This is a genomic window from Snodgrassella sp. M0110 (assembly GCF_016101465.1).
Lineage (GTDB): Bacteria > Pseudomonadota > Gammaproteobacteria > Burkholderiales > Neisseriaceae > Snodgrassella > Snodgrassella alvi.
Genome location: NZ_JACFQM010000011.1, coordinates 1 through 54162, shown reverse-complemented (window position 1 = coordinate 54162; position 54162 = coordinate 1). Strand labels below are relative to the sequence as shown.

The window sequence follows — 54162 nt, the reverse complement described above, 5'->3', positions numbered from 1 at the left end:
TATCATTTATGACATTAGAACCAGAGCAACAACTGCAATATTTTGAATATCCGCCTTTATATCTAAATGACAAAGATTATAATAGGCCTACGAAAAATGTCCTTAGAGCACTTTTTCTTACATTACAAGACCTAAATTTTATTTATGATTTTGATGATGAAAATATTTTAAAAAAAGACGAGAAGTTTCAGAAATTAATAAGTGATCGTGATAATGCTGCTTATTCTTATGAGAGTTTTATGGAGTCTGATTATTGGATAGAACTTCGCAAAGCAGCGAAAGAACTCTTAGATGCAACAGAGATAGGGTTTTATCCAGACATTCCTAAGCCTATAGAATTTGATTATTTAGTAGAGATATTTGATCCGCCTGAATTTTGTGATTAAAAACTATTTACTAACAGGGATTACAGTATGTAATCCCTGTTTTATATTTTCTGCACACAATGGTCAAACCATTAAGCAGTAACCTAATAGTACAAATCAAGTTAATGAAAAAGTACCTATTAAATTAGTTTTTGTTGCAGAAAAAGAGGTGAGTGGCCTAGTTATTTGGTTTGGGCATGGACATGAAAAAAACACGCCAATTAATTAGAATGGATCATCATACTCCCGCGCCAGATCATGGTAGACTAGATGGAAAGAAAAAAATTGAGATAAATTATTGGATAGATGGTAATTTCCATTATCATATTTTAAAATGGAATCAATAAAAGACAATTTTATTAAGGATAAATGATGAAACCTCCTATATGGGAAACAGTGTATTGTGATATTGCAGCATATTGGATGCTACTATCATTTATGACATTAGAACCAGAGCAACAACTGCAATATTTTGAATATCCACCTTTATATCTAAATGACAAAGACTATGAGAGGCCTACGAAAAATGTCCTTTTCGCACTTCTTATTACATTACAAGGGAGAAGTTTTATTGATGATTTTTGGGATGATGAAAATGTTTTAAAAAAAGACGAGCAGTTTCATAAATTATTAGATGGTGGTGACAATACTGTTTATTCTTATGAAAGTTTTATGGAGTCTGATTATTGGATAGAACTTCGCAAAGCAGCGAAAGAACTTTTAGATGCAACAGAGGTAGGGTTTTATCCAGACATTCCTAAGCCTATAGAATTTGATTATTTAGAAGAGTTAGTTGATCCGCCTGAATTTTGTGATTAAAAACTATTTACTAACAGGGATTACAGTATGTAATCCCTGTTTTATGTTTTCTGCACACAATGGGCAAACTATTAAGCAGTAACCTAATAGTACAAATCAAGTTAATGAAAAAGTACCTATTAAATTAGTTTTTGGTGCAAAAGGAAAAGCGAGTGGTCAGTTATTTGGTTTAGACATGGACATGAAAAAAAACATGCCAATTACATCATACTCCCGCACCAGATCATAGTGGATAAAAGGAAAAGAAACATTATGAGCCAGAATATTGGATAGATGGTAATTTCCATTATCATATTTTAAAATGGAATCAATAAAAGACAATTCTATTAAGGATAAAAGATGAAACCTCCTATATGGGAAACAGTGTATTATGATTCGGCAGATTATTGGATGCTAATATCATTTATGACATTAGAACCAGAGCAACAACTGCAATATTTTGAATATCCGCCTTTAAATCAAAATGACAAAGATTATGAGAGGCCTACGAAAAACGTCCTTTTAGCACTTATTATTTCATTAGAATTGCGAAGTTTTATTGATGATTTTTGGGATGATGAAAATGTTTTAAAAAAAGACGAGCGGTTTCATAAATTATTAGAAAATATGGATGATACTGTTTATTCTTATGAAAGTTTTATGGAGTCTGATTATTGGATAGAACTTCGCAAAGCAGCGAAAGAACTCTTAGATGCAACAGAGGTAGGGTTTTATCCAGACATTCCTAAGCCTATAGAATTTGATTATTTACAAGAGTTAGTTGATCCGCCTGAATTTTGGGATTAAAAGCTATTTGTTAACAGGGATTACAATATGTAATCCCTGTTTTATGTTTTCTGCATAGGCAAACCATACACATGAAACATAATACTTAGTAGATAGTGAGTGTCCTTACAGTGAAGTGGTGTTAGAGCCATCATACTCCCGCACCAGATCATAGTGGATAAAAGGAAAAGAAACATTATGAGCCAGAATATTGGATAGATGGCAATTTCCATTATCATATTTTAAAATGGAATCAATAAAAGACAATTCTATTAAGGATAAAAGATGAAACCTCCTATATGGGAAACAGTGTATTATGATTCGGCAGATTATTGGATGCTAATATCATTTATGACATTAGAACCAGAGCAACAACTGCAATATTTTGAATATCCACCTTTAAATCAAAATGACAAAGATTATGAGAGGCCTACGAAAAATGTCCTTATAGCACTTATTACTTCATTAGAATACCGAAGTTTTATTGATGATTTTGATGATGAAAATATTTTAAAAAAAGACGAGCAGTTTCATGAATTATTAGAAAATATGGATGATACTGTTTATTCTTATAAAAGTTTTATGGAGTCTGATTATTGGATAGAACTTCGCAAAGCCGCGAAAGAACTCTTAGATGCAACAGAGATAGGGTTTTATCCAGACATTCCTAAGCCTATAGAATTTGATTATTTAGAAGAGTTAGTTGATCCGCCTGAATTTTGTGATTAAAAACTATCTTTAACAAGATACATTAGTTCTGATATCAATCAATGTGTTAAAATACGTGATAACAATTGTCGCCTTGAAAAATTTCTTTTATTCCTATAAAAAATTTCAATCTTAACTATTGGAAGGTCCTATATGAAAGTTGAAACCGCTATTGAGATGCTTCAAGAAATTAAAAATACTATTTTCTCTCAAGATTATTCAATTAAAAATGACGATCTTGCTATTTTTACACAGATAGAAACAATTATTTGCAAAAAATCATCAACGTGTTCTCAAATACCAGTAGAAATAAAGAAACTACTTTCTTTATGTGAAGATGAGTCATTACATTTACTAATTAATACTGTATATACCCCATTAACACCAAAACTTTTAATAAAAGAATATACTACTGATGAAGAATATGCTTCATTCATAAGCTTACAAATGGATTATAATATTATTTCAGAAGATGCTGAAAAGAAAGATTTAGAAGGACTCAGTTATGACGATACACAGAAAGATTACATAGATACAACAATATCATATGAGTTAATGCCTTTATACGATAGTGGTTCATGTTGTTTTATTTTGATTGATTTGAGAGAACAATATTTTGGGCGCCTTATCAATTCTGTTTCTGGGTATTCTAATGTGTTAGCCCCAAATTTATATGCACATATTGACGACTTAATTGACGGTCTTAAAAATGAATACTACACCTATGATCCCGATTGGGGTGATATCGAATATCCTTTATCATGGTATCAAAGAAAGTTATTGAGGACAGGTGAGTATTACTATGACTCATCATTAGGCAAAGTCATGAAGCTCTAAAAAATCTATTTAGCATGTTTTAAAATATAATCGGTCACTATTTTTTCTGCTTCTAATGTCAGATGGTTCAATAGTTGTTTTACTGTTATATCTTTATAATATCCTATGTAATTTTTTGTTCACCAAAGGCTTTCCCTGCAATATCTACACCTGCAAAAGGATATATAAATTATGCTCAGCAAATTATGCATCTCTTCGTGAAACGGTCTATCATCTGTACAGCTTGGTTCGTATGCAGACCTGAAAAATGATGTAACAAATGTTGGACTGATTTCTTGGCAGGGAATTCGGACTAGAAAGCTAATTGAGGAGGATGAGAAAGATTTCCATAACCAAAATATTATTTCGCATAATAATTATTATGTTAAATTTTATTATACCGTTCTTAATATACTAAAATCAGTATTTTGACTTACTTTCTGGTAAAAAATCAGGATTTAATACCCGTGACTTGCTTTTCTCCAAGGTTCTGAAATAACATCTCTGCCAAGTCTGTCAAGCTCTTTACTATGGTAAAGATCCAGACATTTTAGGAAATCAAATTTAAGCCCTTTTACCTCTGTCTCAGCTAATGGATTGAAATAATCACGGGATAAATAAGAATTTACCAATACAATTTGTCTTTCTATGCTGTTGTCAATGCTATAAGCAATCCAATCCTGTAGCGCACTGGCGCTACTTCCGGCGTCTATGGCTGCATGTTTATCATCTTTATATGCATTAGCTATACAAGTGGCAAAAACCATATCTTTATAGTTCTTTAAAAAATTACGGTTTGGAGCCTCTGGTGACATGGCAATTCAGCATATGGATTAAAATAATCACGTGAGAGATACTTATCTATTAAATTGTGCACAGCCTCAGTTTCGTTTAAATCGAAGTACGTCCAATCAATTAATGCACTCGCACTACTTCCGGCATCTTTTGGCGCTGATTTGTCACCACGATATGCCTTAGCTATACAACGTCCTAAAACTATATCTTTAAAATTTTGTAAGTTTGTACGTTTATATGCTTCAGGTGACATGGCATTTAAATGAAGTTCTGATGCACCACATAATAAAGTTGAAAATAATAAACAACAGCTATACAAGATTTTTAATTTCGCCATTTTTATTTTAATCCCCTTATTTAAATCAGATATTTTTGTTTTTTATTCAAATTGTCTAATATATCAAATTTAATATCATATCCTTAACTTGCTTTTCTTTTTCACTGTGATCAGAAAATTAAATCTTAATTTTTTACTTTAGCTTAAGCCAATTATTTTTTACCTTGTCGTGTGGATGTGAAATCATTTTTCTTGCAAGAGTATCAAGCTCTTTACTGTGATAAAGGTCTAAACATTTTAAAAAATCAAATTTGATACCCTTTATCTCTGCCTCGGCAAGCGGGTTAAAATAATTACGTGAAAGATATGTATTAACTATATTGTGCCTCCACTATTGGATTAAAATAATTACGAGATAAATAAGAATTAATTATTTTAAACTCTTCATTTACGCTTTCATTTATATCGTAAGAAACCCATTGCTGTAATGCACCTTCACTACTACCAACATCTTTTACTATATCTTTATTATCTTTATATGCTTTAGTTAAACAAGATGCAAAGACCATATCCTTATAGTTTTGTATAAAAGTACGTTTTGGTGCATCTGGATAATCATGTTTAAATGTATGTTTTGGGATATCTGATGCGACACATATTAAAGGTAATAATAAAAAACAGCTATAAAAAATTTTTAATTTCGCCTTTTTCATTTTAATCCTCTTATTTAAATCAAATATTTTTGTTTTTTATTCAAATTGTCTAATATATCAAATTTAATATCCTTGACTTGTTTTTCTTTGGGGATATGGAACGACTTTTCTGGCAAGTTTATCAAGCTCTTTACTATGATAAAGGTCCAGACATTTTAAAAAGTCAAATTTAAGACCTTTAACTTCTGATTCAGCCAATGGATTAAAATAATCACGTGATAAATAAGAATTAATCAATCTCGTTTTTTCATCTATACTTTTACCAAGGTCGTAATCAATCCAGTCCTGTAGAGCAGTTACACTGCTTCCTGCATCTATCCCTGCATTTCCATCATCTTTATAAGCCTTTGCTACACAAGATGCAAAAACCATATCTTTAAAGTTTTGGATAAAAGTTCGATTTATTGCTTCAGGTGTCATGGCATTTAAATGAAGCTCTGATGCATTACATATTGATGACAATAATAAACAACTGCATAAAATTTGTAATTGAATTTTTTTCATTTTAACCCCCAAAAATAAGCGCGATCTGTTATATAATCTGCTTCTGGTTCATTTTCTCTAAAATAACAATGATCGTAATATGTGTTCCCGTTAAATAGCGTAGCATGGCCTATAGCGTCAGACCACCCTGAAATTTAGAATAAAATTATTCTTTTCTTCCAATCACAGTGGGATATTTTATAATTTTAGGTTCCCTCATTGTGTTTTCAAAAAATCAATTAAATAACTTGCTCGATAATCGTACCAATTTTTATCTTTTCTAGATACAGTTTTTCTACCTGCAGGTGTTATCTTTAATCCTGAAAAGTTCAAAATGTAACTCATGCGAACAGCACAAGTGTTATTCCATTTTTGTTTGGGATCTTCATTATAAATATTACGGGCAACTTGACCGCCAATGATTCCAGCAACTCGATCTCATCGTTCTTGTTTAGTATCATTTTTATTGTAGATTATCTGAGAATCAGCCCAGGCTTTACTAAAAAGTGGACGTATACCCTGCTGCGGTCTGTTTATATTTTGGTGTCTGTTAACTTGTTGCGGTTTACCCCCTTTTGTAATTCCCTTTAAAGAAATTAAGTTTTTGTATTTGAAAATTTGCTGCGATATCTGAACATACCAAACATCAAATTTCGCAGCAATCCCGAATATTATGTTTGCATAGATACTATGTTTAAATTATTTTTGTTTCCAGCGTTGCTGAGATTCACGAATAATACTTTTTGCCTCGCCTATATCGCCCCAATGTGTTACTTGAGTTGTACCGGCCTTTTTTAAATCTTTATAGTGGTTAAAATGAAATTCAATTTGTTTTATTAATTGTGCTGGTAAGTCGGCCAATGTTTGAATTGCATTTGCATTATTGCGATCGTCGGCTGGTACAACAACAATTTTGTCATCCACTTCGCCATCATCAACAAATTTCATTACGCCAATAATTCTGGCTTCCAGATAAATACCGGTAGTCAATGGCTGATCGGTAATGATTAATGCATCCAGTTCATCACCATCTTCATCCAGTGTTTGCGGTATGAACCCATAGTTGGTTGGTTTAGCAAAAATAACAGGTTCAACGCGATCCAGTTTCATGGTAGCCAGTTTTCTGTCCCATTCTATTTTATGGTTTGATCCGGCCGGAATTTCAACTACTACATTAATAATACCGCCGTCTACATTACCAGCATCTAGAATCTGATTAAAATCTGCCATAATTAAATGTCCTGCTTTAAAGTTTAAGTAGGCGTATTGTAAACAATGGTTTTTTGTTTGCCCATATTTTATTTAAATTTTACCGGGTAAAAAACAATTCATAGCTATTCGTATTCGAAAGTATTTACTAAAAGGCAAACTATGATTAAATTTGCCTTTTGGATTAAAACTAGATTTTATAGCCGTTCAGTTCTTTGATTTTGCTTTCAGATTTTTTTATGACACAATTATCATAATTTATTTGAGTTTCAGTAAGATTCTGGGCTGTTGGTCTGGAAAGGCAATATTGGTTTACCTCATCAGACCACTGTTCAAAAGTCTGATTCAGGTTCTGTTGTATATCTTCCGGAATTGTTGACCAAGTTAAGTTTACTCTTTTTAACGCATCAGCTGCCATTTTATCCATTTGAGCTGTTTTTTCCTGTTTTATATCAGCCAGAGAAGATGACTGTTCATCCAGTAAACTTTGGGCTCTGCTATTTAGCATCATGGTTTCGCAATACTGATTAGCTACCTGTTGTGCTAATGGTGTGCTGTAACCTGATAAAGAACAATTAGCTGCTAATGCGGTGCTATCCCAATCTTTCTGTTCTTGCTGCACTGTTGCTTTGAAATCAGGATCAAGACCAGCCCATACAGAGCGTAAATTAGCTACTGCATTAGCACGCTCTTGCTGAAATTTAATCAATAGTTTATTGAGTTCTTCAGGTGTTTTTTTATTAAGATTCAAACCTGTTTCATCTGTGTCTGCTTCCGAAGTTGTATCACTGGGTTGCTGGGCATTCACTGTGATAACACTACTGGCCATACTGGCTGAAAGAGTATTTTGGTCATTAACAGGGGAAGTATTTGCTCTATTGCTGAAAAAAATAAAAAACATCGCTACAAGTATGATTATTCCAATCATGATAATTAAAATAATCTTGACACTGTTACTGTGAGATTGCTGATTTTGAACCTGAGCAGGCTGTTCTATAAATACTGGGATTGATTCATCCTGAGATTCTACAGATTCTGGGAAGGATATATTTGTATTTATAGGCTGTTGCTTTTGATTTGATAAGAGTAAAGCTTTTTGAGCTTCATACTCTTCTTTAGTAATCGCCCCTTTTTCAAGCAAATCAAATAATGCTTCCAATTCTTCAGTTATAGAAGATTTATCCATACCCTAATCCTTTAATGCAGACTGTTCATATATAAAGGTTATAACATAAATTAAAGATTTATTTATAGCAAATTTTTATTTGTTTCTGGAATCCGGGCATTGAAATTATTTTTGATGTTACTTGAAATTTGATTCTTATAGTCTCAATAGATTTATAACTTAAAAATTATTTCATCGACAGTCATCAATGGTGAAAATAGTACCTTTTATTTTAAGGTAATAATATGAATGGTTTAAAAGAACACTTAAAAAAAGCGCGGTTTGAAAAAGGAATAAGTCAAAGGAAATTAGCAACCAGAATTGGCAGAGCCCAGTCGGCAATTGCTGCCCTTGAATCAGGACGCAATAAAGAAAGTACAAATATAGCAACAATTGCACAGGTACTTGGTGTCGACCCTGTATGGTTGGAAACTGGTAATGGACAAATGAAAAATGCTTATAAATTAGATGAAATAATTTATGAGAATCAAGCACGAAACGGATATATTCAATTCAAGCAAATTGACTTATTCGCAGACTCTGAAACTGATAAATTCAAAGATTCTAATATACATATCGTGGCGATGGTGTATATGTGATTGCTACCCCGAAGAATCTGCTTGTTAAGCGTATACAAGCTAAGTGATAATAAAAATTATGCCCAAGAAATCATTACACGTACAAAGCTGAAATCTTTCCATATTTATGGAAAGATTTCAGCTGCTTTTGCATTCAAAACTATGTAAAAACACAAAAGGCTTGATTTAAGGCAGCACAAATGGGAATTGTGGTGGGGGATCATCAGGGGATTGAACATCCCGACAAGAAACGTTGAGGGCATGATTCCAAACATCCAAGGCCTCAGGGTTTATTTCGCCAGTATTAACCCCCTCTTTAATTGCTGCTTGATAGTCTTCTTCTGACATCGATTTTTGTATCTCTTTAATAGCACATTCACAGCGAGCCTTACCAAAAAAATCGCCAAACGTACAATAGCTCATATAACTATCGATAGTTGGTTGGCTATACTCATAAGCAAACCCCATTGATGTCACTGAACAAGCCAATATAACAAAAGCAATACGAACTAAACAATGCATATCAACCAACCCCTTACTACATGTTAACCTAAATATATTGATCCATAAATGTTACGAAATAATAACTATAAAAGCTATTATAAAAAACTATACATTTTCTGACTAAAAAATTCATAATATTCCTCGATCCAGATTCTATAACCTAAATAAAAAATTTAGGGCATTTGTTTCGGGATTTTGTGGAGAAAAAACATGGGTCGACGAATCTGCAATACGCGCGCGTTTCTGGCAGTTTACTAAAGTTAATCAAGGTTATTTAGACACACAATGCAGCTAAGATTGACAGCAATTATGCAAATTGCATGAAAAAATAAAAACTCAATGGGCTATTCATTAAAACCCAAAAAAAAACATATAACCTATTGAATTTAAGAAATTAATTTGTGGTGGGTCGTCAGGGGATCGAACCCTGGACAAATGGATTAAGAGTCTGATAAATAATTATCTAAGTTATTGTTTTTTAATAAATGAACCGCCTGCGTATTTTAGTTCATTTACCTTAGTTTTAGTTTAGTTTGGCTTAAATAAGGCAAAAATTATTTGTCATTAAAATTCGATTTCTACAACTAAACCCGTAGTTTTGCTTCTATGTATAAGCATTAACTATTATTCAGTTGTCGTGATTATTTTTATATTAATTGCCCTACTCTCTTCTTAATATCAGTATAAAAATTACTTTAATAAAGCTAAATTAAATTTTGCCAATCTCGTTACAGAATCCAGTCGTTATGGAGATCATAACAACTGAATCAAATTATCAGAATTCAACCGTTATGGAGATCGAAACGGTTGGGTGAAATATCTAAAATTCAGTTGTTGTGGAGCTCACCACGACTGATTAACAATTGCCAGAATTCAACTGTGGTGTTCTCCACCACGGTTGATGATGTACGTAGTCTTAAAGCAGATAATGCCAATTTGATTAACTAACCCAAGCCAGCTAACCGCTGGCTTTTTTATTGGAGAATAAAAATGGAAGCTAAAGAAAAACAGTTCATAATTACTCAAGAATGGCTTGAAGAAATGAAAGCTTGTAAAGATGGGCTTCAAGCTTTTAAACAGCATTTCCCTAATGGCGGAGAAGCTTTAGAGGTATTGAAGCGATGCGGAGAGTTAGGTTATGAAGAGTTAGATTATAGAGATTTTGGAGAATGGTTAGTAGATTGCTTGCCTCCCACTTATCCACCTTTAGAACTTAATAATTTAATAGGTAATCTTTTTTACCCCGGTGATGTACATATTAAAGGCGATGTTTCTACTCAAGAGCTTATTTACATCAAAGGTAGTCTTAATGTAGATGGAAAATTAACAGCCAACAGAAAAGGAAGGGTCTTCGCTTACTTTGTAAATGCTGATAAGATTGATATTAGTGGAGGTACACGAATTTGCGCAGAAATTAAAGCTAATAGTATAAGCTTGCGTGATTATGCTAGGCTTAGCAGAGATGTTATAGCTAAGGTTATTAATTCTAAAAATAGTCGAATCCGTGGTAGTGTTGATGCAGATGAAATTATCAACGATGGTGGATTGATTGATGGAAGTGTTAACACTTTCACCATTGAAAATATTAATGGTGGTAGAGTTAAAGGAAAGATTACCTATAAGCGAGCGCATATCGACCAGGTAAAGGAGATGATTTAACTGCTTTACCAGACCATATGCTAGGCCAGTAATAACCGGTTACCCTACTGCGTGAAAAAGCAGCAATTTTGACCTCATCCCCTTGATTACCGCCTAGTACCATCAGATTATTTTTTGCGTCTACTCCCACAACAAAACCAACATGACCGCCACCCTGCCGGGTAAAGGTAACAATACAGCCATATGCGGGTTTATCTAGCTTGGTCATTAATTGAGCATTATCCCACTCTCTGGCTCTGAACCAGTTTTTGACCACATATCGCCCAGTTTCACCCAAACAGTGCCCGACAAATAAGCCACACCATGGCGTTTCATCATCACGCCACCATGCTTTGCTTTCCGTACTGTACTTACCCATATCATCAAGCCATTTTATGATTGTCGGGTTGTGTTTAGCGCCTTTAATCTCACGCAAACCGATGTGCCTGCGTGCCTCACTAATCCATGATAATTCATTCATTGCTAAACCTTTCATGCATAAAAAAAGCAGCCATAACGGCTGCTGTGTATAGATAATTTAAATTTATTCTTGTATTATTGAACTGCTTCAAAACTTCTTACCACGATTAACCCTCAGAGACTCCCCTCCGTCATGAGGGTATTTTTTTGACATGAAAAAAGCTGCCTACTGGCAGCTTATTCAATTCTTTAAAATTCACTTAGTCCATTTAATATCAAGCTTGCGCTTGTTTTCGGCACAATCCTTTAAATACATATTCATTAAAACCTGATACGGCAATCCGGTTTCATCAGCCATATCTTTGAAATAAGTAATACTATCTTCATCAATCCGAATAGTGATTGTTTTCTTTAGCTGTCCTGAATACGGATTACGTTTTGCCTGACTAAAATCGTACTCTTTTTTCATAAATGTGCCTCGTACTGTTTGCGTTCTTGCTTGGTGGCCGTCCTTGCTGAAATCAAACGGATTGTATTGCCTCTTTCGCAATGAATAACCACTAATACACGTAAATTTTCACTCATCCCTAGCAATATGAAACGGTCTTCATCTTCGGAATGATCTGGATCATTAATTATTAAAGCATTTTCGTCCCAAAATACCGTAACAGCTTCATCAAATGATACACCGTGCTTTTTGATATTGCTTGCTGCTTTTTCCTGACTCCATTCAAAGCCATTAATCATTCTATCCCCTTAGTTGTAAATATATTATATTTATATTTTAAAGATATAACAAGTAGTTAATTCTTATAAAGATGATTTTTTCATATCATCTATATTTATAACTGTATCAATGGCACCAGCACTCCAAGATGAATTTTTACGATGTGTTAAAGCAGATAATGAAATTACATCTAAATGGCCAAATTTATCAAAAACCTGATCAAGAAAATCCCAACTTGTCGAATCTTTTTTCGACATCATATATACAATCGCTTCATAGTCTGGAGATAATTGTCGAATATAATCATGAACGGGTTTAGAACCATAACTTCTCAATTGATAATAAAGTGAAGGAATAACAGGACCGAATCTCCAACGAACAAAGTTATCATCAATCAAAATACCATCTTCAAAGTTCTTTAAATAAAAGAACTGAGCAAAGTACATCAGTTTTTGGATCTTCATAGGAGTTAAATCATTAATTCCTTTTTCTTTTGCTAACTTAATAATAGAATTAGCCACTGAAACAGCAGAATAAGCCATAAACAAATGTCCTTTAAAAGCAGCTCAGAGGCTGCAATAAAAAGCCAGTGCATGGCTGGCTTGAATCTGTTACACAATCAAATCACTATAAACATTTGATACTGAAATGGGGTGGTACCCAAATCTCCCATATTCACCCCTAACTATTTGATAATTATAAATTTAGGGTGGTACCCAAACCTATGTATCATGCATCATAGCAGTTGATTGCGTAACAGAATCAAGTTAGCCATGCAGCCGGCACCCTATTTATGCTTATCATCTGTATCACCGATTATCTTTTCTGCTCTGTTACACACAGCATTAATCAGTTTTTTAGCCAGCTTCGGCGCAGTTGCTTTGAATGCGTCTAACAGAGATTTCGAAGCCATTCCGGCAAACACACCGGCACCGGCAAACAGCCACGGGTGATTCTGCGTGAAGAAATACTCTGTTATAGCGGCTGAAAAAACCATCCCTATAATGATGAATGTCACAGTAAGCATTACCCCGTAGCGTCGGTAATCAGACACTACCAGCGAGCCAAGAAAGCCACCGGCAAGGGCAAAACATGTTGCCAGTGTAAATGCTTCATTCATCATTCACCGCCTTTTTTATCTTCTGCCTGTTGTGTGTTTTTAATCAGATTTCTGCCGGCCAGTGCACAGATGATGGCAATCAGTGGATAGGTGGTCATGCCTGTGGACAGTGGCGGATAGGCGGCGATAAACGTTCCTGATATCACGAACCAGATCAGCGCCGACCACAACAGGCAACACCCGGATAAAATATTGCTGCGGCTGGAATGAAAAAAGGCAGCAAATAGCTGCCCGATTGCGACTACTATTAAAATCGTGACGAATACCTTAGGGTATAAATGCGGGAATTTACCGTATAGATCCTCCTTAATTATCTCGTCACCATGCAGGCCAAACACCAGCGCAAAACCCAGCATAGCGAATCCGTTCAGTACTTCGATTATTCGCGTGCCGGTACCGAATAGCCAGTTTTGCAGTTTGTCCGGTAGAAACCGCAAATCAAGCAGCCAGTACAGCCATTTAATTGCTTTTGTCATGATATATTTACTCCATAAAAAATGCCCTGTTACAGGCGTATTATTTAAGCTAAATTTTTGGCTAAATCAGCTATTAATCCCTCAAAGAATTGTATAAATTGTTTTTTAAAAATAGGATTGGTGAGTATCTCGCCTATAAGCTTAGTTCCGTTGTATGTAAAATCAATTTTTAGCGTTTCCGTGGCTCCGGCTGATGCCTTCGAATCTGCCGATTTCGGGCTGGCATCGTTGGCTAACTTATTACTAACTGATAAATTCTGCGTTTCAATTTTTGACACTTTTACCAGATCAGTTAAGCCGTCTTTCGTATTAGCCAAACCACCATTTTTTAGCTGTGGCGGCAGACTAATATTTGCCGGAAGAGTAGGAATATTCAATTTATCGACGGTTAAATCATCAATTTTTCCTTTCCCTGAAATAAAACCGATCACAGAATTTTCACTCTCTGCCTGTTCTTTTTTCTTCCTTTCTTCTTCCTTAGCCTGATTATCTCTTGCTGATGAGCCAAAACTACCGATTGCCTTAGCTGCATCAGTTAAAGATGTTCCTGCTGTATCCAGTTTTTCAGCGGCTTTTTTGGTTTTTTCCTGTAATTGCTTGTCCCGCTCAATTTGATCTAAGTAAGCTTTTGCCTGCTTTAGCTGTTCAGATGTTGCCCCCTGTTTTTTCAGATCGTAAAGCTGTTTCTGAGTATCATTCATTCTCAGTTTTGCTACCTGATCGCTTAAGCTGTTTAACGCCTGCGTTACTTGCATTTGCGCCTGTAGTTGCTCAACCACCTTATTAGTAGCCTGTGCCTGTCGGATTGTTTCGTCTGATGCGTTTTTCGCAGCAAGCTGAAAAGCTATTAAACCATCTTTACCGCCTGATAATTCTGCCGCAAGCTCTTGAGCCTTAGTTCTCATGTCTTGCAAATAATTATTGTTTTCTTCGCGGTATTTTTGCTCAGTCTCAAGAGCTTTCTGATGAGCATATAGTTTCTGCGTATCCTCAACTTTAGCCTTGGCTGCCGTAAGTTCTGCCTGTGTCGCTCCTTTCCGCGCCATGGTTTCTAACGCTATTTGCTGCTTGGATATTTCGATCTGTTCCGAAGTTTTGCCAAAGTTTTTAACCGTTTCGGCAATTTGATCATGAGCACTGTTAATTGCTTCTGACAGTTTACCGACTTCCAGCTTATTGGTTTCTGCATTAACTTTCTTAACAAGCTCTTCTACAGCTTTTATTTCTGCTTCATTTGTGGTTTTAGATTTAAACTAATTTAATAATTCCTGAGCATTTTGCCGGATTAGTTGCTCTTCTGATTTCCCTAACTCTTTTGCTGCTTTTTCTGTGTTGTCAGTAAGCTTTTGCATTTTATCTTTAAGTTCGATAGCTTCCTTGCCTAAAGGAGCAAGATTAGCAGCGGCTTGCTGATTTTCATTTTGCTTTTTCTGTGATTGCTTCCCTTCTTTTTCTTCCTGTTTTGTTTTAAGTGTTACTGTCCCTCCTAACTGAAAATTGCCATTAGAATCATGAGTAAGATCGTATAGAAGCCCGCCTAAAGTTTCTGTTTCATTTTTTAGAATACCAATTTTTCTTAAAATCTTATCAAAAAAGTCACTAATCGGATTAGATGCATCCTCACCCTTAAAAAAAGCAATTAACGATTTACCCGCTTCATAAACAGTGTATATGGCTGCGCCAACAGCCAGAATTGGAGCAGCAGCCGCAGCAAAAGCAATCGCCAGGGTACCCAGACGCGTCGCGGCTAATGCAGCCATACTTGCCCGTATGGTCGACAGACTTTTGATGATATTGCCAAACGTCCCAGCCATTGCCGTGCTTTTTATTAAGCCAAGCGAAGCTGCATATACACCATTAGCCTGCGCTGCCTTTGTTGCAACAGATGCCTGTAACACTAACGATGCGGTAAAGGCGGTTACTTCAGCAGTTGCGGCCAGCAAATAAGCTGTAAGCTTTAATCCTAAAAAGCCGACAACAGCCGTCGCAATCAGATCAATGTTATTGGCTACCAGCTGCAAGGCATCAGCAAGCAATTTCGCCACACCAGTCGCTTCGCCACTGCCGCCTATAAACATAGTAAGCTGAGTTTTGATGTTCTGTAATGATTGATCAATCGTGCGGCTGGTTTTAGAAAAATCTGACTGAATCTGCGTAGACTGATTCAAAATTGCTTCAGCAAGCTGCTGCGATGTGATTTTGCCTGTACTGCCTAATGTCTTTAACGCCCCAACTGATACACCCATACCTTTTGCAATTGCCATTGCCAAGCCGGGAGCCTGTTCCAATACTGAATTGAGTTCGTCACCGCTTAGCTTGCCGGAAGCCATAGCCTGACCTAATTGGATAAGCGCGTTTTCCTGAGCCTGCGCACTACCGCCGCCAATTACCATTGCTTTACTAATCAAATCAGTAACTGTTAACAGCTTTTGACCGGAAAGCCCTGATTGATCTGATGCCTGAGCCAGTCGCTGATAAATTGCCGCTGTTGCATCTAAGCTTTGTCCGGTACTACTTGAAACGCGTGCTATTTCGGCGCGTACTTCTTTTAACTGTTGCTCTGACTGAGTAACCAGCTTGATACGATTGGTTAGTGTCGTATAGGTGTCCAGCATTCCTTTAGCTTCACCAATACCAAAAGCCCCGATTGTGAATTTTGCGATAGTAGAAAATGCATTTTTTATTGCTGGCGCAGTGGCTTTCACCTTGTCTAATTCAGTTTTTAATTTTTCTACTTCGCCCTGAACCTGTTTAATTTCTTCTCTGCTTCCAGGAACAAGTCCTACTCCGGCAATCTCTTTTGCTGATGTTTTTAATTGGTTAATTTCGTTCTTTAAGGATTCAAGCTGTCTAGTCCATCGGGTAGAAACAGCAAGATTTTGCTGGGCTGCTGCGGTCATTTTTTCAATGCCGGCACTAGTCTGAGCCTGTGATTGCGTCCAGCTTTTGGTAATGGCAACTAATAATCTAAATTGCTTGTTGTATTCTGCTATTGCCCTGGTAACCTTATCAACTTTGCCGGCTGTCTGATTCAGTAATTCAACGACTTTTTTCTGTTCACCAATAAAGCCGGCAGAATCGCCGATTTTAATATTTACAGATAAATCGGTTTTGAATTTCAGATCATCTTTTAACTGGCTTATTTCGCTGCGAATCTGCCTAACACCTCCTAATGAAGCATCGCCAACATTAACACCATCGAAAGCTTGCAAAGCAGATTTAGCCAGTAAAACATTTTCCCTGAATCTCACATATTGTGCAGACGCTTTGCTTACACTATCAGCACCTTTAGACAGAGAAGCAGAGGCTTTATCGACATAAGACACAAAGCTGCTTTGAGTTTGCGATAATTTTTTTACCTCTACTGAGGTGCTATTAAGTTTTTTCGCATAGCCCGCCACAGCCTGTACAATCTTGTCAAATTTAATCGTCAGCTGTTCGGACAAATTTATGATACGCGGCTGTTCACTAATGAACTGCGCATCATCTAGACTGATTTTGGCGGTTAATTCAGCTATATCAGACATGGCAGACTCCAATAAAAAAGCAGCCCGAAGGCTGCAATAGAAAAGCCAGCGCATGGCTGGCTTGAATTTGTTACACAATCAAATAATAAGCAAATTTTATACTCAATTATCCATACTAAAAAACAACTTTTAAATATGCGCTAATATTCATTAGAGAATTAATTTATTCATTTCATCAAATAGATAAGGTGCTATTGATATAATTTTCTGATGTTTCTCAGCTTGTTTAAACTCCTCAATTGAATTAAACATTTCCGCTCTAGCTTCTACTTTACCAATTTGGCGTATTAAAACATCTCTACCATCAGTTGTAAGCCATTGATGAAATTTAGCTTTACGTGAACCATCATCACGTATATTTAGTTTATCTAGTTCTGCTTTGATATATCCATTTTCAATAGGAGCATAGATATAAGTATTAATGAACTTTCCATAATATTTGGGTCTATTCTTTGAAGTAGTCGTCTCATTACCATACAATCTATCAAGTTGATAAAAAAAAGAATCAGGGAATGTTTTTACCCACTTTCTTAAACTATCAGCAATATATCTTGATAATAGAACTCGTAAAGCATCATTGGATCTAACTTTTTGATACCCAGTAGCCTCATCAATAACACCCGCAATACCAACTCTAGCAAAAGCAGACTGAAGAATTTCAGCTTCTAAGGCTAATTTTTTCTGATTCTCGGTTAAAACTCCATCTCTTCTAGCTTGTAAATATATTTCGCACATATCAACAAGTAACTCTGAATTATAGCCACTTTTTATAGTGCTTCCATCTTTATATTTAATCAAAATGGTCCTACTAATAACATCTTGATTTATATATGGTTTTAAGTTCTTTGCAGCTAAAAAGGGGGGGATTGTGGTCCCATCTATTTCAAGCCGGGAATTTATGCCTTTTCTTGAACGCTTAAATGCTTTAAAAACAGACGTGGCTGTTAAAACTCTAGTTTCATCATTTAAAACTGCACACTGTAATTCCATTTCTCCTATAGGAAGAGCTCCAGACAATAAAGCATAGCGTAAATTATTTTTTGATTTATCATTTGCCCCATTATCAAAAGATGTATCTATAGCATCAATAATTTGCTTTTTTTTAGACATAAATTGTTCCTTTACAAATTAAACATTAAATTAGATATACATTTATTCTATTGTTCATCTAAACAAGCTAATAAATCACCGTCTGTAGTTTTATGACAAAAAGCAAAATGACTTATACCTTTCAAATAATAATCTTTATTGTTAATTTAATTTATACTATTGTATCAGCAAGTTAATTTTGGATAAATAAAAAGCCAGCTAGATGTTGGCTTGATTTTGTTAGATGGATAATGCTGTATTTAGTGGAACCACATCGGCATGTGATTTCTGACTAGCTTTCCATAAATCATAATTTACCTGCATATTGAGCCAGAATTGCGGGCTGGTATTCAATAAGATAGATAACCTTACTGCCATATCCGCACTGATTCCGGTTTTCCCGTTAATGATTCTAGACAGAGCTGCCCGCGTTACTCCTAAATGTTTAGCAGCTGTACTAATGCTGGTATCACCTAAATATTCTTTTAATACTTCACCTGCATGGCAAGGACTATGCATACTCATACGCTTAACCTCCTAAAACCCAGAAACCACTCCGTAGAGTGGTTTATTATGATTACAATTAAATAATAAACTTAGGATGCAGCTCTTCAATCGGGCGATCTAACCTTGAGCTGTCGCATTCTCCGTATATTACCCTCATGCGTTTTGCCAGCTCTATCAGATATTCTGCCTGCTGCTTTGTCTGTATCAACAGCTTTTTAAACACATCAGCCTTGATACAACTATAACCATTGATATTCTCTGCATATGTAACTCTGTTATTTTCAACAATAACCAGCCAGCGTCCGTCTGTATTGATAGTGCGCAAAACATTGTTTTCAACAACAGCAGATTTAAACATATCAGGCGCATTCGGTATGCTTTCCAAGTATTTCAGTGCAGCGGTGTAATGCTCAACCGGCATGGCTCTGTAACTGTCGATGTTCAGATAGGTATGCAATCCGGCATATATTTTCTGATACGGCTCGCCTGTTCGCTGACTGCGCTCTTCTACTGCGCGTTGTATTGTATCTGCCTGTTCTTTACTGATTAGGTGGCTGAGGGCTTTATGCTGTATTCCTATAAATCTTTCACGCTCACATTGAATAAAATATTTTCGTACCTGACGACCTACCTCAGTTTTTTCTACCATCGCCAGTTCTTTAGCCATGTCTAATGTGAGGTGATATTCTTTACTTCTTCTATCCCCACCTCGACCAGTTTTGATTCGCCCATCTTGGCGAATCAAAATATAATCTTGATTTTCAAAAAATTTATACTCTTCAATTCTTCCCTTAATCCAATTTGAGAAGTCTCGACCAACCTGCAAAGCTTTATGCAAATCACGTGCATTACAAAGAAGTTCAGTTTGGGTATTAAAACTGCCAGAAAAGACAGGGACTAAAAAAGAAGTGTTCATGATAGATTCCTTGTTAATATCTTGAAATTAACCCAAAAGGGTGGCCGAGAGGTTCAAAGACCTTAACAAGTAGGCTGGAATTATTCCCCTTGCGGGTATTGTATTCTTCACCCTCTCGGCCATAAAGGAATCATATGTCAATTGGATTAGTAGACATTGATAGAATCATGGACACAAAAAAATCACGCTGACGGGGTGATTACCGCTTGTTAAAGGCTTTGAAACCTCGGATTAAATAATGCCAAGCCTAAACGAATTTGTCAATCTGAACATTAAGATGGTTACTTATTCCTAGAAACGCAATTTTACGTTTCTAGAAATAATCAATAACTTATATTTATCTCCCTAGCGGCCGAAAATTCGGCTCCTAGGAAAAATCAATTACTTATAAACAATTAAAAATTCCACTCTAAAGTGGAATTAAACAAAAACGGTATTATTAATATAATTGCCTACTCACCCAAGACAAGAGTCTTGTAACTAACCTATGACTTTGAGTAAATCAAAACAGTAGCAGGGTGTAATATATTGTTTAACCAGGAAGTAATAATTTTTCATATTCCTCAAGTGCTTTATCTGCAAATTCAGAAGAAATGTTTAAATCTAAAACTTTCTTATTTATATAGTTTCTTAATTTACCCTCTCCAACATATACATTTCTATACCATCTTCGAAACTCACCAAGCGCATCCTCAGGATAGCATCTTACGCGTTGCGGGTTAGACCTAGCTTGAGGAAAATATGATGGGTAATTGTGTTCATAATCCGAGCATTGGCTATATTTATCAGATAAATTATTGTCTTTCCAGTATTTCGCCCACTCTCTTCCTACGCTAATATCAGGCACAAATGAATCGTTAATATATATTCCATGCTGACCAATAGCGACAATCATATCAGCAATTTCTTTGAATATACTAAAATAGCCTACAGGAACTGAAGCATACGTCAAAGAGACTCGGTCGTGGAACTGCTTCCATTTATCTGCACTTGATGGAATATAGCCGACTGCTTGATAGACAAAATCTCTAAATTTACTTCTTGCCAATATTCTAATTGCGTTTTGAGCTTTTTCTTTTTTATCAGAAGCATGAAAAGCATAGTATTCTAATACGGCAATACATACAGGTTCGGTAAATGCAAGCACCTCTGTACCGTTATAATGTGCACGCAGGAATAAGCTATTACCTTGATACTTTTGGGTATCAAGCAATTGTTGAATTATCTTGCCTCTAGGTTTAAATCTTTCATTATCCCAATCGGTAACAAATCTATGGAGTTGCCCATGACTAACTCCACAGATTTTTTCCAAGCCACGCCCAGTTAGATATGGAGTCCCATCATTAAGGACGCCCATTTCAACATCCTCAAATTCTACTTGTTTCTCAACCTTAAACATTTGATACTGAAATGGGGTGGTGCCCAAATCACTCATATTTACCCCTAACTATTTGATAATTATAAATTTATGGTGGTGCCCAAACCTATGCATTATGCATGACACCACGCCTAGTCCTTAGCGTAGCTGATTGCGTAATTAGAATCAAATTCTAAAACAAGGTATCAAGCAATTTTGCTTCGCTCTTGTCTTTATCCTCATCTAAATTCTTCAAGTCGCTACCTTTTTAGGGTGCCTTTCAATTACTTCTTCTTAAATGGCACCTCAGCTGGTTAAACGTATAGTTTTGTAGTTCTTTCATCGCTGCTACAGTATTCCCACTAACTGTATTTGATGAAGTTTTAACACTCATGTTTTGTATATTAACATTAACATTAACATTAACATGTTTTCTATTTTAGCCAAAACATTTGCACTCCTTGAATTAAAAAACCACTCCGAAGAGTGGTATATATTTTAAAACTAAAGAATTAATAATTTAGTTATAAATCGATACTCTTTTTTTAGCATCTTGTGTTTTATCTACTATTTGTTGATACATATTTTCTGCCTCCTTATAGCTGGACGACCCAGAATATTTGTACTCAATAAGACTATCTAGACTTTCTTTAGCCTCTTTTCTAAGTGAGTCTAATTTTTCCCAATGTTTAACTCCATCCATTACCTCATCATAATTAAGTTTTTCACAACGTACTTTCCATAAAGCACTTATGTATACTTCTACATTTTCATCTAGCGGCTTAGACGATGGTACCATAGTAGCTTTTTTATCTTCCTCTTCATAAATAAAACGCTGCTTGCCTCCATAACCGCCCAACATTGCTCTTGCATTTACTTCGCCGCAGTAACTTATAGTCTTGCCGTTAACAACTTTTCTAATATCATAAAATTTTGCTGATTCCGGATCTTTTAATAGATCTTTTACTGCATTTTTAACTTCAAATATTGGCTTGTAATATTTATAAGCTATACCTGATGCTACAGCCAAAACAATTAATATGAAAATGGCAGAATATACCCATAATTTACGGTTATTTTTTTGTTTGCCCCGAGTTTTTAAATTCCTTTTTTCAGGTTCAGGCTTAGCCTCAGGCTCTTTTGGTTTAGTTAACTCTTCTAACACCTCCGGATATTCAGCAAATAACTGCGCATTGTATTTTTTGCGCGCCTCAGGATTTAACAGAGTTTCTTTACAAAGCTTCAGATCTTCTAAAGATACTAATTGAAGCTGCGCCAACTGCCGCATCGCCTTTACTATCTCTGTCTCTGTTGCAGTTGGCGCAACTCCTAAAAGCGCATATAGATTCTTAAACCCCATTTACTTACCCTTTTGCTTTACCGACAAAAGGTTACACTTTAATACAGTATTAGTAATCGGTGGTGTCCGTTGTGGTAATTGTTTTATTCAATTCCAGCCCGCGGCAGGCATCTAATGTATCGTTGCGTGGCTCATATGAGTTATTGGTATCACGGATATAAACCGGTATGGCAACACCGCCCTGTAACTGTTTTCCCAGATCAATGCCTTCACCGCCTTTTGCGGTGTCTAAATCACTTTTGTTTAAAGCAAGCTTAATATCTGTATGCCGGAACATAGGACCCAGACATATGAATGTCGCTCTACCGATAGTGCCGCCTCCAACTTGCCACCATTCAGGCTCGGCTGCGCTGCCTTTTCCTCCGGTAACACAGCGAAACATGATACCAGCGGGATTTACAATAATCTGATTAATAGAATAAACCTGATTAGGCTCCCATGGCGTAGCTGTATTAACCGGTGTAAGGGTTATCTGTTCATCTTCTGCCGGTGTCAGTGTTTCTTTAGGATTCGGGCTGCCAAAATACAGCAGCGTATCAATGCTGCCAGTACTGTTATAGTTATATGAAAGCGTCCAGGCGTCGTTTTCCATCTTTTTATCAGTGTATAACTTAAAAGCCATGATTCATTTACTCCGTTTTTAACCTATCGGGTTTTGCGTACCTGAGCCGCCGATATCCACGCCGTTGCCATTACCGGTACCGCCGCCTCCTGTACTGCCGCCGCCATTGTCATTGCCGCCGCCGGGGATACTGCCGCCAGTACTCGTAACAGAGGTATAGATTTTTGCGATTAGTCCGCCGCTGGGGACATCTATTAAAATTTCGCCCTGATCCTTGCTGTCGTCGTATTCGTCCTCGTCAAAAATGGCAGCGAATCCATCATAATCGAAACATGCGCTGTAAACGGTGGCTTTAGCAATCCCGCCCTGAAAAACCAACAATTCATATTCATCCTCATTACAATAAACATCTGATTCGGTCATCATTCCGAACAGCCATAAATGACTGAATTCCTGTAAGGGAGTGATATTAAGATTTGCTTTGCTTGTACGCATAGAATACGCACCGGCTAAGCCGTAGCCGGTTTCACTGCGGAAATTCAGCCCGATACTTGTCCATTTATCGTCTTTATTAATATAAAAACCGGTTTCGGTTTTTTTTAAGGAATCGTAATCGCCATTTTCTTTATAGTAATAAGTGACAAGCTGGTAATTTTGAACAGCAATAATCAGCATTTCATCCTTGCCGTGAGAATCGCCTTTTTTGCCATACAGCACAGCCAGGATCATCGGGTATTCTTCAAAGTGGCCCGGCTTAATGCGAATGGTCAGCGCATTACCAAACAATAGCGAATCTGAACCGCCGAGCATCTTGTCGTGATACGTCTCACCTGTATATTTATTGATCAGCAAGGCATTATCGTTGCCGTGAATCCGGTGACATAAATTTTCTAATGTAATTGCCCTTAGCGGATATTTGTTTTGTCCGGTGATTTCATCCAGGAAAACAGTTTTATCTTTGTATTGCTTGGCAGTGAATGGAAAATAGGCGGTTATCCGGACACCGGGCTTACCCAGCGGCTGCACATAATACCAGCCGTTATGTCTGAACACCTGAACTAATGTACTCATGATTGCACCCCTAATACGTCAGCATTTAAAAATACCGGCAGTTCATCGGTCGGCAGTTCCAGCAGCATATTTTCCCCGTCCTGCATATTGCTGAAATAAACAGAATAATTCTTCGGCTTGTTAGAAAAATGCATTAAATTAATCTGCTGCGATTTACCCTCGCGGTAATCAATTTCAATGATGATTGCGGAATTTTCCGGATAGCGTTCGATTGTGCGGGTTGGTGCCGTATCACGGAAACTGCCGGCAGTAGCCGCACACAAAACCCGCGTACCGGCTGCCCAAGCTGCCGGCTGCGTACCCTCTCTGCCGCCGCCAAGAATAAACAGGTCGCCGCGATAGCCTTTGTAAACGTCGATAAGCTCAAATACTGTTGCGTCTTCGTTTTGCAGGGTCAGACGAATAAAAAAACCGCCGTCGCTTATGGTCAGAGTATCAGTTAACAGTTGCATCGCCTGGTCCTCTAAAATTAAATAGGCTTTGTTTTTGTTTTCGTCCAGTCCTTCAACCAGCGTGGCGCTAAAATTGTTTATATAGCATCGCATGTTACACTTTCTTATTTTTCGATAAGTATGTAGTCATCGTAACCAATCAGCCATGATTTACCCGCCGTTGCACTGGTTAATAAAAAACCGGCATTGCTTAAAGTCAGGCTGTACTGATTATCTTTGTTGTCCTGTAAATTCAGTCCGCTTAAATTATTAAGGTTATTCGGAAGTAATTCAGGATTAAGCGGGTGCAGAGGCATAAATTTGCCTGTTATCGGACTGAAGCGCATTTCAATGATCGCATCATCCGGCCAGATATCGACACTCCACAGATATTTATTGCCCTTAGGCTCAATCGTTCCCTGTAAGACGTAATCCGCCTCGGTAGTTGGAGTTTTGCCATCCTCTTTATAGCGCGGGCGGTAATACAGGGATACCGCCATATCCGCAAACTGTGTGCCTTTTTTCGCATCGTCATAACTGTTGATATACCATTCATTTAATGGCTGTAGTGTGCCGGTTTCCTGTAATTTCAGATTGCGTCTGGCAAGCAAATAAACTGCGCCATAGGTTAAATCATCGGCAAACCGCCAGCGGCTGTCGTAATCTTTGCTGTCCGGCGGATTTATACCCCAGTACCAGCTGCCGCCTGAATAATCAAATTTATCTCCAGTGGTATAAAACAGATTATCAGCATTGCTGACCCATTTACAAAATCCGTCCTGTTTCTTGGATAAATCGAGATTCAGATAACTGTTAAAATCATTAAACATGTCAACTATTTGCGGCGGCCATACATAGGCTGTTTCCATAATGCAGGTATTGGTTTTGTGTTTGGACAGTCTCTGGGTAACATATTTACCGGTATACCCGTCGATGTTGTTGTTGAAATAACTGGCGATTTCGGTAACTGCCTTTTTATATTTATCCTTATTCTCCTCAATAAGCTGCTGATTAAGTGGTACGGTTGAGAAAAAAACCGGCGCATTTGCTGCTGTCCGGTTTAAGATCTTAAGCTGTTTAATATTGCTGTCTAAAAAGCTCATAGTCGAATTGTCCGGCATGGTAAAAATGCCGTATACATCCAGATAGGTACTCCATTTATTCCCCTGCAATACCGGACTGTCTAAATCGCCTATCATGGTTTGCTGTCTGGCCGTTAACTTCTCTTTGATCTGCAATTTGTACCAGATATATTCTGAGGACGTAGTTACGTTCTCACAGATAAAAGCAGACGGATCAAGAAATATCCGCACCTGACGACCCGTGTTGACATCAAAAAGCCCGTCAATAATACGGGCTGATTTAGCAGTAGGGGTGCCTTGATTATCAAACCGGAGCATGGCTGACGGCGGCGCGCAGATATCCGGTGCTTTTTCTGATGCCGGCATTTTTGCGACGCTTGAGCCACCAAGAACGCGCGGGCGGTTTGCCGGCTTTTCATTGCGGTTGTTTAATCCTAAAAGCTTTTTTAAATTCTCCTGCAATTGCCTGTTACTCATATCAATAACACCTCATAAACACGTCAATATTACCGTCCGGTACATCGACTTCAATACTTGTCTCCCCGGCGTCGACTTCCGCTGTATCAGTACTTGCCTCTTCTATATCCGGCGTTTGAATACGAAAAGCATAACCGCGCTTGACCTTTTTATCGTGGTAGTAATAGCCCGTTTCTATACGTACATATCCCTGACATTCATACAGCCTGAACGGTGTTGAGCCGATAATTATTTCGCTGTGATTCGGGTCTTGCGGCTTTTCTTCTTCTCTATCTTCTGGGTTTATGTCCTCGTCCGGATCATTTTCGATAATTTGCTGGCCATAGGGCACTACATAATCGTTTAATTTGATATAGGGCTTATAACTGGCTAAAGGCAGCTCAGGGCGTGATGGCGGATTAGGAAATGCGGTTAGTTTCGAAGAGTTACTAAGCGGATTAACATAACAGGCTCCGGTTAACTCGGTTTCCCCCAGCAAAGAAAGGAAATTAAATTTATGCGTATAGCTTTTAACCTTTACATTGCCGGTAAATTTATCCGTATCGACAAAAATTGTATTATCTAAAGTAATCGCGGGCGCAAATTTGGCAATTAAACTCAGCTCATTATGCCGGTGTGATTCGAGAATTTTTGTATATGCTGCCTGGTAAATAACCTGCATAGCACGGGCGAATTCATTCGGGATAACCTCATCGACATTAATGGTGTAATCGCCATTGGGTTGCCTTTCGCCTTTTGGCAGGAAATATTTTTTTTCATTTCCCCAGTTTCTGGCGAGTTTGCTTTTATCCGCATCATGCTTGATGGTATAGCTTAATTTTTCGCTTTTAACCCCATGCAAACGGATTGATGCAGTATTTTTGATTACAATCGGGTACTTTTCATCTACTGCCTGTTTCCAGCGCCGCATGGCTCTCCAGTTTGCCCACATTGCATATAAATCACCTTTTGCTTTAGTTTTCGCGACCTGCACCACATTGACAATCGGGTTGCCGTTCGCATCTTTGCTGCCTGTGGGCTGATAATCATATTCATAATCTGCGGCACTAAAATAAATCGTGCCATACCAGCCGCTGGGCGGTGTTCCTTTTGTCTGGAAATTACCGACCAGCCACCCGCCACTGCTGGCTGCGCTGTAAATATCATCAAATTTAGGCGGCGGTCCTTCATGGCGAACGTTAACAACGTAATCTATGTCAGACTGAAAGCCACAATAATTGTAGCTATAATAATTTTCCCGGTGAAACAACCGGTCAAACTGGTGATGTACTTCAATTTCAACCTGATTTATTAACGATGTGGCTCCGCCAAGCCTGAAGTTAAACTGCCGGTAATAACAGTCGCAGTTTGATAACACCCAGTCCGGCTTGGTTTTTGGCTTCCACGGTGTTAATACAGCCTGCCCTCGCGGATCAAAATCAAAAGAAGCAGGAATGGTGCTTAATCTGTCCGTAAGTTCGGCATTCAATGAATCGTACTGATCTAACTCCCCAAAAACGCTTTCACACCAGTACCCTATTTTGCGTACAGTATCCGCCCCGAGTTTTTCGACTGCATTACTCCGGTCATTGCTGGCGGTTATTGTCCGCGTCCGTTTCATAAAATCGATATCCGGAATATCAACAATGCCCGTAAATAACGGGTAAGTGTATTTTTCGTTCTGGGCGTAAATGGTAATCAGCTGATTGTAGTAGAGATACATATCGACCTGACCGCAATCTTCCTTCAGGTACAGCGTCGCTTTTGCGGATTCGCCCTCTGAATAACTGATCTCACAACTGCGCAGCATTCTGCACGGGTCAAGCTCATCACCGTTAATATATACTTTAACCGCGTAATTTAAGCCTTCCATCCCTATAGACTGGGAGCCGTGCATCGGTGCAAAATCAGCATTTCCGATTACCGTCTGCGCTAAATCCAGCAGAATAGAATCAACCACGCTGTTGACTGTCTGCGCCAGATCAAGCCTTGTTTCCAATTCCTGAACACTGATAACAGTCTGAGCCAAATCCAGCAACATGCCTGATTCTTGCCGTGATTCTACTGTCTGCGCTAAAGCAAGCAATTCTACAGGCTCGTTTTTGCTCATGTGCTCAGTAGCCAGCACTGTACTGTTTAGTCCGGAATTATTTAACATGGCTATATGGGTCTTTTAGTCAGAATAACTTTATTAGTACCTATACTGATGCAAGGATCAGTAGTATCACTGCGTAAATCATTAAATCTGTTTGTAACGCGTATATATATGGCTATAGGTGCGCCGCCACGCATGCTTTGCCCCAGACTAATGCTGCCGCCAGCATCCGCAGTATCAAGCCCTGATCTGCTTAAGGCCATTTTTACATCGCTACAGACAAATTTAGCCCCGTAACTGATAAACTGAGCAGTCCCGGAACTGATAACCGCTGCCGGCTTAGTTTGCCATTCAGGCTCAGTATCCCCGCTGGTACCCGGAATGGTGCATTTATACATCTGCCCATTGGCAATAACAGGCTCGATAATATCGCCCACTTTGTAATACCTGGCTGATTCCCATTTTTCCAGCTTATTGATCGGCATTAGGGTAATCGGCTCGCTGGTGGCTGATGTCAGTATTTCATCAGCATCATTGCTGCCGTAATACATAACAATATCAACTGAGCCAGTACCGTTATAAACAATAGGATAAGGACTGGTCACCTCGGTTGTCATTTCCGGATTTGCCCAAAATGTAAACATATTCACCATTTCCCGACTGGACAGTGTTGTGAAGAAAAACCGGCTTTTAACAGAATCACACAGCCGCATATACGGCAATTGTCTAATTTTGTAGCCGGTGTCCCAAGCGGAACGACTGAATGGAAGCGTCTTAACTCAATGCAGTTACCGCAAATTTCTAAACGCTGCCGATAATTTTCGGCATATTCATTCCATTTATCTTTAGCCCTGACAAAGGCACTTGCTGCCGGCTTTTTACCGCAACAACTCATATCATTTACCTTATAAATTAATTCATTATTGCTTTAGCTAAGGCAGCGCGTTCTTTTGCCGGCAGATTTAAAATCTGTTCCCGCTCATATTCTCTGCACCACTCTTCGTTTTGCGTTAGGTTGAAAGCAATCTGGTCTAAGATTTCACTTTCCGGCCAGCTCATTATTTCAAATAATGGTGTATGCAGCTCGCGCGACAATACTAATAGCATTCGGCGCACGGGCTGCTTCATTATTTTTTTGCCTGTTCTTCGACTTGTCCGTCGGATAGCATCGGAATATTGTTAATCGCACCGGCTATCGATAAAATCGTATTGGACGGCAGTTTCAGAACATCATCAACGCTGTTGAAAACCGGATTGTTATCATCATCCACAACTAAAGCATGGATAGCAAAAGCAGCCGCAAACATGTTGGTAGCGGTGCCATTTTGCCCTGAGGCAGCTTGCTCAAAATAATTAATCAAGTCTTTACCGTTCATTTCCTTTTTTACTTTGATGGTGCCTAGTCCATCAATTTCCACTTCTTTATATTCAGTGTTGTAAAGTTTAGTCCAATCAATTTTCTTTACTGGTTTCATTTATTTAGCTCCGGAAAAAAAGCCGCTTTTAAGCGGCTTGGGATTATTTGGATTTTGAGGATTTACTAAGATTTTCTGGTGTTTCAGGGGTTTCCGGCGTTTCCGGCGTATAGGTTTCTGTTGTCCATACAGCATCGGCAATTGTTGCTACATCAATTGAACCCTCAAGAATCTGGCCTAGTTTACTTGCCCAGTTTGGATTTACTTTCTTCTGACAAAAACCAGTACTGTCACTATACGTAACTGAGATATCAGCCACTGTTACTGCCCGCCGTTTTTGTTCACCGTTATCAAACAGCCCGTTTTTTAACGCCAGCTCACAAACGGCTTTATATACCGGCTCTATAACAGCCTCGTCTCCTGCCCGCATCTTCCGATTCAGGTCATTACGCAACTGATAACAGGCATCTACGTAATCCGAAGCAGCAACAAGCCGCAATTCCTTTTGGCTTGTCTCCAGTACCGCCCATTCCGCCTGCGACGGGCGAATAGAATGATAAGCGTCCGCCCGCTCTATGCTGACATAGCTATCACTCGGTACCCTGATCATTCTGCTCACCATCGCCCGCATTTTGCGATTGCGTATGCTGCTGATACAAAGCTAACAGTTCGGCTTTCTTGGCTGCCGGCGGTATTTCTACACCCATTTTCAGTAAGGCTTCGTTCAGCTCTTTAACCGTATTGGGCGTACTGTTTCCCTCTGCATCCCTGCCGGTATCACTTACAGCTTCGTCCTGCCTTACAAATTGTTTGTATGGCTCCGGCACTTCTCCGGCTGCTTCGTCGCATAGCTCAATTGCATCAGAAGAATGGTACGCTTTGGGATCACGGATTAAATAACCCTGCTGCTTTAGTCTTGTTACATTTTCCGCTGATAAATCTGTAGTGAAATATAATTTTATAGACACGTTCAATGCTCCTCTATCAATATTCAGGCTCTGCTTGAAGAATAACGCCGGCAGTATCTTTAATACTCTGCTGGCTGTTTTCAACCAGTTAATTCCAGTACCTATTGCTGTATCGGTAGGTGAGGCACCGCCATTTTTTATATCCCATGCATAACCTTTTAGAGTTAAGTTATATGACCATTCAGCCTGATAGTTATATCCAATATTTTCTTTACCTAACTCAGGGATAATTTCAGAATTAAAATCAGCATTCTGGCTAATCTTGATGGCATTTTCCACTAACCCTACTGCAAAATATTTTTGTGCAGTTTTACCCTGCATTTCGATTAAGCTAGGGCAATCAGTAATAATAAATGTACGACCATACGGGTCTTTTAGAATATTAACTGTTTCATAAGAAAATAAATGATAGTTATTTTGCAAGGCATAATTGATTAACTGATTAGAAAAACCAGAATGCACTACCCATGCCTTAATGGCAGAGGCACGGTCACCAAAAGCTGCTGCCGCATTTACTAATCCCTGTATATCTGGCGAACTCTCGCAAAAAACATCCTCCTGCACTTTAAGCGCAGCTGAAAGCCCAAGCAGACCGGTATTAAGCATATCTCCGAGTACACCTTTACTGAGCTGTTCTGCGATTATGGTTGATGCCAGCTCCGGGCTTTGCTGCGTCCACAGATATTCTTGTTTTGTCCATTCCAGAGTTGGTGTGCCTACACCCACTTTAACGCCAACATTTTGAATCTGTGATAGTCTTTTTCGTTCGATGTTGTCGCTGCTATAGGCGTTACGCCGGCGGATAATTCCATTAATTGAGGCAAAACTGGCTTTAATATCAAAATTACCCTTAGTTGGCTGTACTTCTATTTTAATTGTTCCTTTTGATGCTTCATTAAATTTATCTACGTCCTGCGCCAGATATTCTGTTAAAGCTAAAGACGTATACGTATCAAAAACTTTTACATCCATAATAAAATCCTTTATCAATTAAGTTTAGACTGCATGTAGGCAATTTTTTGCTCGTCTGTCTTACAATCTGCCAGTGAGGCAGGTAGCCCGCTTATGTTTGTCTGTGCAGAAGAAGTACCTGCACCGGTCGCCTGATTGCTGCGCAAAATACTGTCTTTGTTTTTGTAATTACCTACCAGAATTTCCAGAGCCTCATCAAAAGCGGCAGGCTCGCCCGGATTGATCTGGCTGTAAATCTCATTGCCGCTGTTATCTTTAGCAACAATCCTGCCGTCAGCTGCCATGGTAAAATTTCTGCCGAAAGCTGCCTGAGCAATATCCGCAGGGATGGCGAGACTGTTTTTAATGAATTCTGAACGGGCAAAGCTGCCGCCTATCTTTTCATCGTAAAGTTTCTGCGTTACTATTTCCGTTTTCTTATTTGCTTCTTCAATCTTGGCATTAGCGACCTTATTGATTTCTGCCCTAACCCGCTCTACCTCCCCAGCATCAATCAGTTTCTTGCTATCAAGGTTATTGCACGTCTCGATAGCTTTCCGCGCCGCTTCCGGATCTTCAATACCATCAAATTGCCTGAGCTTTTGTTCGGCTGCTTCTTTGGCTTCTCTGTGGGTTTTGGCTTCGTTGCAAAGCTCTTTGATTTTGTTGTTAGCCTGATTTACATCATATGGAATTTCCTTTCCGTCTTCGTTCACATAAACCGGTTTCCCGTTTTGAACAACGACATGACCGGCGTCATCAAGTTTTAACTGCAAGGACATTTTTTCTCCTGTTCACATAAAAAAAAGACCGCCGAAGCGGTCGTTAAATAAAAAAATGATTAGTGATACTTTTCTTTTAATTCTGTAAGGGTCATCGGTTGCAAACCACCATTTTTAACAATGTCTGCGATGGTTACCTCGCCGGATTTCAGCATTTTGCCGATTCCCTTGCCGAATTGTTCCTGCAACTGAGCCAGAGAGCGGGAATTAATCCATTTTTCGTTTGTCATTCCGTCGGATTCTGCCTGTAAATCGGTTAACGGCAGCACAATGCTGCGACACTGGCAATGCAAAGGCGGAAGCTGAAAAATCTGATCATGCCCGATAGGCTGTTTATCTTTGTCCCATATTAAATGGTTACGACTAAAACAAATTGCTGATGTCCTTTCGTCAATTATTGAATAATGCTGCCATCCTTTCACCTTGCTATTAATACGACCAAAGGCATAAATAATCTGATTTCTGATTGCTCCGGTCGCTGTAGGTACGGTCGCCTTAATCCAGTTATTGGTCTTTTTGAAAATACCAGCCAGATCAGGTATCACCCCATCAACTGCACCTGTTCTGATTTGGCGTTTAACTGCATTGAATAATTGCGCTTCCTGTACGGCAAATGTTTCTTTTAAGGTTAGCCCGCCTAATAAAATACCAGCCGTTAAGCTGGTTATCTGCGCATCTGAGAGATGTTTAATTCCGCTGTTGCCATCCGTAGCCGATATAAACAAACGTGACAGATAGCGTGCTTCATTGTCGCCTATGTCGTTTATCGTCTGCTGTATTTGTTCTTCACAACTGCTGTAAAAATCATCAATAGCCAGTTCGATTTGTTTCAGCAACTGCTTTAACTGCGTTTTATTCAGTGCAGTTAAATCAACACCAGCAATCAGGGCTTCAATATTTTTCTCTAACTGCCCAATCTGCCTCTGTAAATCATTTTCTAACCCTATTTCCACGCGGATAGTATCAAGCTGGCGTTTTATCAGATCATTTGCTATCTGTTGGTCGGTTGTCATCGCTAAAATCCATTAGAGGCACGTTTATGGCGTCCTGTTCAGCTTCTAGACGCTTCTTTTCTTCTTCCCATTCCGCCTGATTGGAAATAACCCCGCGCCGCTTAGCCTCTTCAAAAACGGTCTGCTTGCTCACGATATCATTGGTGTTTAATGTGATAACCACATTCATGCCCTCAACGGTATCATCTGCTTCTAAATTGCCGCTAATTTCAACGTGGCTCTGCTCATTACTGCTTAGCCACTTAGACATCATATCCAACGCACTGTCTATCGCGCTTTCAAATAAATTCGCGTAATGTCGCAGCAGGCTGATTTCTTTGCTTTGTTCCTCTTTTGCCTGCGAATCAGTCATAGCTAGTTTGGTACGGGTCAGCAGTTTAGCACCAGCAACTCTCATATCAGATTCAATCCGGTCTAACCCTGTCCAGCCTGCTTCAGCAGCGCGCCCGCTATGCTCAATATAGCCTATCTGTTCATCTGTGCCTAATTGCAGCATGGTACCAACGCCTGAGGTGAGTTCGGATACTTCGCGGTCGCCTGAATAATACATGAGCGGTACGCTGATAAAATGCAGTAAATAATCCTGATCACTGCGCGCCTGCCAATGGCGTATATTTAACTCTGCCAGGTTTTCTAAAACCGGTTTTCCGGCAAAAAAATCTATACGCTCTGGTGTGAAAGCAACAACCGGTACATAATCCAGCGACTTGCCGCCGATTTTCTGCTCTTTTTCAGAATGCAGTGTCCAGCCGTTTTCCCCGTTCCGGTACACGGTAACTTTGCCCGGTGTCATAACGGTAATTTGCTCAGTTATTTTCTCGCCGAAAGCACCATCAGGCTCTAATACAGCCGACCGGTAACGGAACTGTGTACATACCTCTATGTTCTGTATGGTCTCACTACGCCAGCCTAATACGCTATTAAAGGGTACATGCGTGACATATGGACGCAATCCTAGCCGCTTAATGTCTGCAATGGTGTTATTGCCATCTGCGGGGGGATAGTCGATAACTACATAGCTGGCACCATGTGCCATTGCGTCATAAAACCATTTAGAGCAAAACACATCAATATTGTTATTTTTTAAATCAAAGTTTACTAAATACTCTTTCAGACTATCGGCGACCTTTTCAACAATCAGCGGCTTGGCAAATGTTCTGCCTACCATCTGCGCCACTGTTTGCTCGTAAGCCGGATATAACACAGACATTTTTAAACGCCGCTTATATTTTTCGTCACTTTCGGCTTCTTCTTTTGGTAAAAACCTTGCACCGGCATGACGCATCGCCTGGGTGCCGCCTAATAAAGCGTTAATCTTTTCATTAATTCCGTGCATATGCCGGACTATTCCGGACTTAAAATCTGGGCTATTACTCATATAACTATATCCTGAGATCATGCCGGCCATGTGCCGGTTTCTGTATTGGGTATAAACGCGCAATCGGGTATGTGCCGGCATCGATTACATGATCTATACCGCTTGATTTATCCGGTGCACCGTTTTTATCGTATACCTGCTGCTCTAATGCTTCTGTAAAACGCGGGCATTTTTGCGGATTAACAAACATGCGCCTTTCTTTGTTTGCATTCAGCAGCATGGCATTAGTCGCATTAATCCGGTCTTTAACGGCTGGGTTAGATTTCCCGACCTTGACAGAGAACCCGGCTTTTTTAATTATCGACAAATCAGATTTTGAATAATCTTTGCTGCTGGTGTTCTGCCCGCTGGCGTCCGGGTAAATATCAACCTGATGGTCGGGATACTTCGCTTTAATCAGATTGCACATTTCCGGCGTATCACGCACATTAACCAGTTCATCAACCGCATACGGAATCCCGTTGCGCAAAACGTAAACAACCGCGGCCATTTTCAGTACGTTAAAGTCCATGCCTATATGCAGCCGTTCACCCTCTTTTATCGTCGCAGTGGTGCTGTTTGCCTCTCTGTCAAAGCAGTTATAAACCGCACCGGATGTTAAATTGACGAATTGCCCGTTTAAATACGCTTTGATTAGTTCAGGCGGATAGCTGGCATATAGCGAGGAAATATAATCATCAGGCAGATTGGCAGCGTTATCAAAAGTGCTTGCCTGTATTAATCCGTAGAACTGAGCCAGCTCAGGCTTTTCTCTAATATCTTTAACAAACCGCTCATAAACAAAGCGGAAACCCTCTGGCGTTGTGGTTACATCTATGCCGTTTGTTAAGCCGGGGATCTTATAACGCAGACGGGCAATTGTTTTATTCCAGATCTGGAGGGCTTTTTCTTTTTTAAGCGTATCCAGCTCATCAACTAAAGCATGGCCAATTTTAAAGCCGACAATGGTATCGGGCTTATCCATTGATCGGCATATTGTTGTGCCACGATAGATGTTTGTCCCCGCTTCATAAAAATCGACCTCTTTATTAGCGTACTTAATATCAGCCCTGAGCCCCCATTGAAACGCCACCTCTTCTATAGTAGGAAAAAAAATATCTCTTATCTGCGGGTAGGTCGGAGCAAAATAACCTTGGTTTACTTTAGGGAACTGCCGGAAACGCGCGCACATTGCAGATCCGCCAACCCATGTTTTTCCTCCGCCAAAACCTGAAACAAACGCTCTGAATTTTTTATTTAGGTTATAGAATCTGGATTGAGGAATATTAAGTGTCGGTGTGATCGTTGTCATTATTTGCTCTTGCGTCCACGGTCTGCACGATAATTTGCACCGGTACCGCCTCCTGTGCTGTATTTTCGACCGTAGGCTTATCTCGCCATAGTTCGGGCTGTCTGTTCTTTAACCAGAATATCTGGGCGGTAGTATCCGGCGGGATGTGTTTTTTAGTTACGCGCTTAACCTTTTTCTTGCCATCATCGCGCACCTCTACTTCCGTTACTTCGATGCCCGTAGCTCTTTTAAACAGTGATTCTGCCACCTGAGCATCTGCGACTACCTTGCCGCTTTTTATGGACTTGCAAAATTCAGGATATTTCTGCTTCCATCTATTAATCGTGCTTTCGTTTACACCAAAAAAAACGGCTAGCTGCTTATCAGTAAAACCCAACAGACACAGTTTGCGTGCCTGTTCGGCATACTCTTGCCTGTAGTCTGTTGGTCTTGCCATGTTATGCCTTCTCTATTTACTCATACGCGTTAATTTGTTTTACATCCTGATACACTACAACTAAATTCTCACTACCCGTCATAAACTACTACTTAACCCAACAAAAAAGCCCAGTATCTCTGGGCTTTATTATGCGTGGACGGGAACGGGTATTTTTATGCGTTCCCTTATTTACATGTTTAATGATTAAGAATATCCATCAGTTCATAATTGCGGTACACAACACCTCTTTTTTTATCGTTCGGATAAATTATTCCCTTTTCAACAAAATATTTCAGCCATTTATTAACTGTTCCATTGGAAATATTGAGTGCCTGCTGAATATTTTTAGCCGTAAAAACGGGATTTGAAAACACCTGAAGTAGAATTGTATAGCCATTCATGCTTTCACCAATTGTTTTATCCATAAGATGAAATTTTAATAGATCAAAAATCTTATTGGCCTTAAGTATTTCATTTTGTGCCTGACGTGTAATGCTTTTCAGAAAAAACGCCAGCCAGTCAAACCATTTTGGCTGTTCAGTTCTTAGATTATTCAGTAGTGAATAATATTTAAATTTATTGCGTTCCAGTTCTTCACTGACAAATACAATATGATCACCGCATACTTTCTCTTTAAGTAAAAACAGAGAAATTAACAAGCGTCCCACCCTGCCGTTACCATCCAGAAACGGGTGGATACTTTCAAACTGAGCATGAATAATACCGGCCATGATAAGCGGGTGGAACTTGTCATTAGGCTCATTAATAAACTTATCCAGATTCCCCATGAGTTCGGGGACACGCGCAGCAATCGGCGGTACATACTGAGCTTTTTCTATTCCACCTGTTTCTGAACCAATCCAGTTTTGATTTGTTCGGAATTCTCCAGGATTTCTTGATGCCCCGCGTGAACGGTATAAAATCTCCTTATGAATCTCTTTTAACAAAGACGTACTCAACGGATAATCATTTCTAATGGCTTTATTGATGCCTAAATCAAGAGCATTCTGATAATTCAACACCTCCTGAACATCAACACTGCCTTCTTTCTGTATGGCTTCTGCTTCCATCACCTCATCTAAAGTTGCCTGTGTACCTTCTATTTTGGTTGATTGTACAGATTCAGTCAGTTTAAATACTGATGTCAGATCTGTCGGAATAACTTTGCGCAGCATATTTAGTTCATTCAGACTTTCTATTGCCTGTACAACATAACGCATTAGTTCCAAATGTTCATTGGCACTAAATAATTGTGGCTCTTCGTGATATGGAGGCAATGGTAGCGGCTGAAGGTTGAAAGCAAGCATGATAAAATATTCAAAGATTAGAGATATAAAATTAAAAAAAAAGAAATAATAAATTTATTTTTTTATTATACCTGTTTAAGATTAATTTTTAATTATTTTTAATCTTATTTAGTAATAAGATATAAAAAAAGGTGTATATGTTTCTCTACATTGCTATTCACAAAAATGAAAATACCGGCAAAGCTAAATGATATCCGGCATAAATCTTCAAAATACTATTCCCAGTGAGGTAGTAAGCCTTATTTTTGATAATGGCTTTACACCAGCCCGTGCATGGCGTGAATACTTACAGCTTACTCAGGAAGAATGCGCCAGAAAGTTAGGAATATCTCAGGCTGCCTATTCCCAGCTAGAAACATTAAACACCCCACGCAAAACCACAAGAAATAAGCTGGCTACTGCACTAGGGATTAATCCTGAACAACTGGACTGCTGAACATAGCAAAAAACCAGCTTTTTGGCTGGTTTATTGGTTTATAGTAATCTGTTTCATATTTTACCGGCGCGACGATGCATACCGGCGTGGTAAATTTTAAACACTCAACATTATGGTAATGTCGATAATTAGAAGCACTACTTTAAACTGATGAATCTAAATATACAGTCAAATTTAACTATATACAATAACTATTTATTAAAATTTTTTCGGCCGCGCATTAGGAACCAGAAATCATTTAATACCTTAACAGCCCAGACTTCACTGTTAGTTTTATAGTCATATCTATCTCCCATGAAAAAACCGCCGTAATCAAATTATTATTTAGAATTTAGAAACCTATATGAATGCTATCATAGTTTTTAATTGATCTTGATTATCAACGGTCATAGAAATAATATTTTCAGTCTTTAAATTAACCGGATAAGTGCCATACTGAGTTTTTAGTTCGATTAGTGTCTCTTTCTTTGGTTTTTCATTTGGTTCTTCATTTGGTTCTTCACGTATTATTGAAAGCTCAAATGGCGCATCATCGCTAAACTCAATTTTATGCTTATAAAATGAGTGTTCATTGTTCAAATCTTCACAAAATTGATTTAATGTTTCTATTATCTCAGAATCAGTTTTTATATTTGATTGCGCAGCCTTGATAGCTTTAGATCCTCTAGTGATCATAGCTTCGTATTTATCATCTTCAAGATCATTAAATGTCGGCCAGCTTGATTGACAAATAAGCCTATATAAAGCTGATGTCAGTGCTGGTGTTTCTAGCATTCTGAGTAATGCTCTTTCAATATCTTCCAAGCTGAGTGGTGGTTCTTCAAGAACATCCACGTTGTTTTCAGTGACTGTGATACCATCATCGCTGCCAATATGCCTAAACTCTTTAAAAGCGCCAGTATTATCACGTTTGATTGTTGCTAGTGTGACAGATTCGCTACCATTATGCGCTAGAATAATAATATCGTCATTATTTTCAGAACATGTGTATTTGACCGAAACTGCGCTATACTCGTCATTCGTAGGACTATAAAGTTTATCTTTGATATAATAATTTAATGTGTCTACGTACTCTTTCAATACTTCAATTAGGGCTTTGGTCTCATTATGATTAAACAAAAACTCTTCCAGCCCAGTATAAAATGCAGCTATCATTTCATGTTTTTTTATCATATTTTTCTCCGATAACAAATCCCACGCACGCGTATGCTTGACTATTTTTGGCTGGTTAATATGGTATTAAATCTCGCGAATAAAATTTATATTTCTTTATCTTATGTCTTATCCGAAACATAGCATAATTGTAAATTTTCACCCTACGCTTTTCTACCCCTAAATTGAATTTTTACAAAACATTTACAATTATATCCTGCATGCTAACTTCTAATTTAGCAATGCAGTCATAATGCAACTTGTTAATTATTCTCTTCACATGTTTTATTTTTCGTCTAACAGTGCATTTGTGCCAGTCGAATTTATCCTGAAGCTGTATATAGGTTTTATTCCTAGTAAAAAGGTATTCCAGCAAGGCATCGCACTCTAACGGCTGGATATATGAATCTCTGGCTAATACGTAGTTTGTTAAATCAATAATGCCAGACAGGTTATAGCCGTATTCTGCATTAATCAGCGTCCATTCAATATCATTTAAAATACGTTCTACACGGGTTAATAGCATAGAGCTGTTTGCATGCATATCATGCTGGCTTAGCCCTGATTTACTTCTGTCGACTACGCCTCTGGATTTAATCCATTCCTCAATGCGCGCTGAATTACTTTTACCCATGATTAGCGTATTTTTTATGAAAAACACTTCACACAGCATGTGATCTATTGATGTATACATGTTTTCTCCATGGCCGGCTTAACTTGCATCCGTATCTATCTCTACGAAAAACGTTACTGGCTTTTTTAATTCTTTTATTCCGCATATAGGATTAACCCATACAGGCTGCTTTGAATGCTGAGCCTTTAGTGCATACAGAGGTACGATCAGGTTATTTAATATTACGATAGCAATATCCAGCAGCCATGAAAGGTGATATCTATGGTGTATTTCCGGATTTTCAAAATTTGGATTGATGTATATAGGGCAAAACAAAAACCAGCCAGTGTGTGTAAAGTCAACTCTTTCAAATTCCATTTTTCTACCTCAGTTTATTTGTATCAGATTATTTGCATTCAATAGCAGTTGCGTCCTCAGTACGCCCTCTGCGTGGTACAGGTTCGCGGTTTCTTTATCCAGTATCGTTGTTCTTCTGTCCGCCTCATTATGGCAGGCACTGCATGCGTATGCGCCTAATAGATCACTGGGTTTAATTCCGGTACCGCAACTACCTGCAAGCCTGTAATGAGCGAAAACCACTGTTTCAGGATTGCCGTTACAAATACCGGGCATGCGTACCTGACATTGCTGCCCTCGTGCTGATCGGGTGATTTTGCTCATGATTAATTCCCTAAAGATAAAAGCTGATCAATAGCCTGCTGCGCCTCATCTTCACTGGCGAAGCGGTTGCATAAAATCATGTTCCAGCAAACAGTGAAGCAGGCTTGATAGAAGGCGTTAAACTCGTCCTGGTCCATACTGGCAAAACTGATTGATTTAGGTTCTCTCACTACGCCAGCCGGTGTTACGCGATAATTAAAATATCCGGCTTCGATAGTTAGCCAGCGACGAAATGAATCAATATCTTTGTCTATAACGGGTAGTTTTTCGGCGCGCTTTTTAGCCAGTAAGTTAAGTGCTTCCTCTGCGGCTTTAACAATAATGCCTTTATTACCGGCGAACTTATCCAGCCTCTTAGCTACCCACAGCACCACATCCCGTTCTTTAGGGCTGATAACTCCGCCTGCCGGTTGCCAGTAATCAAAAGCCAAAGGCAGTAAGCCGCCAAAGAATAAACGGTGATGAGGCAGGCTCCGGTCTTTTTGTCTTGTTACTTGTATCTTTACCGGTTGGCCAACCTTAACTTTTTTGAGACTATCGGCATCAATTGCTGTAACTGGTCGCAAGCTGTTATCAACTGCCTTAACTGCCACTATTTCCATGATTAAAATTCCTCAATGCTCCAGCCTCCGCCGTTCTTCTTGGCTTGGCGTTTTACCGCAATAAATTTAAGCGGGTACATATCAGCGGCCACTTTGATTTTTACCCTTGCATCATCCTGCCAGAAGCCTTTTACTTCGTGCATTTCCATAGTGCCGTCACTGCGCATAACGCAATAATCCGGTGTGTAAAAGGTGTTATCTGCCAGCCTGAGTTTTACGCCTTCAAACCGGTACCAGATTATTAATCCGTCCTGCATGGCCGGTTTTAATACTTCCAGCTCATATGCCTGCTCTGTTTTGTTTTTTTGTCCGGTTTTTAATCTTCCCAGTGCGTAAAAATTTTTTGACATCTTTTCTCCAGTATTTGTTTTTCCAGTTTCTTAAACCACGCAGCTTTGCTTCAATGTCATCCGGGCTTATATCGATTTCTGCGAGGTCGCAGACTTTTTGAAATCCTCTACTCCTGAAATAACCCATTTCCTGCTCAACCGCCCTATCCAGATCTCTGGAATCGCCTATAGCTTCAGTAGCGTCCTGCAATGCCTGAATAATGACCATTCCCCATAAGGCTCTGCATGCGTGATATTGTTCATAAGGGGATTCAACATAATCATCCGGCTGCTTATCCATGCTGCCTCCTGACATACTTACTCCGCTTATTATTTCGGGCTTCCCACTCTTCGCGCTTTATTCTCAGATCTTCGGCTATAGGCTCAAATTTGTTGTTTGCACATTCTCTGCGACCGGGGAAATAGTGCCATTTTTCATCATGAGCACAAATGCCAAATCCGAGTGCTGCCATTTCGTGGGGGACATATTCGCCTTTATTATTTTTTTCTCTCAGTATCCAGTGACGGCATGCAATACAGGTATTTTCAGACACGATGCGATCCCCAGTTAACTCAGCGCGCATTTTTGCGTTATCAAATTAAGCAGATTTTTTAACTGAGCTTTGCCCTCTTCTTTTTGTTTATCGGTTAGAAGATTTCCGGCTTCAATTTTTTGCTCATTGGTTAGAAGCTTTATGGCTTCATTTTTTTGATCACTAGTTAGAAGGTTTATGGCTTCAATTTTCGTGCGATTTTCGCCAGCTGGTAATAAAGCTAAGGCGTAATCGCTTGCAATTTTCCCGGTTGCCACTGCTTCTGTGACTAGTTGCGCTAACTGTTCTTTATCAAGCCCTGCGCTAACGTACCAGTCTGGCTGTATACCTTTTGCCTTTTTCTCGCTGACTATGCGCTCATATGCGGTTTTAAACGCAAGCCCTGCACGGTATTTGTCTCCTGCGTTGAATAGTGCTGATGCGCTTTCTGCTGCATGCATAGCTGTGTGAGTTGTTAGGATAGACAGGTGTTCGTTCTCCCAGCCTGCAACCAAGGTGTTAAATGCTTCTTCTGCGGATTGCCAGCCATCATCTACGCGTTCCAGTATTGCTGCCAGTGTTAATCTGCCTTTTAGCTCTCGTCGACAGCGTTCTAGTGCGATTAAAACTTTATCCAGCGGATAAGCTAGCAGGTCTTCACCCATCACATACATAGCGTCACCAGATAATTGCGTGCCAGTTAGTTCGGCGGTCACGGCAATTGCCTGCATGATTTTTTCATCATTCATTTCGCCACCCCTTTTGCTCGCAGTTTGGCTAGCGCGCTCTTGGCAGCCTCATAATTGCTTTGCGTGCTCTCAGTTTGCCTAGCCTTGATTTGCGTCATCTGCTCACCCCTCTGCATGTCCGTCAACACCTGCTGATAGGATTTGAGTAAACATCCAAATTCATGCCGGCATTGCACAAACCAGCTCCCGTTGTGCGATAGAAAATATTCAGCCAGAGATGGCGCAACTTCCTTGCCAACATACCTAACCAGCATTGCAACCTGCCCCCGGGTTTTTTGATTAGCGGCTGGTAGCACCCCGTACCGATTGCGATAGGCTCTTGCGTATGATTCCCAACAAACAACATTGTCAGGGTTAGCCTGTGATTTTTTCTGCGCTGTTTTCTTTTGCGGCAACCCTGCCTGTGACGCGGGTGTAACCCCGTCACCAATATCTGATGGTTCTAATTGATGGTTAATTGATGGTTCTTCTTTAAAGGAATGTGCAGAATTTGCACATAACTCTGTCGTATTTTGCACATTGGTAGGTGCAGAATTTGCAGGTGCAAAATTTGCATGTGCAGATTCTGCATGTGCAGAATTTTCACATTGGCTTTTATAATTATTCAAATTGATTGTGTATGAGTTACTCTGTCTGCTACCAGCTTTTTGCCTGCGTTCCGACATTAAAATACCGCAGCTTTCAAGCCGCTTAATTTGATTAATTACAGAGCGGTAACTCATGCTGCATTTGCTTGCCAGAAATGCCTGGCTTGGATAGCAAACGCCATCATCATTCGCATGGTCGCATAAGGCTAATAAAACCAGCTTTTCACCTTGCGATAAATCCAGTTCCCATGCCTTGGACATTAATTTAATACTCATATTTCACCTTAATTTAAGCTAACCAGTGAGTAACGCGCGTATCGTTTCCCTGATATGTCATCTTTAATCATTAATGAATTAATGACGTATCCTTTTTCACGCAAATCACGTATACGTTCAGCCAGACATGTAATTTGAAATAAATTCGTAGCCTCAAAAGTTGTAATTGAATTTCCCTTTTTTAGATAATTCAGGATCTGATTTGTTTGGGAATTACAAATTTTTATCATCATTAAACTCATCATTTATTTGGCGATTAGGGAAAACTAACAAAACAGCAGAAATGCCTGTTATTTTTTCTATTGCTTCTGCTTTTTTGGGCGGTACATTATTTAACCCTTTAACCCAGCTATTCACTGTACCTTTGGAAACATTCAATCTTCGAGCAAGTTCAGCTTGACTTCCGAGTTTCTTAACAGCCATTTGTATATGTTTATTCATAGAACGCATCCTGTTACAAATACAATAAGTCTATTTTAAATTCACATTTAAGTCAATCTTGAATGTACGACAAAAATCTATTTTAGATATACTCTTTTACAAAATTTTGGGATGGTTTTTTTATGCGATATAACATTGGTAGTTGGGTTAAAGAAGCGCGACTAAAAGCGAACTTGAGTCAAGAAAAATTAGCATTTGCCTTGGATGTTGGCGGTAAAGGAACTGTTTCAGCATGGGAAAAAAACAAGAATGCACCTTCGTTTGAGATAATGATTAAGATTTCAGAATTATGTACCTATCCATTACCGTATATTGAACCTAAACAATTATCTTATGAAGAAACAAAACTTAAAGAAGGGTTTATTCAGCTGAAACTTCTAGATGTGAAAGCAGCTGCTGGTACAGGTGTAATCAATAATGAATATCCTGAATCAATTAATTTGATATCAGTATCTGAAAGTTGGGCAAGAAAAAATATTGGCAATAACTTAAATTCTATTTCCATAATTACAGTAATTGGTGATTCAATGTCACCAACATTCGAAGATGGAGATTTGTTATTTGTTGATGAAAAAGTGAATTACTATACTTCTGAAGGAATTTATGTTGTATCTTCGTTTTCGGGATTAAAAGTAAAACGACTAGAATTATCAATGAATGGGGAGCTAAGAGTTATAAGCGACAACAAAAATTATCCTATAGATATTTTCAAAGATGAAGAAATAAATTCGCTTAAAATCTGTGGGAAAGTTGTTGCTACATTAAGAATTAAAAACATCTAGAAATTAAAAATGGTGTATTTGCCCTTGTTATCCCAGAATACGGGATAACAAGTAAATCCACTTAATTAATAAAGTTAAGAGAAAATAAAATGGATCCAATTTAGATTACTTAAATGATTATATACCCAATTGCTTTTTCCTTTTTTGTTCATGAATTAGCAGAATATTGCCATTCAATATGCGTGAACTTTGACATCCTCTTTACCCTACAGGACGAAATTTTACAGCGATTACTAATAATTAAACCGCTATGAAAGCGGTTTTTGTATTTTTTAATATATAGATAAAATTTTAATAAAATCCATTAGCAATAAATAGTCACAAATTTAATTGTAACTTAGGCTCAGAAATTTTTGGATTAAAAAATGGTATATATATTAAATATTAATTTAATTAAAGATTTTATCAAAAATTAATCTACATTTTTTTCCATTTTTAAATAAAGTAGCTAAAATAACAGTGTCTGGAAATTCTTGCTGAATAATATCATTAATATTTTTAAGAATTTCAATTGCACCTGCTTTGAAATCGAAAGAGGATACATCAAAATTTTCTTTAATAATGCTATCTTGATTTATAGAAAATTTATAGAATAAAGCATGTGTAATAAATCTGTTGCCATGTATTAACAAACCATTTTTAAAGGATCCATCTGTTTTTAATACATTAATCACTTCATTAATGTTTCTGAAACAAAATACTGCATTTTTAACTAAAATTCCGTGAGTATCTTTATTGAAAATTAATTGATATTCTTTACTATAAATATCTTCTAAAACTCCGATTTCACGTTTTGCCTGAACTGCTAATTCTAAAGATTTTAAGCAGGCTAATGCTGTTATAGCTTCATTAATAGTAATAACATTTGAGTTATATTCAGTTTGATATATTCCTCTAGAAATTCTATATTCTATTGATTCTAGCTGTAATTCTTTTTGAATTCTAATTTGCTCAGAATCTAATGACATAAAATCAATATTTTCAATTTTATTTTGTCTATTGGTATTTCTAGTTACTAATTTTCCAAAATCTTCAGGTGCATTTTGTAACGATATTACTTTAATGGGGATTAGTGCTTTTTCAAGATTGCCTTTTTCTATATCTTTAATTGTTCCAATTGAACTTACTGTTTGAGCCCCGTTAACTATATTGGCATTTTTCAATGTAAATACCCCAGCATCACTGTTATTTCCATGTATTGGAGATTTAATTATTGAGTCAGCTATAATAGTTATCCCATTATTAAAATACCAGAATAATTCAGGATGATGTATTAGCGTTTTTTTTATTTCATCGTTAACTGTAGTATCACCTAACATACTTCTAATATTTTTTGAAAATAAATCTTGCTTGTTATCATTCCACCAATTAGAAATTTGCTCACCTGTAATGTATCCATTGATAGCATAATAAGGTTCACTAATCTTACCCCATTGATGAATAATCCCTCTTAGCTCAATAGGACTTTTCTTATTTTGTGTTTGAATGATGTTTGTATAAACTGAAGATTGATTAAAATGTATTAACTTAACTTTCTCATCTTCTTTAGTATCGCCACCATTATCATTGATTTCAGTTATATAACTTTCTAATGCTTCATTAGCTTCAAAAGGTATTGCTTTTTCTTTACCAGTGTGTATCAAAACTAAATTAATTTTTATTTCAAAATCACATAATGCATTTTGAATACTATCTATAATTGGATTAATTTTTTTATTAAAGTTATCAAAATTACAATCAATTATTTCTCTTGCCCCTTTTAGAAACTTTAAGGTTGATGCAAGTTTAATTGATCCCTCTCCACTAGCATTCCATTTTGCTTGAACGATTGTTAATTGTTTTAAAGTTGGAGAAAAATGAATAGCATCAATGCCATTATCTTTATATCCATCTATAGTTGAATTGGCTGCTTCAATTGGTGTTGTACTATTAAGATAGAATACAGCAAATGCTGCTAAACATCTGCTTAAATAAGCTTTTTCTTTATCACTCTCTTGTTTATTTTCTAAATCAGTTTTATCAATTAATCCATTAAAGATTTTTTCTAATCCATTCTTGATTTGCCGAATATGTAGACTACTCATTTATTGTTACCTTTATTAAAATTAACATTTTAACTTTCCTTAAAAAAAGTAACAACTAAAGCTGTTACTTTTAAGTCTTCAATAGTCAAAACTAAATTTAATAATTAAATGCAATGATTTACTAAAATAAATATTTATTTAAATCAAAAACATAAATATCAAATCGATCATAATATCAATTTTAAATTGATTTAAATGTCAATTTAAAATATACTATACCTATCGAACAAGCACAGACACCGATGACCTCAGTATGAAAAAGAACTGGGGAAAGGAAGCAAAAGGAAATACAGGCTAGGTCGCCACGCTTCATAAGTTGATAGCAAAATGTATTGTTTATTGATCTTTTTAATGAGTTTAAAAATCACAGCGCATTTATCAATGGTAAGTGCGCTTTAGTTTTTAAACTTGTAGCAGTCAATTTAAACACTGCTATCACTTAGATATATTTGAAAGGAGTTAGTTATGTTGGAAGTTACTAAGCAGCCTAAGGAAGAGATTAAATATCCGGTAGCTCGCAGAGATCCGGATTATGGATTTATTGTTCTGTTTTTTTCTGAAAAACATGGAGTAGTTATTGATCGTGGTTTGACTATTCTAGTAAAACAAGGTGAAACTTCCTCTATTTGGTCATCTTGTAACAATAGTGAACGTTGGGAACCCATAGATATTACAATTACAGGATAAAATAAAGCCAGCTTATTAAGGCTGGCTTATTAGGTAAAATTTCAATTACATGTTTTTTAGATATTCAAGAAACATTTCACTTGCAATTTTAATATTTGAAAATCCAAAATCTATACACTTAGTTATAAAATGTTCCCCACCCTTTTCTTTTAATTTCATTAAAAGTGTTTTCTTATTTTCTTCTGTAAGATTTGAAGCATTAATAATGGATTCAAGCTGTTGGAGAGTATTGGAGTGTAATTTAACTGTAATTGAGTTGATTTCATTGCCTATAGGATCATTTGTAGCAAAATTAAAACCAGTAGAAGTAAGTCGAAGATTTGGTGGAATTAGAAATGGTCCACTACAATCGCCATCACGAGCATTTGATGGAATCATTCCTTCATCAATGAAGTATGTAACAGCACTGATTAAGTCACCATAAGCGTACTTTTCTCTAAGCCTTTTGTATTCATCTGATGGCAAAGGGTCCAAACGATATTTAGCTAATGTAGATAACAGATCTTTTCTTACCTCTAAGAATTTTTCATTCATAAATGCTCTCCGTGCTAGATTGTTTTTGGGAAATTCAATTCTAGCACTCGCACAATGGCAGTGAGTGCTTAACCACCTGCCCACTAAACCAAGCCCAAAAATCGCAGCGCATTCAATTAGTAAATTGAGTGTGTTTTAGTTTTTGAGCTTATAAAAATCAAAGGAGTAAGAAAAATGTTACAAGTTTACAACCCTGAAACTGCCGGATACTTGAAAATGATGCAGTATGAAGAAGATTCGCAAAGAGCAAGTGACGCAGCCGAAGAAAAGAAACAAGAAATACTGGAAAAGCTTGAAGACGATGAACTGGTGGATATTGCAGCAGAAGCCTTTGGTGAATTGTATAGTACAAAACATTCTGATGAAGCGGACAAACTTATAAATGAAATAGTTAAGGCACTTGTATTGGGCTGCTATAAAGATATGACAGTAAGAGAACTATTAAGCAATCTGTCATTGGAAGCAGAAAAAATAGTAACTGATTATATTTTAACGCATGCTAATTAAATCAAAAGCCAGCTAACCGCTGGCTTTTTTAATGGAGCAAAAAGGAGCGAAACATGGAAAACGAGCTGATAATTACCCGTGACATCGTTGAAAAGTACCATTTTAAAGAGGATGTTGATGCATTTAATGAGGTTTTTCCTCGTGGTGCGAAGGTAACAGATATACCAAAATTAATACCATATCTGGAAAAAGAGGGAAATTATCGTTATCGACTTTTCGCAGAGTGGTTATTGAATGAATTACCTTTTAACAATGAAACTTTCATAATAGATGGCGATTTTTGCGGTAACATTTTTTATAACGGACCTGTCTGGGTTAAACGTTATGCGCATATTCGTCATTCAGCTTTTATTAAAGGTACATTCAAAATTAATGCAAGATTAAGTTCTGATTTTAAAGCATATATTTATGCTAAACAGTGTATTGCTTATGATATAAAAATTAGTCATGATACGAGAATAAATGCAGATGTTAAAGTAACTGAAAGACTTACGATGTCTGATAGGGTAATTATCGAAAAGAATGTTGTAGCTAAGGAGTTTAAACTTGGTAAAAGCTGTTGGGTTTGTGGAAATGTAAAAGCTGATAGTTTGTGGAATAGTGGCGTAATTTGTAAAAATGTTGAAGTTGGCCATTTAGATAATGGCGGGGAAATATGGGGGAAAATTGATGCTAGATATATAGAAACTGATAGCTGGCGTAGTTTTTGTTAGTAAACTAATCAACCCAAGCACATTTAAACAAAGTGTGCTTGTGTGGATTAGTAGACATGTATAACATTATTTAACCTTTATTGTGTGCTGTGCTAACATTTTGATATATAAATCAAGGGAGAAAATAATGGACTTTAAAAATTTATATGCACTTTTAAATATAAAGCCGACAGCATCACAATCAGACATTGCCAAGGCAATGAAGCAAGCAGCTCAGCAACAAACAATTACTTTAGAGAATTTAAAACTATGCAAACTAAATCTTTTAGATATTGAGGCGCGCAAAAAATACAATGCGCAGCTATTTGCTGAATATCCGGAACTTTTAGCCCCTCCGCCTGAGCCTGAATCAGTAGAAAAAGCAAAACCACAGCCACCAGTAAAGACAAAACAGGGTAATAAAAAACTGTATCTGATTTTGGCTGCTGTAGTCGCTGCAATTGCGCTGATTGCCGGTACGGTAGCTTACTTCAAGCATTTTAAACCTATGGCGGACGCAAAAGAGGCGGTTAGAGATTCATTGATGACCCCTGATTCAGCCAAGTTTTATAAAGTTAAAAAGGTTGTAAATACCTATAATAAAAAGATATATGTTTGCGGTGAAATGAATTCTGGAGGTTATGCTGGTAAAAAAAAATTTGTATATGAATTAAAATCTAAAAAAGTCACTGTAATCCCAAATATAAGACCAGATAATGTAACTGTTGATTATTATTATAGGACTTTATATAGAGTAGGCTGTTTAAATGCTGATCCTGACGAATTGTTTTAAGGTAATGGAAACTTTAGGCGATTATGAGGACAAGGTTTCCCTTTTAATTGAGAAAAGAAATGCTTCAGAAAGTAGTTTTGAAAGAGAAGAGCTAGCTAAATCTATAGATAGCATATTTGCAAAAGCAAAGGCAGTAGAACAAAAGCTAACAATTTATACAGATAGTGATGACGATTGCTTTAGTTATCGCAGCATATGAATAAGTAACAAAGTAAGCAACACACAAGCCAGCTAATAGCTGGCTTTTTTATTAGCTATAGAGGTGATATATGTTTGCTGTATATGGAAAATCATTACAAAAAGAAAGAACCAGAAAGTATAGATGTTGCAAATACAAAATATCAGATGAAACAGCAATGCGGGCGTTTAAGAAAGATACAGGAGCGTATCAGATATCTCCAGATTATTCATCTGAAAAACAGTGCTTAGAGTTTATTGACTTAGCAAAATCGTACCCAGAGGTCAGGTGTTTATACATTGCTAAATTAGACAGAGTGAAAAACGAAAAAGGCCAAGTCATTATCAATGAAAAAACAGACAAACCAAAAATGAAATACTTCCGATTTAAAGGTATCCCTACTCAATAAATTAAACCATGTAACAGCAACAATGAGGGAGTTGTACATGATTAAAAATTCTATAACTGCATTTATTGCAGTTTTTTTAATGTCTGCTTCTCTTTCAGTATCCCCTGCTTTGTCTGATAAGGAGCAATTAGAAATGCAGCACAATTATACGGCCAGACAAATGCAGCAGAAAGAATACCAGGCAGATCTTGAAGTAAAACGGTTAGCTGATGCATATGCACGCATGAGTGATAGCGAACGCATGAAAGGTGATGCAGAGCTTGAATAATTTTAGGTGATGATTATTGATATTCCTGCCCTGCTAATAGCTAGCTAATCACAGAATAAATTATCAGAAATTTTAACCAGTCCTAAAGCCCATTGATTAAATGGGCTTTAATTTATGGAGCTTTAAAATGAGTACACAATTGGTTGCATTAGCAAATAATTTAGCTAAATCGTTTGATTTAGCAGACGGACAAGGCTTGATTGAAACATTGAAAAAAACAGCCTTTAAAGGTGCTGTAACTGATGAACAAATGGCTGCATTATTGATTGTTGCTAATCAATATAAATTAAATCCATGGACTTCTGAAATCTATGCATTCCCAAGCAACGGTGGCATTACTCCGGTTGTAGGTGTTGATGGATGGGCTCGTATTATTAATGCTAACCCACAATTTGACGGGATGGATTTTGAACAAGATACAGAAAGCTGTACATGCCGCATTTACCGCAAAGATCGTACACACCCTGTTTCTGTTACAGAATTCATGGACGAGTGTAAACGCAATACACAGCCTTGGAAATCACACCCAAAAAGAATGTTACGGCATAAAGCGATGATTCAGGCGGCACGTTTGGCTTTCGGCTTTGCCGGTATTTATGATGAAGACGAAGCAGAAAGAATCAAGGATACTAAAGAAGGAGTTAAACCTGATGAGTTAAACCCTTTCAGGGGTGATATAGATAATCCGGATCGGGATAAATTGATTAAAGAGGCAGAAATTATTGCACAAAAAGGTGATATCGATTTACTCCGTAATCACTTTAAATCATTAGATAAAGCATCACGAAATATCATAGGCAGTGATGAAATGCTTCGTCTTTCAGATATTGCAAAAGAAATTGCTGATCAAACAATTGAGGCGGATACAGTGGAGGTTAATGATGGAACAACGAACTGATGAATGGTTTGAAGCTCGCCTTGGTAAAGTAACAGCCAGTCGGATTTATGATGTTCTAAGTAAAACCAAATCCGGTTACAGTGCCACACGTAAAAACTATATGGCTCAGTTATTATGCGAACGTCTAACAGGCAACAGAGAAGAGAGCTTTAAAACTGCGGCTATGCAAAGAGGTAACGACATTGAGCCAAAAGCACGTGCAAGATATATGCTTGAAACTGGGGAGCTAGTTGAAGAAACAGGATTTATTAATCACCCTACTATCAATATGTCTGGCGCTTCACCAGACGGGCTAGTTGGCGATGATGGGCTTATTGAAATCAAATGCCCTAACACTGCAACACATTTGGAATTTTTACGTACTAAAAAACCCAAACCTGAATATTTATTACAAATGCTCTGGCAAATGGCTTGTACAGGCCGGAAATGGTGTGATTTTGTTTCATATGATGACAGGGTTCCGGAACATTTATCTTTTCAGATGGTGCGCATCAATCGTGATGATGAACGAATTAAAGAGATTGAAGAAGAAGTTCAAAAATTTTTGCATGAACTTGATGAACAAATTGATGAGCTGGATATTGTTATGGAGGCATAAATGTCAGTTAACAAGGTAATTCTAGTTGGTCGCCTTGGGCGCGACCCTGAAACACGATATATACCCAATGGCGAAGCTATAACGAATTTCTCTCTGGCTACTGACGAACAGTGGCGTGACCGTAATGGAGAACGCCAGACACGTACAGAGTGGCATAACGTATCCCTGTACGGCAAACTGGGAGAAATAGCTAACCAGTACCTGAGAAAAGGTAGCCAAGTGTTTATTGAGGGAAAAATACAGAGCCGTAAATATACCGATAAAGATGGTATCGAACGCATGGTATACAATATTATCGGCAATGAAATGAAAATGCTGGGCAATCGTAATGATGGTTCTGATTCTGGTAATAATAACACTGCACCATCTACAGCATCGAACCCACCGCCAGCGGCACCACGCCGGCAACCACCTCAACATGAATCTACAACTGCACCAATAGATGATATTGATGACGATATCCCGTTTTGATTGGGAAAAATTAAGTTGATCAAAATCAAAAAATATTAAACCTTTTAAATATTGAAATATTTAAAGGTATTTTTGTATACTCCAAGAAATGTAAATGTAATATTATAAATATATAAGTTTTATTATTGTGAAAAGAAAATAGCTATGAAAAAAATCCTTTTTTTATTATTGTTTCCAATTACCTGTTTCGCACAAAGTGAAATAAGTAATTTTTGGGAATATGGCGATGGCACTCGGGGAATTAGTAACGTTATAAATGATCAAGATGATTCATATATGATAATTAAAGATAAAATAGAGGGTTCTTTTGTTCCAATTTTATATCTTAAGGCTGATGGTACTTTCTATTCAACGACCACGTCTGAATGTGGTAACGATTGTTCTTATTATTCGGAAGGTACCTTTAAAAAAATTGATGAAACACATATACAATTACAAATTAAAGAATCCGGGCAAGCGGGTTTGTGTAGGGGTGAAAGTATAACCAATACAGAACCACGAGATTTGGGTATTTTTGAAATTAAAACTTATGAAGATGGATATATTTTAATAAAAATAAATAATAAATAAAAAGTATTTACAAATTAAAAAAAAACAATAAGTTAGTTACTATTGTTATGGATGATTCAGCTACTGTTCTTGTAGATGATATTGATGACGATATTCCATTTTAAACAATACGGATAAGACATAGCCAGCTTTTAGCTGGTTTTTTTGTTTTGGACTTGAAAATGAAAAAAAAAGGATTTACTATAAATGTAAGTGCTGAACACACTTACAAACTAGCGGAAACCGCACCCGATAGCTAAGCGGATTTTTTATGTCTCCAGTTTTATGTCGGGTGGCGTGTAACCATACAACACCGTTAGGAAAAGTTACAGGCTGTTCTAGTTTGCAGTGTTCAAGCACCCGACACCCCATGCTGAACACATGGATTTAAAACAAACTAGGAGACTTAAATGTCTAATCTTATCTCTTATACGTTTCATAATACTAAAATTCATGCTGTTATTATAGAATCTGAAATATTTTTCAGAACTACTGAATTGGCTATAGCATTAGGGTATAAAAACCCACGACAAGCACTTGCGAGCCATGTGGATAAAGAGGACGTCCAGAAATTGGACACCCCTACAAAAGGCGGGAATCAAAAAGTATCCTACGTCAATGAAAGTGGTATGTATGCGTTAATTTTAGGGAGTGAAAAAACTGAGGCTAAACAGTTTAAAAAATGGGTAACTAGTGAAGTCCTGCCCTCTATCCGTAAAACAGGCAGCTACTCTCTAACATTAAATAAGCAGCAGCAAT

76 protein-coding genes (1 of these 76 only partly in view) are annotated in these 54162 nt (G+C 37.8%); 23 read left to right on the top strand and 53 right to left on the bottom strand.

The genetic code is table 11. The features are described 5' to 3' along the window. The 6 genes from H3T84_RS10975 to H3T84_RS10950 form a co-directional block, all read left to right on the top strand. Nucleotides 1–386: the 3' portion of a hypothetical protein gene (locus H3T84_RS10975; protein WP_198219128.1), read on the top strand. The gene continues 58 nt to the left of window position 1, outside the view; only the last 386 of its 444 coding nucleotides appear in the window; the start codon falls outside the window, past its left edge; it ends in the stop codon at nt 384–386. 182 nt (nt 387–568) lie between these two features. Next, nucleotides 569–712 (top strand): hypothetical protein, encoded by a 144-nt coding sequence (locus H3T84_RS10970; RefSeq protein WP_174833360.1) that lies wholly within the window; start codon nt 569–571, stop codon nt 710–712. A gap of 25 nt (nt 713–737) precedes the next feature. Beyond that, nucleotides 738–1184 carry a hypothetical protein gene (locus tag H3T84_RS10965; protein ID WP_100115677.1) on the top strand — a complete coding sequence of 149 codons (447 nt, stop codon included), beginning with the start codon at nt 738–740 and terminating at the stop codon, nt 1182–1184. A 339-nt stretch (nt 1185–1523) separates the two neighbouring features. Then, the gene (locus H3T84_RS10960) at nt 1524–1970 is read left to right on the top strand and encodes a hypothetical protein (protein WP_198219127.1); all 447 of its coding nucleotides are present in this window, start codon (nt 1524–1526) and stop codon (nt 1968–1970) included. 264 nt (nt 1971–2234) lie between these two features. Beyond that, nucleotides 2235–2678, top strand: a complete 444-nt coding sequence (locus tag H3T84_RS10955) for a hypothetical protein (protein WP_198219126.1) — start codon at nt 2235–2237, stop codon at nt 2676–2678. A 132-nt stretch (nt 2679–2810) separates the two neighbouring features. Beyond that, entirely contained in the window at nt 2811–3494 is a 684-nt protein-coding gene (locus tag H3T84_RS10950) for a hypothetical protein (protein ID WP_198219125.1), read from the top strand. Nucleotides 3495–3931: 437 nt separating this feature from the next. Here the strand turns inward: H3T84_RS10950 and H3T84_RS10945 are convergent, their stop codons facing one another. From H3T84_RS10945 to H3T84_RS10910, 8 genes are all read right to left on the bottom strand, one after another. Continuing rightward, nucleotides 3932–4288: a type VI secretion system amidase immunity protein Tai4 gene (locus tag H3T84_RS10945; protein ID WP_198219124.1), complete on the bottom strand. Its 357-nt coding sequence runs from the start codon at nt 4286–4288 to the stop codon at nt 3932–3934. Next, complete coding sequence (locus H3T84_RS10940; RefSeq protein ID WP_198219123.1) at nt 4255–4605, bottom strand: T6SS amidase immunity protein Tai4 family protein; 351 nt, start codon at nt 4603–4605, stop codon at nt 4255–4257. The genes H3T84_RS10945 and H3T84_RS10940 overlap by 34 nt, the downstream gene beginning before the upstream one ends. A gap of 133 nt (nt 4606–4738) precedes the next feature. Next, nucleotides 4739–4870, bottom strand: coding sequence for a T6SS amidase immunity protein Tai4 family protein (locus H3T84_RS12535; protein WP_370524135.1), 132 nt, complete (start codon nt 4868–4870; stop codon nt 4739–4741). A gap of 46 nt (nt 4871–4916) precedes the next feature. Beyond that, entirely contained in the window at nt 4917–5258 is a 342-nt protein-coding gene (locus H3T84_RS10930) for a type VI secretion system amidase immunity protein Tai4 (protein WP_198219122.1), read from the bottom strand. A 63-nt stretch (nt 5259–5321) separates the two neighbouring features. Then, nucleotides 5322–5762 (bottom strand): type VI secretion system amidase immunity protein Tai4, encoded by a 441-nt coding sequence (locus H3T84_RS10925; RefSeq protein ID WP_198219121.1) that lies wholly within the window; start codon nt 5760–5762, stop codon nt 5322–5324. Between the two features lie 195 nt (nt 5763–5957). Next, nucleotides 5958–6137 (bottom strand): T6SS effector amidase Tae4 family protein, encoded by a 180-nt coding sequence (locus tag H3T84_RS12530; protein WP_370524134.1) that lies wholly within the window; start codon nt 6135–6137, stop codon nt 5958–5960. A gap of 303 nt (nt 6138–6440) precedes the next feature. After that, the gene (locus H3T84_RS10915) at nt 6441–6971 is read right to left on the bottom strand and encodes an inorganic diphosphatase (protein WP_198219119.1); all 531 of its coding nucleotides are present in this window, start codon (nt 6969–6971) and stop codon (nt 6441–6443) included. A 169-nt stretch (nt 6972–7140) separates the two neighbouring features. Then, nucleotides 7141–8136, bottom strand: a complete 996-nt coding sequence (locus H3T84_RS10910) for an SHOCT domain-containing protein (protein WP_198219118.1) — start codon at nt 8134–8136, stop codon at nt 7141–7143. Nucleotides 8137–8360: 224 nt separating this feature from the next. Here H3T84_RS10910 and H3T84_RS10905 point away from each other — a divergent pair, with 224 nt between their 5' ends. Beyond that, nucleotides 8361–8714 carry a helix-turn-helix domain-containing protein gene (locus H3T84_RS10905; protein ID WP_198219117.1) on the top strand — a complete coding sequence of 118 codons (354 nt, stop codon included), beginning with the start codon at nt 8361–8363 and terminating at the stop codon, nt 8712–8714. A 165-nt stretch (nt 8715–8879) separates the two neighbouring features. Here H3T84_RS10905 and H3T84_RS10900 read toward each other — a convergent pair whose 3' ends face one another. After that, the gene (locus H3T84_RS10900) at nt 8880–9215 is read right to left on the bottom strand and encodes a hypothetical protein (protein WP_198219116.1); all 336 of its coding nucleotides are present in this window, start codon (nt 9213–9215) and stop codon (nt 8880–8882) included. A 789-nt stretch (nt 9216–10004) separates the two neighbouring features. On the opposite strand from H3T84_RS10900, the gene H3T84_RS10895 reads away from it, so the two are divergent. Both H3T84_RS10895 and H3T84_RS10890 read left to right on the top strand, forming a co-directional pair. Next, entirely contained in the window at nt 10005–10145 is a 141-nt protein-coding gene (locus H3T84_RS10895; RefSeq protein ID WP_198219115.1) for a hypothetical protein, read from the top strand. Between the two features lie 42 nt (nt 10146–10187). After that, nucleotides 10188–10856: a hypothetical protein gene (locus H3T84_RS10890; protein ID WP_198219114.1), complete on the top strand. Its 669-nt coding sequence runs from the start codon at nt 10188–10190 to the stop codon at nt 10854–10856. Here H3T84_RS10890 and H3T84_RS10885 read toward each other — a convergent pair. The 30 genes from H3T84_RS10885 to H3T84_RS10740 form a co-directional block, all read right to left on the bottom strand. Continuing rightward, nucleotides 10810–11316 (bottom strand): TIGR02594 family protein, encoded by a 507-nt coding sequence (locus tag H3T84_RS10885; protein ID WP_198219113.1) that lies wholly within the window; start codon nt 11314–11316, stop codon nt 10810–10812. The two genes, H3T84_RS10890 and H3T84_RS10885, sit on opposite strands and share 47 nt — an antisense overlap. Before the next feature lie 195 nt (nt 11317–11511). After that, complete coding sequence (locus tag H3T84_RS10880; protein WP_025330149.1) at nt 11512–11724, bottom strand: BrnA antitoxin family protein; 213 nt, start codon at nt 11722–11724, stop codon at nt 11512–11514. Beyond that, nucleotides 11721–12002 carry a BrnT family toxin gene (locus tag H3T84_RS10875; RefSeq protein WP_198219112.1) on the bottom strand — a complete coding sequence of 94 codons (282 nt, stop codon included), beginning with the start codon at nt 12000–12002 and terminating at the stop codon, nt 11721–11723. The genes H3T84_RS10880 and H3T84_RS10875 overlap by 4 nt, the downstream gene beginning before the upstream one ends. 63 nt (nt 12003–12065) lie before the next feature. Then, entirely contained in the window at nt 12066–12524 is a 459-nt protein-coding gene (locus tag H3T84_RS10870) for a Panacea domain-containing protein (RefSeq protein WP_198219111.1), read from the bottom strand. 245 nt (nt 12525–12769) lie between these two features. After that, nucleotides 12770–13102 carry a hypothetical protein gene (locus tag H3T84_RS10865; protein WP_174832920.1) on the bottom strand — a complete coding sequence of 111 codons (333 nt, stop codon included), beginning with the start codon at nt 13100–13102 and terminating at the stop codon, nt 12770–12772. After that, nucleotides 13102–13578, bottom strand: coding sequence for a hypothetical protein (locus tag H3T84_RS10860; protein ID WP_198219110.1), 477 nt, complete (start codon nt 13576–13578; stop codon nt 13102–13104). Before H3T84_RS10860 ends, H3T84_RS10865 begins: the two co-directional genes overlap by 1 nt. 44 nt (nt 13579–13622) lie before the next feature. Continuing rightward, complete coding sequence (locus H3T84_RS10855; RefSeq protein ID WP_198219109.1) at nt 13623–14624, bottom strand: hypothetical protein; 1002 nt, start codon at nt 14622–14624, stop codon at nt 13623–13625. A gap of 207 nt (nt 14625–14831) precedes the next feature. Continuing rightward, a complete protein-coding gene (locus tag H3T84_RS10850) occupies nt 14832–17105 on the bottom strand; it encodes a tape measure protein (RefSeq protein WP_198219108.1) in 2274 nt (757 codons plus the stop codon). Nucleotides 17106–17255: 150 nt separating this feature from the next. Then, nucleotides 17256–18215: a P63C domain-containing protein gene (locus tag H3T84_RS10845; protein WP_198219107.1), complete on the bottom strand. Its 960-nt coding sequence runs from the start codon at nt 18213–18215 to the stop codon at nt 17256–17258. A 219-nt stretch (nt 18216–18434) separates the two neighbouring features. Beyond that, entirely contained in the window at nt 18435–18719 is a 285-nt protein-coding gene (locus H3T84_RS10840; RefSeq protein ID WP_198219106.1) for a HigA family addiction module antitoxin, read from the bottom strand. Between the two features lie 58 nt (nt 18720–18777). Further along, nucleotides 18778–19617, bottom strand: a complete 840-nt coding sequence (locus tag H3T84_RS10835; RefSeq protein ID WP_198219105.1) for an antA/AntB antirepressor family protein — start codon at nt 19615–19617, stop codon at nt 18778–18780. Nucleotides 19618–20149: 532 nt separating this feature from the next. Further along, on the bottom strand, nt 20150–21052 hold the full coding sequence (locus H3T84_RS10830) for a hypothetical protein (RefSeq protein WP_198219104.1): 903 nt from the start codon (nt 21050–21052) through the stop codon (nt 20150–20152). Between the two features lie 442 nt (nt 21053–21494). Beyond that, on the bottom strand, nt 21495–22334 hold the full coding sequence (locus H3T84_RS10825) for a hypothetical protein (RefSeq protein ID WP_198219103.1): 840 nt from the start codon (nt 22332–22334) through the stop codon (nt 21495–21497). 49 nt (nt 22335–22383) lie between these two features. Further along, nucleotides 22384–22956: a hypothetical protein gene (locus tag H3T84_RS10820; RefSeq protein ID WP_198219102.1), complete on the bottom strand. Its 573-nt coding sequence runs from the start codon at nt 22954–22956 to the stop codon at nt 22384–22386. A gap of 18 nt (nt 22957–22974) precedes the next feature. After that, nucleotides 22975–23967: a hypothetical protein gene (locus tag H3T84_RS10815; protein WP_198219101.1), complete on the bottom strand. Its 993-nt coding sequence runs from the start codon at nt 23965–23967 to the stop codon at nt 22975–22977. Continuing rightward, complete coding sequence (locus tag H3T84_RS10810; RefSeq protein WP_198219100.1) at nt 23964–24512, bottom strand: hypothetical protein; 549 nt, start codon at nt 24510–24512, stop codon at nt 23964–23966. The genes H3T84_RS10815 and H3T84_RS10810 overlap by 4 nt, the downstream gene beginning before the upstream one ends. Before the next feature lie 11 nt (nt 24513–24523). Then, entirely contained in the window at nt 24524–25957 is a 1434-nt protein-coding gene (locus tag H3T84_RS10805) for a hypothetical protein (RefSeq protein WP_198219099.1), read from the bottom strand. Nucleotide 25958: 1 nt separating this feature from the next. Then, a complete protein-coding gene (locus H3T84_RS10800; RefSeq protein ID WP_198219098.1) occupies nt 25959–28094 on the bottom strand; it encodes a hypothetical protein in 2136 nt (711 codons plus the stop codon). 2 nt (nt 28095–28096) lie between these two features. After that, the gene (locus H3T84_RS10795; RefSeq protein WP_198219097.1) at nt 28097–28675 is read right to left on the bottom strand and encodes a hypothetical protein; all 579 of its coding nucleotides are present in this window, start codon (nt 28673–28675) and stop codon (nt 28097–28099) included. 2 nt (nt 28676–28677) lie between these two features. Continuing rightward, a complete protein-coding gene (locus H3T84_RS10790; RefSeq protein WP_198219096.1) occupies nt 28678–28926 on the bottom strand; it encodes a hypothetical protein in 249 nt (82 codons plus the stop codon). 17 nt (nt 28927–28943) lie between these two features. Then, complete coding sequence (locus H3T84_RS10785) at nt 28944–29159, bottom strand: hypothetical protein (RefSeq protein WP_198219095.1); 216 nt, start codon at nt 29157–29159, stop codon at nt 28944–28946. Continuing rightward, nucleotides 29159–29506, bottom strand: coding sequence for a hypothetical protein (locus H3T84_RS10780; protein ID WP_198219094.1), 348 nt, complete (start codon nt 29504–29506; stop codon nt 29159–29161). Before H3T84_RS10780 ends, H3T84_RS10785 begins: the two co-directional genes overlap by 1 nt. 43 nt (nt 29507–29549) lie before the next feature. Next, nucleotides 29550–30056 carry a hypothetical protein gene (locus H3T84_RS10775; protein ID WP_198219093.1) on the bottom strand — a complete coding sequence of 169 codons (507 nt, stop codon included), beginning with the start codon at nt 30054–30056 and terminating at the stop codon, nt 29550–29552. Further along, the gene (locus H3T84_RS10770; RefSeq protein ID WP_198219092.1) at nt 30037–31386 is read right to left on the bottom strand and encodes a major capsid protein; all 1350 of its coding nucleotides are present in this window, start codon (nt 31384–31386) and stop codon (nt 30037–30039) included. Before H3T84_RS10770 ends, H3T84_RS10775 begins: the two co-directional genes overlap by 20 nt. Before the next feature lie 14 nt (nt 31387–31400). Then, nucleotides 31401–32147 (bottom strand): DUF6651 domain-containing protein, encoded by a 747-nt coding sequence (locus H3T84_RS10765; RefSeq protein WP_198219091.1) that lies wholly within the window; start codon nt 32145–32147, stop codon nt 31401–31403. Nucleotides 32148–32206: 59 nt separating this feature from the next. Next, a complete protein-coding gene (locus tag H3T84_RS10760) occupies nt 32207–33160 on the bottom strand; it encodes a hypothetical protein (protein ID WP_198219090.1) in 954 nt (317 codons plus the stop codon). Then, nucleotides 33132–34538: a DUF4055 domain-containing protein gene (locus tag H3T84_RS10755; RefSeq protein WP_198219089.1), complete on the bottom strand. Its 1407-nt coding sequence runs from the start codon at nt 34536–34538 to the stop codon at nt 33132–33134. Before H3T84_RS10755 ends, H3T84_RS10760 begins: the two co-directional genes overlap by 29 nt. A 4-nt stretch (nt 34539–34542) precedes the next feature. Then, nucleotides 34543–35829: a terminase large subunit domain-containing protein gene (locus H3T84_RS10750; RefSeq protein ID WP_198219088.1), complete on the bottom strand. Its 1287-nt coding sequence runs from the start codon at nt 35827–35829 to the stop codon at nt 34543–34545. Continuing rightward, on the bottom strand, nt 35804–36265 hold the full coding sequence (locus H3T84_RS10745) for a helix-turn-helix domain-containing protein (RefSeq protein WP_198219087.1): 462 nt from the start codon (nt 36263–36265) through the stop codon (nt 35804–35806). The genes H3T84_RS10750 and H3T84_RS10745 overlap by 26 nt, the downstream gene beginning before the upstream one ends. Before the next feature lie 179 nt (nt 36266–36444). Further along, nucleotides 36445–37554 carry a Fic family protein gene (locus H3T84_RS10740; RefSeq protein ID WP_198219086.1) on the bottom strand — a complete coding sequence of 370 codons (1110 nt, stop codon included), beginning with the start codon at nt 37552–37554 and terminating at the stop codon, nt 36445–36447. 187 nt (nt 37555–37741) lie between these two features. On the opposite strand from H3T84_RS10740, the gene H3T84_RS10735 reads away from it, so the two are divergent. Beyond that, complete coding sequence (locus H3T84_RS10735; protein ID WP_198219085.1) at nt 37742–37990, top strand: helix-turn-helix domain-containing protein; 249 nt, start codon at nt 37742–37744, stop codon at nt 37988–37990. A 339-nt stretch (nt 37991–38329) separates the two neighbouring features. On the opposite strand, the gene H3T84_RS10730 is transcribed toward H3T84_RS10735, so the two are convergent. From H3T84_RS10730 to H3T84_RS10675, 12 genes are all read right to left on the bottom strand, one after another. Then, nucleotides 38330–39163, bottom strand: coding sequence for a hypothetical protein (locus H3T84_RS10730; RefSeq protein ID WP_198219084.1), 834 nt, complete (start codon nt 39161–39163; stop codon nt 38330–38332). Between the two features lie 172 nt (nt 39164–39335). Continuing rightward, the gene (locus H3T84_RS10725) at nt 39336–39836 is read right to left on the bottom strand and encodes a hypothetical protein (protein ID WP_198219083.1); all 501 of its coding nucleotides are present in this window, start codon (nt 39834–39836) and stop codon (nt 39336–39338) included. Between the two features lie 18 nt (nt 39837–39854). Further along, nucleotides 39855–40133: a hypothetical protein gene (locus tag H3T84_RS10720; RefSeq protein WP_198219082.1), complete on the bottom strand. Its 279-nt coding sequence runs from the start codon at nt 40131–40133 to the stop codon at nt 39855–39857. A gap of 9 nt (nt 40134–40142) precedes the next feature. Further along, nucleotides 40143–40436, bottom strand: coding sequence for a DUF1364 domain-containing protein (locus tag H3T84_RS10715; RefSeq protein ID WP_198219081.1), 294 nt, complete (start codon nt 40434–40436; stop codon nt 40143–40145). A 2-nt stretch (nt 40437–40438) separates the two neighbouring features. Continuing rightward, entirely contained in the window at nt 40439–41038 is a 600-nt protein-coding gene (locus H3T84_RS10710) for a DUF1367 family protein (protein WP_198219080.1), read from the bottom strand. A 2-nt stretch (nt 41039–41040) separates the two neighbouring features. Beyond that, complete coding sequence (locus tag H3T84_RS10705) at nt 41041–41388, bottom strand: DUF1064 domain-containing protein (protein WP_078474855.1); 348 nt, start codon at nt 41386–41388, stop codon at nt 41041–41043. Beyond that, nucleotides 41318–41668, bottom strand: coding sequence for a hypothetical protein (locus tag H3T84_RS10700; protein WP_198219079.1), 351 nt, complete (start codon nt 41666–41668; stop codon nt 41318–41320). Before H3T84_RS10700 ends, H3T84_RS10705 begins: the two co-directional genes overlap by 71 nt. After that, complete coding sequence (locus H3T84_RS10695; RefSeq protein ID WP_174832234.1) at nt 41661–41921, bottom strand: hypothetical protein; 261 nt, start codon at nt 41919–41921, stop codon at nt 41661–41663. The genes H3T84_RS10700 and H3T84_RS10695 overlap by 8 nt, the downstream gene beginning before the upstream one ends. A gap of 14 nt (nt 41922–41935) precedes the next feature. Continuing rightward, nucleotides 41936–42649 carry a hypothetical protein gene (locus H3T84_RS10690; RefSeq protein ID WP_198219078.1) on the bottom strand — a complete coding sequence of 238 codons (714 nt, stop codon included), beginning with the start codon at nt 42647–42649 and terminating at the stop codon, nt 41936–41938. Then, the gene (locus H3T84_RS10685) at nt 42646–43512 is read right to left on the bottom strand and encodes a helix-turn-helix domain-containing protein (protein WP_198219077.1); all 867 of its coding nucleotides are present in this window, start codon (nt 43510–43512) and stop codon (nt 42646–42648) included. The genes H3T84_RS10690 and H3T84_RS10685 overlap by 4 nt, the downstream gene beginning before the upstream one ends. Before the next feature lie 8 nt (nt 43513–43520). After that, nucleotides 43521–43742: a helix-turn-helix domain-containing protein gene (locus tag H3T84_RS12525; RefSeq protein WP_370524133.1), complete on the bottom strand. Its 222-nt coding sequence runs from the start codon at nt 43740–43742 to the stop codon at nt 43521–43523. Then, on the bottom strand, nt 43726–43953 hold the full coding sequence (locus H3T84_RS10675; protein WP_198219075.1) for a Cro/CI family transcriptional regulator: 228 nt from the start codon (nt 43951–43953) through the stop codon (nt 43726–43728). The genes H3T84_RS12525 and H3T84_RS10675 overlap by 17 nt, the downstream gene beginning before the upstream one ends. A gap of 122 nt (nt 43954–44075) precedes the next feature. On the opposite strand from H3T84_RS10675, the gene H3T84_RS10670 reads away from it, so the two are divergent. Next, nucleotides 44076–44735: a LexA family transcriptional regulator gene (locus tag H3T84_RS10670; protein WP_198219074.1), complete on the top strand. Its 660-nt coding sequence runs from the start codon at nt 44076–44078 to the stop codon at nt 44733–44735. A gap of 389 nt (nt 44736–45124) precedes the next feature. Here the strand turns inward: H3T84_RS10670 and H3T84_RS10665 are convergent, their stop codons facing one another. Then, nucleotides 45125–46819 carry an AIPR family protein gene (locus tag H3T84_RS10665; RefSeq protein WP_198219073.1) on the bottom strand — a complete coding sequence of 565 codons (1695 nt, stop codon included), beginning with the start codon at nt 46817–46819 and terminating at the stop codon, nt 45125–45127. Nucleotides 46820–47284: 465 nt separating this feature from the next. Here H3T84_RS10665 and H3T84_RS10660 point away from each other — a divergent pair, with 465 nt between their 5' ends. Further along, nucleotides 47285–47506, top strand: a complete 222-nt coding sequence (locus H3T84_RS10660; RefSeq protein ID WP_198219072.1) for a hypothetical protein — start codon at nt 47285–47287, stop codon at nt 47504–47506. A 45-nt stretch (nt 47507–47551) separates the two neighbouring features. Here the strand turns inward: H3T84_RS10660 and H3T84_RS10655 are convergent, their stop codons facing one another. Further along, on the bottom strand, nt 47552–48040 hold the full coding sequence (locus H3T84_RS10655) for a hypothetical protein (RefSeq protein WP_198219071.1): 489 nt from the start codon (nt 48038–48040) through the stop codon (nt 47552–47554). Between the two features lie 174 nt (nt 48041–48214). Between H3T84_RS10655 and H3T84_RS10650 the strand changes: the two genes are divergently transcribed. The 11 genes from H3T84_RS10650 to H3T84_RS10600 all read left to right on the top strand — a co-directional run. Beyond that, nucleotides 48215–48547 (top strand): hypothetical protein, encoded by a 333-nt coding sequence (locus tag H3T84_RS10650; RefSeq protein ID WP_198219070.1) that lies wholly within the window; start codon nt 48215–48217, stop codon nt 48545–48547. Between the two features lie 53 nt (nt 48548–48600). Continuing rightward, nucleotides 48601–49260, top strand: coding sequence for a hypothetical protein (locus H3T84_RS10645; RefSeq protein ID WP_198219069.1), 660 nt, complete (start codon nt 48601–48603; stop codon nt 49258–49260). A 127-nt stretch (nt 49261–49387) separates the two neighbouring features. Further along, nucleotides 49388–50032: a hypothetical protein gene (locus tag H3T84_RS10640; protein WP_198219068.1), complete on the top strand. Its 645-nt coding sequence runs from the start codon at nt 49388–49390 to the stop codon at nt 50030–50032. Between the two features lie 4 nt (nt 50033–50036). Further along, a complete protein-coding gene (locus H3T84_RS10635; protein WP_198219067.1) occupies nt 50037–50231 on the top strand; it encodes a hypothetical protein in 195 nt (64 codons plus the stop codon). Between the two features lie 70 nt (nt 50232–50301). Then, nucleotides 50302–50619 carry a hypothetical protein gene (locus H3T84_RS10630; RefSeq protein ID WP_198219066.1) on the top strand — a complete coding sequence of 106 codons (318 nt, stop codon included), beginning with the start codon at nt 50302–50304 and terminating at the stop codon, nt 50617–50619. A 37-nt stretch (nt 50620–50656) separates the two neighbouring features. Then, complete coding sequence (locus H3T84_RS10625) at nt 50657–50887, top strand: hypothetical protein (RefSeq protein ID WP_198219065.1); 231 nt, start codon at nt 50657–50659, stop codon at nt 50885–50887. A 127-nt stretch (nt 50888–51014) separates the two neighbouring features. After that, nucleotides 51015–51785, top strand: a complete 771-nt coding sequence (gene bet, locus H3T84_RS10620) for a phage recombination protein Bet (protein ID WP_198219064.1) — start codon at nt 51015–51017, stop codon at nt 51783–51785. Then, nucleotides 51766–52383, top strand: coding sequence for a lambda exonuclease family protein (locus tag H3T84_RS10615; RefSeq protein ID WP_232346163.1), 618 nt, complete (start codon nt 51766–51768; stop codon nt 52381–52383). Before bet ends, H3T84_RS10615 begins: the two co-directional genes overlap by 20 nt. Further along, nucleotides 52384–52854: a single-stranded DNA-binding protein gene (locus tag H3T84_RS10610; protein ID WP_198219063.1), complete on the top strand. Its 471-nt coding sequence runs from the start codon at nt 52384–52386 to the stop codon at nt 52852–52854. A 144-nt stretch (nt 52855–52998) separates the two neighbouring features. Then, the gene (locus tag H3T84_RS10605) at nt 52999–53424 is read left to right on the top strand and encodes a hypothetical protein (RefSeq protein WP_198219062.1); all 426 of its coding nucleotides are present in this window, start codon (nt 52999–53001) and stop codon (nt 53422–53424) included. A gap of 389 nt (nt 53425–53813) precedes the next feature. Beyond that, nucleotides 53814–54162: BRO family protein (locus tag H3T84_RS10600; RefSeq protein WP_255518385.1), on the top strand; the 349-nt coding region annotated here is incomplete at its 3' end.

Excerpts from the sequence above, each read along its gene's own strand:
- H3T84_RS10970 (WP_174833360.1), top strand. The coding sequence starts at position 569 with ATGAAAAAAACACGCCAATTAATTAGAATGGATCATCATACTCCCGCG.
- H3T84_RS10965 (WP_100115677.1), top strand. The coding sequence starts at position 738 with ATGAAACCTCCTATATGGGAAACAGTGTATTGTGATATTGCAGCATAT.
- H3T84_RS10960 (WP_198219127.1), top strand. The coding sequence starts at position 1,524 with ATGAAACCTCCTATATGGGAAACAGTGTATTATGATTCGGCAGATTAT.
- H3T84_RS10955 (WP_198219126.1), top strand. The coding sequence starts at position 2,235 with ATGAAACCTCCTATATGGGAAACAGTGTATTATGATTCGGCAGATTAT.
- H3T84_RS10950 (WP_198219125.1), top strand. The coding sequence starts at position 2,811 with ATGAAAGTTGAAACCGCTATTGAGATGCTTCAAGAAATTAAAAATACT.
- H3T84_RS10945 (WP_198219124.1), bottom strand. The coding sequence starts at position 4,288 with ATGTCACCAGAGGCTCCAAACCGTAATTTTTTAAAGAACTATAAAGAT.
- H3T84_RS10940 (WP_198219123.1), bottom strand. The coding sequence starts at position 4,605 with ATGGCGAAATTAAAAATCTTGTATAGCTGTTGTTTATTATTTTCAACT.
- H3T84_RS10930 (WP_198219122.1), bottom strand. The coding sequence starts at position 5,258 with ATGAAAAAGGCGAAATTAAAAATTTTTTATAGCTGTTTTTTATTATTA.
- H3T84_RS10925 (WP_198219121.1), bottom strand. The coding sequence starts at position 5,762 with ATGAAAAAAATTCAATTACAAATTTTATGCAGTTGTTTATTATTGTCA.
- H3T84_RS10915 (WP_198219119.1), bottom strand. The coding sequence starts at position 6,971 with ATGGCAGATTTTAATCAGATTCTAGATGCTGGTAATGTAGACGGCGGT.
- H3T84_RS10910 (WP_198219118.1), bottom strand. The coding sequence starts at position 8,136 with ATGGATAAATCTTCTATAACTGAAGAATTGGAAGCATTATTTGATTTG.
- H3T84_RS10905 (WP_198219117.1), top strand. The coding sequence starts at position 8,361 with ATGAATGGTTTAAAAGAACACTTAAAAAAAGCGCGGTTTGAAAAAGGA.
- H3T84_RS10900 (WP_198219116.1), bottom strand. The coding sequence starts at position 9,215 with ATGCATTGTTTAGTTCGTATTGCTTTTGTTATATTGGCTTGTTCAGTG.
- H3T84_RS10890 (WP_198219114.1), top strand. The coding sequence starts at position 10,188 with ATGGAAGCTAAAGAAAAACAGTTCATAATTACTCAAGAATGGCTTGAA.
- H3T84_RS10885 (WP_198219113.1), bottom strand. The coding sequence starts at position 11,316 with ATGAATGAATTATCATGGATTAGTGAGGCACGCAGGCACATCGGTTTG.
- H3T84_RS10880 (WP_025330149.1), bottom strand. The coding sequence starts at position 11,724 with ATGAAAAAAGAGTACGATTTTAGTCAGGCAAAACGTAATCCGTATTCA.
- H3T84_RS10875 (WP_198219112.1), bottom strand. The coding sequence starts at position 12,002 with ATGATTAATGGCTTTGAATGGAGTCAGGAAAAAGCAGCAAGCAATATC.
- H3T84_RS10870 (WP_198219111.1), bottom strand. The coding sequence starts at position 12,524 with ATGGCTTATTCTGCTGTTTCAGTGGCTAATTCTATTATTAAGTTAGCA.
- H3T84_RS10865 (WP_174832920.1), bottom strand. The coding sequence starts at position 13,102 with ATGAATGAAGCATTTACACTGGCAACATGTTTTGCCCTTGCCGGTGGC.
- H3T84_RS10860 (WP_198219110.1), bottom strand. The coding sequence starts at position 13,578 with ATGACAAAAGCAATTAAATGGCTGTACTGGCTGCTTGATTTGCGGTTT.
- H3T84_RS10855 (WP_198219109.1), bottom strand. The coding sequence starts at position 14,624 with ATGGCGCGGAAAGGAGCGACACAGGCAGAACTTACGGCAGCCAAGGCT.
- H3T84_RS10850 (WP_198219108.1), bottom strand. The coding sequence starts at position 17,105 with ATGTCTGATATAGCTGAATTAACCGCCAAAATCAGTCTAGATGATGCG.
- H3T84_RS10845 (WP_198219107.1), bottom strand. The coding sequence starts at position 18,215 with ATGTCTAAAAAAAAGCAAATTATTGATGCTATAGATACATCTTTTGAT.
- H3T84_RS10840 (WP_198219106.1), bottom strand. The coding sequence starts at position 18,719 with ATGAGTATGCATAGTCCTTGCCATGCAGGTGAAGTATTAAAAGAATAT.
- H3T84_RS10835 (WP_198219105.1), bottom strand. The coding sequence starts at position 19,617 with ATGAACACTTCTTTTTTAGTCCCTGTCTTTTCTGGCAGTTTTAATACC.
- H3T84_RS10830 (WP_198219104.1), bottom strand. The coding sequence starts at position 21,052 with ATGAGTGATTTGGGCACCACCCCATTTCAGTATCAAATGTTTAAGGTT.
- H3T84_RS10825 (WP_198219103.1), bottom strand. The coding sequence starts at position 22,334 with ATGGGGTTTAAGAATCTATATGCGCTTTTAGGAGTTGCGCCAACTGCA.
- H3T84_RS10820 (WP_198219102.1), bottom strand. The coding sequence starts at position 22,956 with ATGGCTTTTAAGTTATACACTGATAAAAAGATGGAAAACGACGCCTGG.
- H3T84_RS10815 (WP_198219101.1), bottom strand. The coding sequence starts at position 23,967 with ATGAGTACATTAGTTCAGGTGTTCAGACATAACGGCTGGTATTATGTG.
- H3T84_RS10810 (WP_198219100.1), bottom strand. The coding sequence starts at position 24,512 with ATGCGATGCTATATAAACAATTTTAGCGCCACGCTGGTTGAAGGACTG.
- H3T84_RS10805 (WP_198219099.1), bottom strand. The coding sequence starts at position 25,957 with ATGAGTAACAGGCAATTGCAGGAGAATTTAAAAAAGCTTTTAGGATTA.
- H3T84_RS10800 (WP_198219098.1), bottom strand. The coding sequence starts at position 28,094 with ATGTTAAATAATTCCGGACTAAACAGTACAGTGCTGGCTACTGAGCAC.
- H3T84_RS10795 (WP_198219097.1), bottom strand. The coding sequence starts at position 28,675 with ATGTTTACATTTTGGGCAAATCCGGAAATGACAACCGAGGTGACCAGT.
- H3T84_RS10790 (WP_198219096.1), bottom strand. The coding sequence starts at position 28,926 with ATGAGTTGTTGCGGTAAAAAGCCGGCAGCAAGTGCCTTTGTCAGGGCT.
- H3T84_RS10785 (WP_198219095.1), bottom strand. The coding sequence starts at position 29,159 with ATGAAGCAGCCCGTGCGCCGAATGCTATTAGTATTGTCGCGCGAGCTG.
- H3T84_RS10780 (WP_198219094.1), bottom strand. The coding sequence starts at position 29,506 with ATGAAACCAGTAAAGAAAATTGATTGGACTAAACTTTACAACACTGAA.
- H3T84_RS10775 (WP_198219093.1), bottom strand. The coding sequence starts at position 30,056 with ATGATCAGGGTACCGAGTGATAGCTATGTCAGCATAGAGCGGGCGGAC.
- H3T84_RS10770 (WP_198219092.1), bottom strand. The coding sequence starts at position 31,386 with ATGGATGTAAAAGTTTTTGATACGTATACGTCTTTAGCTTTAACAGAA.
- H3T84_RS10765 (WP_198219091.1), bottom strand. The coding sequence starts at position 32,147 with ATGTCCTTGCAGTTAAAACTTGATGACGCCGGTCATGTCGTTGTTCAA.
- H3T84_RS10760 (WP_198219090.1), bottom strand. The coding sequence starts at position 33,160 with ATGACAACCGACCAACAGATAGCAAATGATCTGATAAAACGCCAGCTT.
- H3T84_RS10755 (WP_198219089.1), bottom strand. The coding sequence starts at position 34,538 with ATGAGTAATAGCCCAGATTTTAAGTCCGGAATAGTCCGGCATATGCAC.
- H3T84_RS10750 (WP_198219088.1), bottom strand. The coding sequence starts at position 35,829 with ATGACAACGATCACACCGACACTTAATATTCCTCAATCCAGATTCTAT.
- H3T84_RS10745 (WP_198219087.1), bottom strand. The coding sequence starts at position 36,265 with ATGGCAAGACCAACAGACTACAGGCAAGAGTATGCCGAACAGGCACGC.
- H3T84_RS10740 (WP_198219086.1), bottom strand. The coding sequence starts at position 37,554 with ATGCTTGCTTTCAACCTTCAGCCGCTACCATTGCCTCCATATCACGAA.
- H3T84_RS10735 (WP_198219085.1), top strand. The coding sequence starts at position 37,742 with ATGATATCCGGCATAAATCTTCAAAATACTATTCCCAGTGAGGTAGTA.
- H3T84_RS10730 (WP_198219084.1), bottom strand. The coding sequence starts at position 39,163 with ATGATAAAAAAACATGAAATGATAGCTGCATTTTATACTGGGCTGGAA.
- H3T84_RS10725 (WP_198219083.1), bottom strand. The coding sequence starts at position 39,836 with ATGTATACATCAATAGATCACATGCTGTGTGAAGTGTTTTTCATAAAA.
- H3T84_RS10720 (WP_198219082.1), bottom strand. The coding sequence starts at position 40,133 with ATGGAATTTGAAAGAGTTGACTTTACACACACTGGCTGGTTTTTGTTT.
- H3T84_RS10715 (WP_198219081.1), bottom strand. The coding sequence starts at position 40,436 with ATGAGCAAAATCACCCGATCAGCACGAGGGCAGCAATGTCAGGTACGC.
- H3T84_RS10710 (WP_198219080.1), bottom strand. The coding sequence starts at position 41,038 with ATGGAAATAGTGGCAGTTAAGGCAGTTGATAACAGCTTGCGACCAGTT.
- H3T84_RS10705 (WP_078474855.1), bottom strand. The coding sequence starts at position 41,388 with ATGTCAAAAAATTTTTACGCACTGGGAAGATTAAAAACCGGACAAAAA.
- H3T84_RS10700 (WP_198219079.1), bottom strand. The coding sequence starts at position 41,668 with ATGGATAAGCAGCCGGATGATTATGTTGAATCCCCTTATGAACAATAT.
- H3T84_RS10690 (WP_198219078.1), bottom strand. The coding sequence starts at position 42,649 with ATGAATGATGAAAAAATCATGCAGGCAATTGCCGTGACCGCCGAACTA.
- H3T84_RS10685 (WP_198219077.1), bottom strand. The coding sequence starts at position 43,512 with ATGAGTATTAAATTAATGTCCAAGGCATGGGAACTGGATTTATCGCAA.
- H3T84_RS12525 (WP_370524133.1), bottom strand. The coding sequence starts at position 43,742 with ATGATAAAAATTTGTAATTCCCAAACAAATCAGATCCTGAATTATCTA.
- H3T84_RS10675 (WP_198219075.1), bottom strand. The coding sequence starts at position 43,953 with ATGAATAAACATATACAAATGGCTGTTAAGAAACTCGGAAGTCAAGCT.
- H3T84_RS10670 (WP_198219074.1), top strand. The coding sequence starts at position 44,076 with ATGCGATATAACATTGGTAGTTGGGTTAAAGAAGCGCGACTAAAAGCG.
- H3T84_RS10665 (WP_198219073.1), bottom strand. The coding sequence starts at position 46,819 with ATGAGTAGTCTACATATTCGGCAAATCAAGAATGGATTAGAAAAAATC.
- H3T84_RS10660 (WP_198219072.1), top strand. The coding sequence starts at position 47,285 with ATGTTGGAAGTTACTAAGCAGCCTAAGGAAGAGATTAAATATCCGGTA.
- H3T84_RS10655 (WP_198219071.1), bottom strand. The coding sequence starts at position 48,040 with ATGAATGAAAAATTCTTAGAGGTAAGAAAAGATCTGTTATCTACATTA.
- H3T84_RS10650 (WP_198219070.1), top strand. The coding sequence starts at position 48,215 with ATGTTACAAGTTTACAACCCTGAAACTGCCGGATACTTGAAAATGATG.
- H3T84_RS10645 (WP_198219069.1), top strand. The coding sequence starts at position 48,601 with ATGGAAAACGAGCTGATAATTACCCGTGACATCGTTGAAAAGTACCAT.
- H3T84_RS10640 (WP_198219068.1), top strand. The coding sequence starts at position 49,388 with ATGGACTTTAAAAATTTATATGCACTTTTAAATATAAAGCCGACAGCA.
- H3T84_RS10635 (WP_198219067.1), top strand. The coding sequence starts at position 50,037 with ATGGAAACTTTAGGCGATTATGAGGACAAGGTTTCCCTTTTAATTGAG.
- H3T84_RS10630 (WP_198219066.1), top strand. The coding sequence starts at position 50,302 with ATGTTTGCTGTATATGGAAAATCATTACAAAAAGAAAGAACCAGAAAG.
- H3T84_RS10625 (WP_198219065.1), top strand. The coding sequence starts at position 50,657 with ATGATTAAAAATTCTATAACTGCATTTATTGCAGTTTTTTTAATGTCT.
- bet (WP_198219064.1), top strand. The coding sequence starts at position 51,015 with ATGAGTACACAATTGGTTGCATTAGCAAATAATTTAGCTAAATCGTTT.
- H3T84_RS10615 (WP_232346163.1), top strand. The coding sequence starts at position 51,766 with ATGATGGAACAACGAACTGATGAATGGTTTGAAGCTCGCCTTGGTAAA.
- H3T84_RS10610 (WP_198219063.1), top strand. The coding sequence starts at position 52,384 with ATGTCAGTTAACAAGGTAATTCTAGTTGGTCGCCTTGGGCGCGACCCT.
- H3T84_RS10605 (WP_198219062.1), top strand. The coding sequence starts at position 52,999 with ATGAAAAAAATCCTTTTTTTATTATTGTTTCCAATTACCTGTTTCGCA.